This window comes from Nostoc paludosum FACHB-159, from assembly GCF_014698835.1.
GTDB classification, from domain to species: domain Bacteria; phylum Cyanobacteriota; class Cyanobacteriia; order Cyanobacteriales; family Nostocaceae; genus Nostoc; species Nostoc paludosum.
Genome location: NZ_JACJTU010000001.1, coordinates 1 through 57,671, shown reverse-complemented (window position 1 = coordinate 57,671; position 57,671 = coordinate 1). Strand labels below are relative to the sequence as shown.

Here is a 57,671-nt window from a genome sequence, read left to right as displayed (position 1 = left end):
TGTAAAGGGGCATGGGGCATTGGGCATGGGGCATGGGGCATTGGGCATTGGGCATTGGGCATTGGGTATGGGTTATTAATTCTGGCGTTGCTGAATCAGAATATGAAATGCCAAAATTACCTTTCCTTTTCTTTGTACCTTTGCGCCTTTGCGACTTTGCGTGAGACAAATTCATATTTTCAATCAGCAACGCCTTAATTCTTATCCCTCACTCCCCATCTCGCCATCTTCCCATCTCCTCAGTCCCCAGTCCCCAGTCCCTTTTCATATCTTTGACAATCTCTGGTCTAACTTTTCAAGCTTGGTTTCGATAATTTCAACCTTCCATGCTGATGAATAATTAGCCACCCTATAGCCACCACTCTTAATATGAGTCAACATCAATTCATCTCGTTGATGCCAAACTGCAAATATTTTTTGCCTACCATCATTTAGGGTTGCTGGATCGATTTGATAAACTTCATTTACTTGCTTCAGCTTCAAACCTAACAAATTTAACAATCGGCTGAGTATTTTAATTCCCCGAAGTTGTTCTTTCTCTCCAAGTAAACTAATACCCAGCACTCTTTTAATGTGCTTGCTATGCTGAAAAGCAACATTTTTCAGCAATATTAAATCATCATTATTTTCTGTAAATTCTCTCCCTTCTTCCAAGAATTGCAGCATTCCTAACGCTCTCATGGCCTCCACTTTGAGAGTGTAAGTCTTTAAATCTGGGAGAAAAACTTTCCCTTCACCCCAAGATAATTGCTGATGCCATTCTTGCTGATCTCTAATGTGAAAATATTCGCTTTCATGAGTCAGATAATAGTGGATTAATAATTGACCATAATATCCGCGATCGTCCTGCAATTTTAGACTAGGAGTAACTTCTATTCCATATTTTTGCCTGAGAAGATATTTGTTAAGTTTATTGCGTTCTTCATCAGTCAAAGAATGTTTAACTAATAGTTGTTCGTATTCTACATAATCAATATTTTTTGCATTAGCTACAGCTATTGCCACTGCTAATTGATTTTGTTGTTTAATTTCTTTGATTTTGCGTTTAATGTCTTTAGCTTTTTGACGACTTTGTGCCCAATCTTTTTGGACTTTGACGATTTCTAAAATTAACCTTTTGCGTGTTTCTAAATCATTGCGATCGCTCGCCAAAAAAGCAAGGCGTAAATCTCGAATAATATTATTGTGAACAGCATTACTCCGCAGTTGAATCATATGCCCATCAGCAATTAAACCATCTTGCATGGATTGACGATATAGGCGAATTGATGCATTTACCCTTGCCGATAATTTTGCCCAAGTTCGTAGATGAATCGGGTCATGAACTAAAGGTAAATCCACGTCTATTTTATGTAAAGGACTGAGCAAAGCTAAATTTTCTTTTTGATTTTCCTGATACCAATCAGATAGCAACCGATAATTTGTACTACCACTACCAATTAAACCAATACCTCGCTTAGCGCACCAGACAACACGCGGCACATCATCCCGCACCCTTGCTAATGCTTGTCGCGCTTCTGAGTCAGGAATTACCCCTTGAAAAATGCCATAAACTCGGTCGAAATGTTGAACATCAATACTAATTCCCGTACCAAGACTAGGGGTAACAAAAACGCCGTCATATTCAGATATTTTTTGATTAATAGCTGCAATAAAATCAACTGCTGCGTGGCCAGGTGTATTTGTAGTGTGACTACTAACTACTAAAGTTTGGGGAAACTGTCGTCTTAATTTTTGTAATCGCTCTTTCAAATAACGTTCAATGGTTTCACAACTATAACGCCCAGCACGACTATCGGTAGTAACATAGCATTTTCGTCCGGCAAGTAAGTCTAATTCTAATTGATGAATTAACGGCGTTGGATTTGGTGAATCATAAAACGTCACATCCCAACCTTGTTGAGGTTTCCATTCGTTAATAACTACCCAAGGTGTTAATTTAATTCCTGATAATCCCTGTAAGTATTCAAGCGAAACGTCTGACAAATCGGCATCTTGGGCAATTATTAACCCCCCAGTTGTTAGAACTGTAGCAATTAGCTCTTGGAAGATTTTTAATATTTTTACACGTTTATGCTTACAAGTATTACTGTTTAGTAAATGCCACAAAGATTGTTCGACTTCATCCAAAATTACTATCGCCCCATGCCAATCTTCAGGGTTCAATTTCCAAATCGAATCAATGCATAAACCAAAAGATTTGGGTATGGGGTATGGGGCATTGGGCATTGGGCATGGGGCATGGGTAAGATGAAATTCTCTCCCCATCTCTCCATTCCCCACTCCCCATTGAATCCCAATTTTTTCACACAAAAATCGTCCTAATAAGATTCTATGAGTAATTAATAAAACAGGTCGATCGATCTTTTTAGCTTGCCGAACAACGCTTTGCAGTGCTGTAGTTTTACCTGTTCCTTTTGCTGATTTAACTCCTACTAATCCAGATGTAGGAAAAGGTATTTCACCTATATAAGGACGGTTAAAAGTTAGCGCAGCAGGAATGTTTAATTCGGTGTGGGGTTTGGTTTGGGCAAGATAAATTTCTAAATCAAGACTTTGGCGATAAAGTTTATCGAAGTTAGTTGCACCTTTGGCAACAATAAAATCATCAACACCTTTTTCCCTTCCCGGAAGTTCGATGACTTTAACAGGACAATTTTTTTGCTGGAATAAACAACCAAGTTGGGAAATGGCATTATTAATAGCAGCAATTTTCTTAGGTTGAGTTTCAAAATCAAAGCAAATATAAAACCGACGCTTTGTCGTTGCAAACATCGCTAAGTCGGGTATCAATTGACGACGGGTAACTTTACCAAACTCATCTTTGACGACGCGATAACCACTGGTAATTCCAGGAACGCCAATAGCTACATATCCTTGTGTCAACAGCGTTGCTGCTTTCTTCACACCCTCGCAGATAATGACGGAAATATTCTTTTCCATCACCCATTGCCAAAAACCCCTAGCTTCGCCATCAGGGTTAATGGTGATATCATCAGGCATGGCTAAATTGTAACGCTCTGCAACTTGCTGCCAGATTTGCAATGTTACCCGCAAACAAAACACCCGCGTTGGCGTGCTGGGGGGATGTTCGTATTTGATGGATTTGCCTTTGTTATTTTGTCGCGGTTGGTTTGGCTTAAAGCACCCCCATTCCATCATTTGCCAATTATTCAAGGGGTCTAGTCCAGAACACCACCAACCACCTTCAGTGATATGAGCATAACGTTGCAACCAACTACTTTTTACCATTCCAGTATTGGTGCGCGGAAGTAACTCAGAAATCAACAAATACTCATAAGCAGCTACATCTTGGAGCGACTGAAAATTAAGTTGCACTAAGTGTAAGTCTATACCACTACTCTTGACTAATTCTTCAAGGTGTTGGGGGTCTAAATAGTGCAGATGCATATCAAAAGGCGCTAAGGCAAGACGATGAGATTAAAACATTAACATGCATCTCTTAGTTTATTGTAAGCAAGATTGCGAATATTTAATGATGCTTTTTTAACTGCGTTTTGGGAGATACATCGGTTAAGACTTTAATGGGTTATCCTGCCTAGTAGATCCCCGAAGTAATAATTTTGTATTGTGATATTTGTTTGCTAAAAATTTTCATTTATCAGTACATTTTTCCGTTAAGGAATGCGATCGCCATCAGCCACAAGGTATAGTAGGGAACAGGCAATAGGCTTGAAACTCTGTTGGTGTTGGAGTTTTAAGAGCGGTTTATGTCCTCAACTATGCTTCAACTGTTATAAAATCTTGCTTTGGCAGTATTCCTACAGGCATAAATAAATGTTAAGAATTAAAGATATCTTCCGGAAATTAGGGTTGGGAAAGTTTATTTTTTATTCATGAGTTGAATTTCCTTAGATAAATAAAGAGATCTACTAGAACAAGGCAAAAGTCAAAAGTAAAATGAAGAAATCCTGAATACTACAAGCTTTTAACGCCTTGGAAATGGTCAATTTATTTTTGCGTTGACGTATTAGTGAGCTTGATTTTTGACTCTCCACTCATTGGAGAGACAGTTAGTTGACAAAAACTGTGGTTTATTTTTGTCTGACGTTAAATCCGAATTAACCTAGAAAAAGGCAATATATTTGTAAACGGTCAGATTATGTGGAAATCAAAGTTAATATTTAAATTGATCCTGTCGGTTGCGGCGATCGCAACTAGCGTCCAGCTAAGTTACAGTAGTGATTCTGCTGTTGCTGAAAGTGCATCTTCTAATCTGACCGTCGAATCTGGACAACAAAATGACACTTTGGAAATTCCAAAGTTAGCTCTTACAGGCATTGGTATAGGAGTCATAACAGGCTTAATTATTTCTGCTTTTTGGTATCAGAAATATCGTCAGCGCCAACTGCACTCCACTACGAAAATAGACCGCTTTCGCGAAGAATTTGGTTGCGGGTCTTTAGCAGATTATTACTTATCTAAATCAAGAAATTCTCCAAAAAGCTTAACAACACCAAATCAAGAAAAAATACCCGCTTATCCTACTTTTAGCGAAAGTTTAGGAAATCCTAACTCTAGTTCTGAAACAGATAATCTAGCCGCAGAACCTACCCCAGACACAATACCTAATTCCTTATCTGATAGCTATTACAAATTAATAGAAGAAATTGTTACTACCACCCTTAAAGGTCAAGTCCGCGCTAAAGAATATATATATCGTCAATTAATAGAAAATGTTGGCGCTGGTAATGGTGAAATATTTGAACGCTGTTTGAGCGATCGCTTAAATTCTACCCAATCTGAACTACATAAGGTGAGAATTTCCCCAGACTTGTTTCAAAGAGAAACTCCTGAGTTGAAAAAGGCTCGCTTAAATCGTACCTTGAAAGCATTACAAAGTATTGAAAGCGAATGGGAAAGAGTCCAAAAAGAAAAACGCAATCGAGCCGCAGTTACCGCAGCTGTGCAACAAATTCTCACAGCCTCAGAAGCTTATCGGTTTTCAGTTTTGTTACAAATTATCGATCCCAACCAAAACGAAGTTTTTAACCAAAGTCAATTACAACAACTAGCCCAAGAATTAAAAGAAGCGGTATCTGCTGATGAAGATTTTCAGCTAAAACAAGAAATAGAACAACTAGCGATCGCCATTGCTAGTGGTGTAGAATCTTATCAACAATTAGAAGCTTCTCTTGTCAGTTGGATTTACGAACCAACGAAAACTTCATTAGAATTAACACAGTCCCAAAAAAAACAAGAACCTTGGGCTTCATGGGCAGAAACAGTCAACAGTCCATTAACACAAATATTATTTTCGGCATTAGCTGAAGGCATATCTGCAACAGAAGTAGTTGTTTGCCAGCCTTATATCAACATCAAAGACTGGGTGGAGTTAACAATAATTGTCCAAAGAATGCAGCAAAGTTTGGTAACTTGGTTTGAAAGACAACCCTATGATTCTAAATGGGGTACCTCTGCGTCCATTGCCACTTTTTTGAGTTTTGCTGTAGTTTGGTGTGAGTTATCTCATGGTTTTCGTGTCGCTACCAATATCGATCGCACCAAACGCGAAGAATTAGCGAAAGCCTGTTTTCAAATCGTTTTACAAATTCTCAGAACTTTTGCCCATCGCCAATACTTTCCCCTTTACGGCGGAGTATTTGCCTTTTTTGGGAGAGATGCGTTGCAAGATGCCATTGATTACTTAGATACACCACTCAAAGAAGTGGAAGGTACTCAAGAAAAAGCCAGGATACTAACGCTGTTGGGTTATTCTCAATTTATTTTAGGTAAATATCCACAAGCCAACTCATTCCACCAACAAGCTTTAGAAATTGCCCGCCAAGCGGGGGATCAGCCTTGTGAAATTGCCAATCTTAACCACAGTAGCCGTGTTTGCGTTGCTCAAAAAGATTATTCTCAGGCAATTAATTATAGCCAGAGGGCATTAATTTTAGCTCGTCAAGCAGGCGATCGCTTTGGAGAAGCCCACGCCTTGGCGACTTTAGGCTATGGCGAAGTGTTTGCGGCGCAGCAGACAGAACGCATAGAACCAGATATTTATCAACAATCAATAGAATATTTGCGCCGAGGTTTGGAATTGTCAGAAAAATTGCGTGATTCAGCATTTGGTGTTAACTTGGCTGCACACCAAACTCAAGCCCTTTGTTATATAAGTCTTGGTATTGCCCACGTCGCCTTAGAAAAACCCCAAGCTGCCATAGAATACTTAGAAAAAGGTACTGAGGCGGTACAATTTTCTGGTGACAAATATCTCCAAGGGTTAAACTTTTTGTATTTAGCGGAAAGTCACTACAACTTGAATCATCTAGAAACAGCAGTATACAATAGCTGCTTAGGGATGTATTTATTAGAACAAATTACTGCGACGGAATGGCGACAAGCCGCTGGTTTACTGACAATTTTACAAAGTAAATTAGGAAATGAAGCTGTAGAGCAAGTAATAGTAAATTCTCGAACTAATATCATCAAATTTATTGGTGTCGATGGCTACGATACCTTGTGGAAATTGCTCGAAGAATACAAGCGATCGCACTAATAACATTTTGAATTGTTTTTCCAGATGTAGCGATTGTAGAGCTATCTCTATTTAGATTTTACTAATACTTTTATGTAAGATATTGAAATGATAGACCACGATCGCCTGTTTAAAGAACTTCTATCTAATTTTTTTCCAGAGTTTATTGAGTTATTTTTTCCTGATATTAGTGCCGAGTGGCAACGTGACTCGATAAAATTTTTACCATTGGAAGTTATTACCGATGTCACTGAGGGAGAAAAGAAAATCCTCGATATTGTTGTGCAAGCGTCATTGAAAAACCAAGATACTTTATTCATCATTCACACCGAACATCAATCCTATTCCCAGACTAACTTTAACCGACGGATGTTTACCTATTTTGCTCGGTTACATGAAAAATATGCACTTCCCATTTATCCGATTGTCATTTATTCCCACGATAGCCCCAAAACACCCGAACCAAATTCTTACAGGGTAGAGTTAGCAAACAAAATTATATTAGAGTTTAATTATGATGTCATCCAACTAAATCAATTGCATTGGCAGGATTTTGTAAATCAGCCAAATCCTGTGGCTAGTGCTTTAATGGCAAAAATGCGGATGAGTGCAAATGAACGTCCCCAAGTCAAACTGACATCATTACAGTTGTTAACAAGTCTTGGGCTTAACCCAGCACAAGTACAGTTAATTTCCGGCTTTATAGATACATATTTGGAATTGAATTCTCAAGAAGAAGTCGTGTTTCAAGAACAACTTGCTACCATTGAACCAAAAGAGCAGGAAAAAGTTATGCAGATAGTTACTAGTTGGATGCGACAAGGACTTGAACAAGGACTTGAACAAGGACTTGAACAAGGGGAAAAGAAAGGAGAATTAAAATTGCTAATGCGTCAACTTAATCGTCGCTTGGGAGAAATTAGTCCACAAATGAAGGCTAGGATTGAAAATCTGTCAACCTTTGAGCTAGAAAATCTCGGTGAGGCGTTGCTAGATTTTTCTTCTGTTGCAGATTTGGAAGCTTGGTTTGAAAATCTCAGTTAGTTCCTATAAATACGAGAAATAGGAAAAAGTTATGCAGATAGTTACTAGTTGGATGCGACAAGGACTTGAACAAGGACTTGAACAAGGGGAAAAGAAAGGAGAATTAAAATTGCTAATGCGTCAACTTAATCGTCGCTTGGGAGAAATTAGTCCACAAATGAAGGCTAGGATTGAAAATCTGTCAACCTTTGAGCTAGAAAATCTCGGTGAGGCGTTGCTAGATTTTTCTTCTGTTGCAGATTTAGAAGCTTGGTTTGAAAATCTCAGCTAGTAGCCTCACTGCACTGGCTCCCTAATGCTCGTCTATTGTAATAATTCCTGAAACCGCTTTTGACTACGCACTTTGCTAAAGTCAGGGTCAGTTTTAGCTAATTTTCTGTACTTTGCAGGAACAAATTGAATCGCTCGATCTAGGTTTTCAATTGCTAATTCTACATTGCCTTGTAAAGCATAAGCACAAGCTTTGTTGTAATATGCTTGGTGCAAATCTTTTTTGATAGCGATCGCTCTATCATAGGATGCAATTGCTTCTTGATAGCGTTGCAACTTTGTTAAGGCAATGCCCCGGTTAGTTAAAGCTTCATATTTCTTAGGCTTGATGGCGATCGCTCTATCATACGATGCAAGAGCCTCTTTGTAGCGTTGCAGAGATGTTAAGGCTATGCCACGGTTATACCAGGCTTCATCTTTGTCAGCCTTGATGACGATCGCTTTATCATAGGATGCAATCGCTTCTGGATAGCGGTGCAGCGATGTTAAAGCTATGCCTCGGTTTATCCAAGCTTCAGAAATCTCAGCTTTCATGGCGATCGCTTTGTCGTATGCTTTTATTGCATCTTCGTAACGCTGTCTATCTAATAAATTATTGCCTTGAGCAAACAAAACTTCTGCCTTTTGGCTAGCCTTTGCTTCTACAAAAAGCTGGTTTACATTAGTTTCCTGAACAACTTGTGTGGTATTTTCTGTCCATGAATTTGCCCCATTACTACAACCAAACCCAAATAAAATTATTAAGCTAGATGCAACCAATCCGTACCTACAAACCATGCTTTATCTACAGAACTTATAATTCTGTTATTCCAATTTTGTTATTTTTTGAATATTATCAAATATTTACTACTTTTTGCTCATTCTTTTGATGATTTTTTGAAAAAACCTTTGCTGAAATTTTACAATTGTTTTTTTGATATTAAATTTACCCTATAATAACATATTCAATAGACATCAAGCAATTGCTGAATCTAGAGCTTACTTCGGCTAAAAAATGGTAATTTGTTTTGGTTTTGATTTTGCAAATTTCTGATTTATGTAAATTATTTTTCAATGGGGATCGCACTTTTTTTATACAAGCATCAATAAAAACAGTCTAAAAAATTAAGTCAAACTCCAGCCAAAGCAATTAAGCACTTGAGATGGCGCGGGATGAAGATATAACCAAACTAATGGAGACTCAGATTAAACCAGTACAATAGCGATCGCGCCCCTGTTGTTTAGCTTTATACAGTGCTTTATCAGCTGAAGCGATGAGTGTATCTGGATTAATTTCATCAGTGGGTATAACAGAACTAATACCCAAACTAACTGTAACGATATCCTTGATATCAGACTTTGCATGGGGAATAGCCCGATCTTGAATTACTTGCTGAATATTTTGTGCTACTGTGATTGCTCCTGCTAAGTCAGTATTGGGGAGGAGTACCGAAAATTCTTCGCCACCGTAACGCGCTACTAGATCGGCAGGACGATGAACTGTTTGTTGCACTGTTTGTGCTATTGTAATTAGACAATCATCGCCTCCAAGATGACCATAGCAGTCGTTGTAAGATTTGAATTTATCAACATCGAATAAAATCAGTGACAGGGGTTTTTGTTCTCGTGCAAGGCGTTTCCATTCTGCTTGCAGTCGTTCATCAAAGCAGCGACGGTTGGCTACCTTAGTCAAACCGTCTAAATTTACCAGTTGTTCTAGTTTTTGATTAGCGTCTTCTGCTTTTTCTTTAGCAATTACTAACTCTGCTGTTCTCTGCTGTACCCGTTGTTCCAAAGTTTCCAAAGATGTTTGTAACTGAAGTGCCATGTCGTTAAATGATTTTGCCAGTTGACCTATTTCGTCTTTTGAAGTAATTTTGGCGCGGATATCTAAGTTACCTGCGGTAAACTGGAAAACTATATTGGTAAGGTAAATTATTGGCTTTGTTAGCAATTGCCCAATAGTAAAAGCGATGATTGTTACTACTGAAGCGATAATTGCAAATAGAAACATTACGTCACGAATTTGCTTTTCTACAGGTGCTAGGGCAACAGCAAGGGGCTGTGCGAACAACACAGACCAAGGTTTATATTTTAAAGGAGCGATCGCAATCAGATTAAGCTGATTACCTGTTGCTTCCAAAGATGCAATTAAATACGATTGTTTATTATCCAATGCTTGCTTAAGTTTTAACTCATCAGTTGCCAATTCTTTGACAGGAGAATTACGCAAACGCCCTTTCTTTTGTAGTTGAGTTACAACATCCAAAGGCAGAGGCACAATTGATTGAAAAAGCAGTTTTGGTGCAGTGCTATGTGCCAAATAAATATTATTTTCATCTAAAAGAATAGCAAATGATTTTGCCCCAGCCCTTTGGGTTTCTCTAGTTACTAACTGCTGGACAACAGTAGCATTGTATGAAATACGCAATACACCTAATATATCTCCCTTGGCATTGCGAACCGGACTGCTAAAAAATAAGGTAACAAGGTCAGTAATTGTCGGCGATCGCTTCATGCTAGAAACAAAGGATAATCCAGTTTCCAATGGTTTTTTAAAATAATTTTCAACTGATTCATCTTTGCCAATGTTCGATGTATGTGTATCCAATACATTTTTGCCGTTTAAGTCGAGCAAAGCGTATGAGAGAATATTGAGCATATCTTTGCGACTGAGACGAATTAATGTTTCTGTTGCCAATTGCATTTCTGGGCTGTCATCTCGCTGTTTTGGAGTTAGGCTGAGGTAGCGTGCCAAACCTGGTAAAATCGCCTCTACGCGCACGGCATTGAGATTTCCATCAATAAAGGCATCTATTCTATTAGCGGTTTCGTTAGCCGCTACAGATAAGGCTTGCCGGGCGTTGTCAGTTAGTGCTTTTTCAGTTGTCTGTTTGTTGATAGATGCCAATAACAGCAAAGGAATCAAAGCAACAATGAGAAACGAGGCGATCAACTTTCTACGGATGCTGCCCAAAAGATGATGCTGCATGGCTTTAAACTAGGAGGGAGGGTTCAAAAAAGAAGAATTGAACAAACTTTTTAGCTCAGGAATGCGCGTCACGTTTCCAGAGCGAATAAAAAAGTCTGCATATATTTTGGCAGCTTTGTAGATGGAGTTAGGGTTGTTAGATTGAAATAATTTTTGATTTTCAGCTAAATCAGTTAGGTTTACTCCCTCCAGAGAGAGTGTATTGCTAGGAATTTTTAACGCTTTGCTAACGATCGCGTTTCCTTCTTGAACATTTGCCTTCCAGTAGGCTGCGGCTTGCAGCCATCCTCGCACAAATCGACGAATGTCTTCGGGGCGATCGCGGATTGTATCATTGCGAAAGATAATCATATCTAAAATCAAGCCAGGGGTTTGTTTGCTAGTAAATAGGATGTGTCCCCCTAATTTAATAGCTTCAGAAAGATAGGGTTGCCAAGTGTGTCCGGCTTGAATAACATTATTTTTTAGCCGTTGAGGAATTTCTAAAGCCTCTAATTTAACCAATTTCACATCATCGCTGGTTAAGTTGGCACTTTTCAACATCTCAGTCACAAAAACTTCGCTAAAACCACCTAGATTTGCACCTAGTTTTTTCCCTTTCAAGTCAGTAACGGTTTTAATTTGTGATTGGGCGACTACCACATCTGCTCCTGTTGATTCATCTATAACCAGCACGCCTTGTATATCAGGATTTGTGGCACTCAAGATGATAAAACTTCCTAAAGACAATGAAACACCATCATACTTACCCGCACTGAAATTTGCTTGTTCTAATTGGGTGTATCGTTTATAAATTAGTTCCACATCAACCTTTTGGGCTTTGAAGAATCCTTTTTCTTGAGCAATGATGCCTGGATACTCCCCAATAAAAGATCCAAATACTATTTTTAATGGAGAACGTTTTAATTCTGTTGGTACTGAAGCATTACAAGCAAATAGCAAACAGGCGGTAATGAGAAAAATACTAACGTATCTGAATAGTTTGAACATAGAATATTTGAGATTTTTTAATCACTGCTGATGAAATATCTAACTAAATCAACTATCTGTTAAACTTCAAATTAACTGGAAAAATTTATTATGATTTGTCACCAAAAATATGACATGAGCGCCTAACGCTCCTTGTTATTTGGCGGTGCGTTAGGCTAAAGCCGTAACACACCCTACTTAAAAATTTACTTTATAAATGGTCTCTAAAAATTAGAATAAAATTCCCCCAGATCCAAAAAAATCTGAGGGGAAGTAAGCGTGATAATACTATTTGATCTACATTGCGATTTAAATAATGCCGAACACTGAGCCAACAGTAGACTTAATCGAATCGCGTGCATCCTTCAAAGTTTGGCTGATGGGATGCTTTGCTTGCAAAAACACACGCGCACAATTGCGTCCCGGCATTCCGGAAATGGAACCGCCTGGATGAGTCCCTGCACCAGTGAGAAATAAATTATCAATTGGGGTTTTGTAATTCGCTATTTCTGGCAAGGGACGGAAAAATACCATTTGATCTAAGGTCATATCAATATGGTAATAATTCCCTTTGTATGCACCTAATCTTTCTCCTAGTTCTGCTGGACTTTCTACACGACGGGCGATAGTTGCATTTTTCACATTCGGCGCGTAATTAGCTAATTTATCAACCACCTTATCTGCAACTTTATTTTTCAATTCATCTGTCCAGCCAGTGCCTTTCAAACCTGTACCTTCTGCACCGGCAATTTGATAAGGGGCGAAAAACTCAATCCACACAGTATGTTTGCCTGGTGGTGCTAATGTGGGGTCTAAGTAGCTAGGCATCACTAGGTACATTGATGGGTCAGCATCGGGAATCTCTCCCAAAGTACATTTACTATGAGCCTGTTCTACATGAGCCACGGAATCTGCAATTAAGATAGAGCCAACAAGATATTCGTCTTTGTGTTCGTGGTAGGGAAATTGAAGTGGTTCGTTCAAAGCCAAATCGATTTTGAGGATAGTTTCGTTATTGTTAACGATGCGGCGTTCTAATCTTTCCCATAAGTCAGGATCGACTCCATCAACTTCGCTTTTATCGGTCATTTGTAAGAACAACCGCTTAGCGTCAATATTAGAAATTACCCCATGTTTGGCACGATATTCTTTACCGCCAGTGACTCGCACGCCCACAGCTTTGCCATCATCAATTAAAACTTTTTCCACATGCTGGTCTGTAAGAATCACGCCACCCTTACTTTGGACTAAATTCACCAAAGCTTGCACAAGTGCGCCAGTCCCGCCGCGGGGTCTTGCCATCCCTGGATTGTGACGCATTGCCATCATAATTGCACCAATGGCAAGGGTTTTTTGTGATGGCGGCGCACCAAGTTCTGAGGCTAGCCTTGCTAGTGGTGCTTTAAGAAATTCTGAATCAAACCACTCGTTAAGTAAATCTTCACCGCTGGTTAACATGGTGCGAATAAAGTCCAGCGTTTTGTTTGGCGAACCAATGACAGAAAATAAATCTTTCAGTTTTGTAATGTCATAGTTACCAAGGATGTCTATGATTGACTTTGGCGGCGCATTAAACATGGGAATCATTGCACCCAAAGCCCTTTGCCAAAAGTCTACAAATTCTGCGTATTTTTTAGCATCGCGATCGCTATAACGAGCGATTTCTGCACAAGTCTTTTCTACTGACTTATGTCCTAAGAAATATTTGCCATCAGGATGGGGACAGAAAACAACTGGATCGCACTCTAAATAATGCAAGCCATATTTTTCTAGTTCTAATTCTTCAACTACTGGCCCTAAATGAATAAACTCATGGTCAATAGCACACAAATTAAATTTAAATCCAGGAGCTTCTTCTGGTAAACATTCTTCAGTTGTTGCTGCACCGCCTGGAACGGAACGCTTTTCTAGTAACAGGACACTATAACCAGCTTTCAATAAATAAGCTGCACAAACTAGTCCATTATGTCCAGCACCAATCAGCACAACATCATACTCTTGCATAGTTGTTAGTTTTAAATTATGTAGCTTTATAAAGCTTAAAAAACTTTTGGGAAATTTAAATCACCCATCAGTAACAAAAATTATCTTTAATTAGTGTCAATCCTACTAAAGAGGTAGTACATCTGATGAGGGTATTTGCTTTACTTGAGCTTCTACCATAAGTATTAAATTACCAATTTCTACTTTTAGATCTTTGATACTAAATACGATATCGTTCCATTTAAAATATGGTATACTAATCAATTCTTTTGCTTTGTGCATTAATGCTGTAATGAATTCTATTGAAACACCCTCTCCCTCAGTACAGTTAAAACTCTCCAACATGACGGGTTGTGAGTGAGTACGTGGACGAGCGATCGCACTAAAAGCTAAAAGCCGAGTATTTCCCTTTTCCTTTAACAACATCTTTCCTCTGAATTCTATTTTGCCAGCACCAGGTAAAAATACCTGAATTTTTTGCGGCTCAAAACTCACAATTTCGCCATCTACATCCAAGTCGATATTTTGCATCTGCTTGCGAATAAACTCTGACGACAAAGCGCGGTTCATATCTGCTTGTGTCAGTGTAATCTTCGCAACAGTATTTACTGGCTGATCTAGTTTGATTTCACCGAAAATAGCACTCAAAGGATTGATGGCAATACCATCTGTTTGCAGTTTTATTTCTTGTACGCGAATGTCTTTTTGAATAACTAACCCTTCACCTGCAACCGAAACTCCATCCGCTTGTCCCTGGACTATTTTCAACAGATCGGTTTGTACATCTATTTGTATTTGTTCTACTTCATCAAAATTTTCGGATATCCTTCTTTCAGCTTCCTGGGATAATAATTTCTCTTCCAATCTATGCTCATCAGACATGAATTACTAATCTCCTAAATATCCTCTTATTAGCTACTGTAAAGGCTGGATACTCAAGAGCGAATCTGTATTGCGGTATATGCAACTCGGAGGACTGATACTATTTTGGATTTTGGATTGAAAAAAAGGTAAAATGGCGAGTCAAAAGACATCGCCTTTTTCTATCAACTTATTGACTGTTAATTTTTACCATTCGGTCGCTGAATAATTGTCTCTAAAACCCGCCGCTTGGCTTTTGGATCGATCGCTACCAAACGTATATACTCACCGCTATATTCTGCCAGAGATGATTCTAAATTTGATATTGCATCCGATTCGGCATCAATGTGGCTGTTAACGCAACTTTGCCAAGAACCTGTACGGAAGCGACGCTCATCTACGTGTTCGATACTAATTTTGTAACCTTGAGCCAGTATTTCCCGGATTTGTGCCTGTGTTTCCAAACTCAAATGTGGACTCGATGATTCTTTGTTGGGGAATCCATTTGTAGTTGCACCATTGGTTGACGGTTGACTAGTTGGCGTCACAGCAGGTGGTGGTGCTGCTTGATAGCTTCTACCTCGATTCAGTCGGTTATACTCATCAACTAATTGGGAATTTTCCACTCGTTTTTGTTCGCCAACCATCAAATGACCAGACTCGATTAAGTGAGACAGGCTGAAATCTGGTTTTTTAAATTCTGGCGGCCCTTCAGTGCTGTTAACCACACGCAAGGATACACGTTCAAAACCGATTTGATGGATAAAATTACGGATTTGTTCGTCATAAATCCGCGATCGCAATGCGCTAAAAAAGTCAATAGATTGATTGGCAAAAGTATCAACTAGCTGCTCAACTTGCCGCTGCGAAAGTCCATCCGGTTCAAAAATCCCAGCGACGATTCCCACTTTATCATCTCGGTCTGGTTCCCAATAAAATTTCTCCATCCGTCCATCCCGAATTAACGGCGCATAGAGGGTAGAAAAATCATTACCTGTGACAATAATCGGTACGCGATTTAAAGGCGTAGAATCATAGCTTCCCGGTAACTGCACATCTGTGGGGTTATCCGCAATATTCATCAGTGTGGCATTCACCAACTGCGTGTTTACAGTATATTGAGTGCCTTCATCGAAGCGTCCAGCACCGGCATCTAAATCGTTAATCATCAGCACGCACATTTTACCGCGTACTTTGATCAGTTCTGCTGTTTCCCGGTAGCGCAGCCGAATCAACCGCGCTGGATCTCCCGCATCTGGACTTTCCAATTCGCCACCAGAGATGTGAGTCACCTCGATACCCATTTTCTCGAAGACTAACTCGCATTGAAAAGACTTGCCTTCACCTTTACGTCCATGAATACCTAAAATCAAAGGTACTCTGACACCAGGAAGCTTCAAGAAATTTTTGGTGATGTGGACAGCAAGTTTGTCCAAAAATCGCGGAGCAATGTAGTAACCCATGAATCTATCTTATAAAGATTTAGCCCTTCTAAAGTTAATGTTAAGTTTTTTTGGGTATAGCGATCGCTTTTCGTGGATTATTCATGGCGATCGGTTTTTTAACACAATTTAAAACACAGAGATAGCTTTTATCTGTGTCGGTGCGAATTCTATTCCCTAAGGCTGATTTTTAATATATTTTGATACCAATAGAGGTAGATAAACTGTCCTGTAGCCGTGAATGATATTCGCCAGAGCTTCTATGCTAAACTTTGCACAAACTCTGCATTTTCTTCACTGTTCAATCCTTCTTGTAGCACTACTAAAACCTTTGTCATTTCTCCTGTACGTAACGCCTGTACGTCCAACCATAAGCCAGGAAAAATACGACTTTTAATCACATTATTTATATCAGGTTCTAGCGATATATATTCACCCTTTTCTAAACAGAACCAATCTAGTTAATTTTCTAATATTCGCCAAACAATATATTCTTTGACACCGTTGCGACGGTAGACTTTTTTCTTATCATGCAAATCATTAGCAGCACTGCTGGCTGCTACTTCAGCAATTAATTCTGGCGCACCTTCAATATAATCATCTTCACTAATACGTGTTTGTCCGCCCAAGTTTTCATCAATCAACAATACAACATCAGGTTGAGGTTCATTGTCTATCCTAATTTTCTATAATTTTGGCATCTGTTGTACAAAACTATGCCCTACCATAAACGGGGAAATATGCATAACTACCACCTTTGGTAAAGAAGCGATCGCCTTTTAGCACTATCTTAACTTTAAATTGTTAATTAACTTAAAAGAAACCAATTTAACCAAGCGTCCCAATTTTCTACGATTTTGGCAAATTCTGTATAACCTCCTGCTCTGGGATGAGCGCCGTCATTAGCTCTTGCTTCATCTATCCAAATATTAGATTTTTCCAGAATTGGAAACACATCTAAATAAGGCACATTTAACTCTTGACAAATTAAAGCTAAATTTTGGGATAAATCGCTAGTTCTTTTCCTTCTTTCAAGGTCTTCTTGTTCTACGTATGGTGCTGGCCCAATCATTAAAACAGGATATAACTGTTGCGCTTTCCTTAAAATTTCCTGAGCATTTTTGACTGAATCTGCTAAGTCTATACGAGTTTTACCATTTTCTATTGTTGTGTCATTTAGTCCAAAAGAAAATACAACTCTGCCATCATATTCTTTTGGCAAACGCAGTGATACTTCTTGTAGCCAACGCTTTGCTATATCGCTACTCGTATCACGCCTAATTCCTAAATTATAGTAAGTAATGTCATAGCCTTTTTTATTAGCGCTAGCACATACTCTTCCCGTCCAACCCAGACATTCAGGGTCGCCAGTACCGTTAACGAAGGAGTCACCAACAAAACAAATTCTGACTTCACGTAGCTGTGCTGAATTCATTGAATAAATACTTCTATAATTTCAGGTTTTATATCCAATAAAAGAAGAGAGGCAATTAACTTGACCTCTCTTAATAAATCAATTTCAAAGGTAGTAAGCTTTAGCTTTTACCTTTTAATTTTTAGTATCTGCTGGGTTTGTGAACGATAAAGCTGAGAACTTGGCACTGCTTGATGTTATCAAAACCTACAACACGGATGTAGCAGTTGCTATATTGAGAACGGCAAGATTGAACTTCATTCAGTACTTCTTGAGTAGATTTAGCACCGAACAAAGGCAGCTTCCACATTGTCCAGAAAAATTCGGTTGGCTCAGAAACTTCGTTGAATTCAACCGCTGGAATGTAACCTTGATTCAGAATGTACTGGATCTGCTTGGCAATTTGAGCATCAGAAAGGGGAGGCAGATAAGAAAGGGTTTCGTAACGACGCTCTTTTGGTAGAGTTTGCATGGTTAATGATAATGGGTTGCGGTTGACTTTAGTTACTCAGTTATCAGTGAAAAAGCGATTGCTCTTAACTGTTCACTGTTCGTTGTTTGGGTCTGAAGTTGTTTGCTGTTCTGGGTAGAGACTGGGGCCCGATAAATTAATTTGCGTGATGCGTTCTAAATGCTGGCGACGCTGTTCCATATTCGCTTGCTGAATGCCAGTGCGAACCATTTCCGGTAAAAATTCTGTGATTTCCTCGGCAATGTGTTCTCTGACAGTCATAATCCGCAATGCCAAATCTGGTTTCTCTCGGAACAGTTCCTCGATATATGTTTCTCCATCGTGGATTTTGTCAGCTGAAAAGTTTTGCAGCCAAATTCCCAACGGCGGATTAGTTTCGCCTAGCTGTGCCAGTACTGTCTTCAGCGCCTGATACGTCAGGTAGCGTTGGAGAGTCTTGGCTGTGTCCTTCGCAATTTGCTTAAGATTCATGCTTGACCCCAGCCTTTAGAAGTTATGAGTTATGAGTTATGAGTTACGAATTGAGTCAACTCTTAACTCTTAACTCTTAACTCTTCACTCTTAACTCAGATCAGACGGTATCCATTGCTTCAAACTCGAACTTAATTTCTTTCCACAGTTCGCAAGCAACGGCCAATTCAGGAGACCACTTAGCAGCTTCGCGGATAACATCATTACCTTCACGAGCCAAGTTACGTCCTTCGTTACGAGCTTGGATACAAGCTTCTAATGCTACGCGGTTAGCGGTTGCACCAGGCGCGTTACCCCAGGGGTGACCCAGTGTACCACCACCGAATTGCAGTACGGAGTCATCACCAAAGATTTCAACTAGTGCGGGCATGTGCCATACGTGGATACCACCAGAAGCAACTGCCATTACACCAGGCATAGAAGCCCAGTCTTGGGTAAAGTAGATACCGCGAGACTTGTCTTGCTCAACATAGTTTTCGCGTAACAGGTCAACGAAGCCCATTGTGATACCACGCTCACCTTCCAGCTTACCAACAACGGTACCGGTGTGGATGTGGTCACCACCAGACATCCGCAGAGTCTTAGCCAAAACGCGGAAGTGAATACCGTGGTTCTTTTGACGGTCGATAACAGCGTGCATAGCGCGGTGGATGTGCAACAGGATACCGTTGTCACGACACCAACGAGCCAATGTGGTGTTAGCGGTGAAACCTGCGGTCAGGTAGTCGTGCATGATGATGGGCTGTTTGAGTTCTTTAGCGAACTCAGCTCGCTTCAACATTTCTTCGCAGGTGGGGGCGGTGACGTTCAGGTAGTGACCTTTGATTTCACCGGTTTCTGCTTGGGCTTTGGCAATAGCTTCAGATACGAACAAAAAGCGATCGCGCCATCTTTGGAATGGTGCTGAGTTGATGTTTTCGTCGTCTTTGGTGAAGTCCAAACCACCGCGCAAGCACTCGTATACAGCGCGTCCGTAGTTCTTAGCAGACAGACCCAATTTGGGCTTAATTGTACAACCCAGTAAAGGACGACCGTATTTGTTTAACTTGTCACGCTCAACTTGAATACCGTGGGGAGGGCCTTGGAAGGTCTTCAGGTAAGCTACAGGAATCCGTAAGTCTTCTAGACGTAGCGCCCGCAAAGCTTTAAAACCAAACACGTTACCTACAATAGAGGTCAACATGTTGGTTACAGAGCCTTCCTCAAACAAATCTAGAGGATAAGCAACATAAGCAATGTACTGGTTATCTTCACCAGCAACGGGTTCGATGTCGTAGCAACGACCTTTGTAGCGATCTAGGTCGGTGAGCAAGTCTGTCCATACGGTGGTCCAGGTACCAGTGGAAGACTCAGCAGCTACAGCAGCACCAGCTTCTTCAGGTGGAACTCCAGGTTGGGGAGTCATCCGGAATGCAGCAAGAATATCTGTATCTTTAGGAGTGTAATCGGGGGTGTAATAAGTTAGTCTGTAATCCTTAACCCCGGCTTGATACCCAGATTTGCTCTGAGTCTTCGTTTGAGCGTAAGACATATTTTATCCTTCCCAGAAGTCACTCTTTTTACTTATCAAATCACGTATTGTGCAAATTTCCCACACCCCGCTCTTTCCCCCTTGAGCGGGGAGAAGATCGGGAAAAATTTTTGTTATGGGTTGCCTTCGGCAGAGTTTAGCACTTTTTTTGCGGCCTATACTTTGGTAGCGGAGGTAACCTTCATTACCAGTGTTCTCCCGTTCTTGGGCAGACGACCTAGCGCTTCTACTCCTTCCTCTACCTACACATCAAAATTCTTTTTTATCTGTTTCTCTTCTCGCACCCGACTAAACCTTCTCAATTTCACCAAAACTTCCGCACTTTGCGGTCAGCATTTAGATAATTCTCCCATAAACTGGCATATTCAGGGGATTGGCCTGGCTGGCACACATTCCCGCCTCCATACTCCTTTTATCTTCTCCTTACTTGGGAAAGATACCAGAAAAGAATTTACTTGACAGAGATTTAGCAGAGTGGTGAGCAAAAGATAAAAGAATTGCACACCACGAAATTTGTAGCTTGTTTCACAATATATCAAGAATTCGATAAGTTATTCTTTGAAAGTTTTTAACTTATTTATTTAAATTTGTTATTACATAAAGATTTAAACATTTTGTTAAGAAAGGTTTACAAAATGTCATTAATGGTGTTCAGGGAATGGGGATTAGGGACTGGTGACTGGGGACTGGGGATTAGGGATCGGGGACTAGGAACTAAAAAATAAACATTCAGCAATACTTTCTCACTGAGTACCCAATCCCCAATCACCAGTCCCCAGTCCCCAATCCCCAGTCCCCAATGTTTAAAAAATCCAAGCGAGGGGAACACTGAAGTTAACCAAAAGCCTATTTAGACAACGGCTATGGGTAGTGTCTCCAAAGGAAATGTCATCGTGGTATTGTTTTGCAAGCGTACTAGTTTATTGATTTCTTCTATCTTGCTGGGGTTAATAATGCCGAGTATGGGATGGGCACAAAAAACCCCTGATATTAATTCATCCGATTTAGCTCCTGCTTATCCGTCTTCACCACCGCCTCCGCGAGTAGATCCTTTACCCGACGATAGGGGAGTGCAAGAAAATTCGCCAGAAACCGATTATCGTGTCGCCAACTTACTGGCAGATGTTACAGGTAATCTTTGGATAGGTTCTTGGCGAGGACTATCGCGCATTGACCCGAAAACTGGCAAGATTGTTTCTCGTGTAAGTTTACCTAATGTTGCCATTGGTGCTTTAGCCCAAGACAAAGTAGGACGCTTGTGGGTGGGAAGTTATGGCGGACTGATGCGAGTAGATCCCCGCACGAGCGAAATTACCGCACAGAATTTATTTTTGCCTTCTAAACGAGTGTTGTCGCTGTTAGTTGACAAGCGCGGCTATTTGTGGGCTGGAACTGACAATGGTTTAGCCCTAATTAGTCCTGACCAAGGCTTGATTATGACAACATTAAAAAATCTGCCTGGTGTGAGCGCCAACACATTGACTTTAGATGCTGAAGGTCACTTGTGGGTTGGTACCCTTGATGGGGTAGTCCGAGTTAATACTGCTAGTGCTGAGATTATGAAGCGAATCGCAGATTTACCAGGAACCACAGTCCAAGCGTTAGCTATTAGTCCAGAAGGGTTGATTTGGGCGGGAATGCCGAATAACTTGCTAGTTATTAATCCGAAAACTGGGGCAGTGTTGCGATCTGTAACGCGGTTGCGTGGGCGTAACGTTACAGCAGTGCGTTTTGCTAAAGATGGTAGTGTCTGGGTCGGTACTCACGATGGTTTGTTACGATTAAATCCAAATACCGGAGCTGTGTTAGACGCTGAAGTTGCTGGACTTCCTTCTAGTCGGATTCTTGCCCTTGCACCTGACATCGGCAATAAATTGTGGATCGGTACTAGTGAAGGTCTAGCTTGGTTAATGCCGAAAATGACCAGTGCAAAACCCCACCTTGCTTTCAGTCGTGCTGTGAAGTAAGGATTAGGGACTGGGGACTAGGGACTGGGAACTAGGAAAATTGATTCTTAATACCCAATACTTAATAACCAATACCTAATCCCCAATCAAAAATCCGTCTTTAAAAGTTCAGATCTCCGGAAGCCGGCGCTCCGACTTTTGTCTCCGACACGCTACGCGAACGCAAAATCTCAAATCCAAAATTGGCAATGGCAATCACTACCCAGCAATTAATTCAATGGAAACAACAGGGACGTTCAATTGTGGCGTTGACCGCCTGGGATTATGCGATCGCCCAACTCCTCGACGCAGCTGGTGTAGACTTAATCCTTGTGGGTGACTCGATGGCAGTAGTTTTAGGCCACCAAACAACTCTGCCAATAACTCTAGATGAGATGATCTACCACGCCAAAGCTGTACGTCGAGGAGTTAAACGCGCTTTTTTACTGGTTGATTTACCGTTTTTGAGCTACCAGGAAAGCATCCAACAAGCGATACATTCAGCTGGCAGGGTTTTGAAAGAAACTGGAGCGCAAGGTGTGAAGTTAGAGGGTGGTTATCCAGAAATGGTGCAAACTGTGGCTCGTTTGGTGCAAGCCGGAATTCCAGTTATGGGTCATGTGGGTTTGACGCCGCAATCAGTACATCAACTCGGTTTGCGACAACAAGGTAAAACCCAAGAAACCAGTGAGAGAATTTTAAATGAAGCGATCGCCCTCGAACAAGCTGGCGCTTTTGCCATGCTATTAGAGCATATACCCGCAGATTTGGCAATGCAAATTACACAAAAACTTACCATCCCGACAATTGGTATTGGGGCAGGGCCTTACTGTGATGGTCAAGTTTTAGTGACCTCAGATGTACTTGGTCTGGCAGAAAAGAGTCCACCATTTGCCAAAGTTTATACAAATTTACGCGACACAATTACTAAAGCTGTGCAAGATTATGCTTTAGAAGTGCGACAACGGAAGTTTCCTTAAGCAATACTTAACTCAATCGAAAAGCGCCTGGATTGGACTCAATTCTGACGCCGAATTCTATTTTGGTAAAAGTCAAACTCTCTGTTTTCGTAAGCATTCATTAATTAAATGTTTCTTAACAATTGTGAAAACATTGTTTGACAATTATCAACGGTTGTCTAATAATAAATTACTACGCTAATAGCTAAAGTCTAGTGAACTAGACTAAAGATTTTTGCAGATATTTTAGTCATCTTGAGATGAATGTTGCTATTACCAAAAAACTTCAGCTACTTACATGATTTAAGTATAGGCCTATAAACAATGGGCTTTACCCCCATAATTTCGCTATATCTACCATCAAAAAAGTGATGCCATTAATTTTTTGCGACAACTTAATAAGTTTATAAACTAAGCTCTAAAATTTACTTACCATATGAGTTATCGTTCTCATAAATGTTAAGAAAAATTACGGTATCAATAACCGATAACGGAAGATATTCGGAGAGAGCTTTTCCAGACACAAATGAAAAGTTAGATTGAATTTAAGTATTAAAGCGTAGACAACACGATCGAAGTGCGGAATTTCCGCAATTGCCACCAAGACAATTGTAGAAACCCAGTGTAGTCTTTAACTAGAAAAACAGTGTCAGGCGGTTACTAGACAAAAGGTCAACTATTCCCACTAAACTTTTTAATATTTATCGTTCTTATGACTCCAAAAGACATCAAAATTAAATTTCCTCTTTGGCAATATCTGAACCAACCCTTATTTAGTGCTGATACTAAATTAGTATGGAATCCCCATCGTTTTGCATTGGCTTGGCGTCTTCAGATGCTAGAACGCTGCTGGACTAAAGAATGTGATGCGAAAGGGCCCCAACAGCATTAGCGATAGCAGGCAATAGGCTTGAAAATCTTTTTGTGTGCGGGTTTTATGCTAGGTTAATGTCCTAATCTATCTGGTAAGTGCCATAATTATCTATCAAAAAAAGGCAAACTAAGCCTCGTCTAAAGTACGGGGCTTTTTGCCGTCTAGTAAAGTACTAACAGTCATGTCTCCCATGACATTAATCGCAGTGCGGCAACGATCCAAAAACCAGTCTACAGTCACTAGCAAAGCTATGTACTGGGTAGGTAAACCTACAGAAGTAAACACCAGCGTCATTGTTACTAGCCCAGCATTGGGAATATTCGCTGCACCCACGGATGCAAAAATCGAAGTGAGGATGACAATTACTTGCTGTCCTAAGCTTAGGTGTTGCCCAATTAGTTGAGAAATATACAATGCAGACATCGCTTCATAAAGAGCAGTGCCATCATTGTTGAAATTTGCTCCTACTAACGCCCCCAACGCAGCAGAGGATTCTCTTAAACCAACTTTTGTTTGCAAAACCTCGAAGGTTATGGGCATTGCCGCCGCAGAGGAAGAAGTCGAAAAAGCCGTCAAAAAGGCATCAGAACCACCAGCTAGAAATTTCAATGGGTCTACCCAAGAACCAAATTTGACTCTGGTGAGGTAGTAAAACGCTTGTAATAACAGTGCTACCAGCACCGCGATGATGAATGCGCCTAAAGATTGAAAGGGGGCAAAACCTTCTTTGGCAACAGTTTTAGCCACAATCCCAAAGACTGCCAAGGGTACCAAGGCAATTACCCAATTGAGGATGCGGACTACCGCTTCAAACAAAATTCCGATGACATCTTCAATGGGTTGGTATCCGTTTTTTCCTTGGGCGATTTGTTCGGATTTTAATCCCCGCAGTACAATGCCAAAACTCAAGGCAATGACAATTAGTTGAATGACGTTATTATCAACTAATGGCTTGAGGACTGCTTCTGGTACTGCATCTTTGACGAGTCCCCAAGGGTCAAGGTTTTGAGCTGTGATTTGTGTATTTGTTGAGGTGACTACATTGCCCCAAGTTCCCGGACGCAGGACGTTGGCGACAAAAAGTCCGACTAAAATAGCTACGGAGGTATTGGTTAAAAGTAGCACAAATAGCCGTCGTCCGGTGGTACCAGGGATATTTGTAGTCATTAAAGTATGCAGCACCGCTACCAAAATCAGCGGGGTAGCTAAGGCACGGAGAGCCTTTAGTACTAACTCAGCTGGAATTGCTAAATTGTTAATTAGGGTGGCATTGCTGGGGCTGGGATTTCCTGCACCAAGGGCAATTCCGACGCTAACGGCGGCTACGAGGGCGATTACAATTTGTAACGTCAGAGGAATACGCTGCCACCAAGGCCTAGCTTTGGTTTCAGGCGAAGTAGTAGTGTCTGGATGGCTCATTGGTTAGATGCGGATGAACTGCTGTAACTATTAAAACAACACTTGTGACAGTGGCAAATCCGGAAAAACAAAAGCTTTATTTTTGGGTAAAAACTGCTAATCTAAGATCCCGTTGCTTTGCAAAATCCGGCTTGAAAGGGTCAGCCCCTGAGAGATATTTTTGGCTTGTGCTTGGAGACGCTTATGTCCTTTGTGCCTTTGCATATTCACAGTGACTACAGTTTACTTGATGGAGCAAGTCAGCTACCAGAGTTGGTGGAAAGAGCGATCGCATTGGGGATGAAAGCGATCGCCCTTACCGATCATGGTGTCATGTATGGTGCGGTTGAATTGATTAAAATTTGCCGCAGTCAAAATATTAAGCCGATTATCGGTAACGAAATGTATATCATTAACGGCGATATTGAGAAACAGGAACGCCGTCCCAAATATCATCAAGTTGTTTTAGCTAAAAATACAAAAGGTTACAAAAATTTAGTCAAATTAACTAGTATTTCTAATCTCAAAGGCGTTCAAGGCAAAGGAATTTTTTCTCGTCCTTGTATTAATAAAGATTTACTCAAACAATATCATGAAGGCTTGATTGTTACTAGTGCTTGTTTGGGCGGAGAAGTTCCCCAAGCAATTCTCAGTGGGAGACCAGATGCAGCCAGGAAAGTTGCTCAGTGGTATAAAGATGTATTTGGTGATGATTATTATTTAGAAATTCAAGACCACGGTTCCCAAGAAGACCGGATTGTGAATGTCGAAATAGTCAAAATTGCGCGGGAATTAGGTATTAAATTTGTTGCTACCAATGATTCCCATTTTATTTCTTGTTTTGACGTTGAAGCCCACGACGCCTTGCTGTGTATTCAAACTGGCAAGCTAATTATTGAAGATAATCGGATGCGTTATAGCGGCACAGAATATCTCAAATCTGCCCAAGAGATGAAGCTGCTATTTCGCGACCATTTACCAGATGATGTAATTGAAGAAGCTGTAGCCACCACTGAAGAAGTCGCCGATAAAGTCGAGCCTTACCATATTATGGGTGAGCCTCAAATTCCTACTCCCCCCATTCCGTCTGGTCATACTGCTGATACTTACGCTGAAGAAGTTGCATGGATTGGACTTTTAGAAAGATTAAATCGCAAATCACGAAATGAAGTAGATCCCGTCTATAAAGAAAGATTGGAATACGAACTCAAAATGATTCAGCAGATGGGTTTTTCCAAATACTTTTTAGTTGTATGGGACTACATTAAGTTTGCAAGAGATAATAATATTCCCGTTGGCCCTGGTAGAGGTTCGGCCGCTGGTTCATTAGTCGCTTATGCAATGCGAATTACTAACATTGACCCCGTACATCATGGGCTATTATTTGAGCGGTTTTTGAACCCAGAACGGAAATCCATGCCTGATATTGATACGGATTTCTGTATTGAACAACGCGATAAAGTTATTGATTACGTAACAGAGAAATATGGTGCAGATAGAGTTGCTCAAATTATTACCTTTAACCGCTTAACTTCTAAAGCCGTTTTGAAAGATGTCGCCAGAGTATTAAATATTCCTTATGGTGAAGCCGACAAAATGGCGAAATTAATTCCTGTGGTGCGGGGTAAACCAACTAAGCTCAAGGTGATGATTTCTGATGCGACTCCAGAAGCAGAGTTTAAAGAAAAATATGATAAAGACCCAAGAGTTCGCCATTGGATTGATATGGCGATGCGAATTGAAGGAACTAACAAAACCTTTGGTGTCCATGCAGCTGGTGTAGTGATTTCAGATGAACCACTAGATGAAATTGTACCGCTACAAAAGAATAATGACGGTTCTGTGATTACTCAGTATTTCATGGAAGACCTGGAATCATTGGGTTTGTTGAAAATGGACTTTTTGGGTTTGCGTAACCTGACACTAATTCAAAAAACCCTCGATTTAATTGAAGAAAGCAAAGGATATCGTATTGATCCAGATGAAATTACGCGGGACGAAAGAAAAGCCCAAAGGATATTAGCCAAAGGCGAACATACGATTTTACCTAACGAAGTCAGAAAAACTTATGAACTATTAGAAGCTGGTGAGTTAGAAGGAATATTTCAATTAGAATCTTCTGGAATGCGTCAAATAGTTCGAGATTTGAAGCCTTCTAATATAGAAGATATTTCTTCGATTTTGGCACTTTATCGACCGGGGCCATTAGATGCGGGACTGATTCCTAAATTTATTAACCGCAAACACGGTCGAGAAACAATTGATTACGAACACAATATTTTAGAACCAATATTAGACGAGACTTATGGAATCATGGTCTATCAAGAGCAAATCATGAAAATTGCTCAGGATATGGCTGGATATTCCTTAGGTCAAGCTGATTTGCTGCGTCGGGCGATGGGTAAAAAGAAAGTTTCGGAGATGCAAAAGCAGCGAGAAAAATTCGTCGATGGTGCGGCAAAAAATGGTGTGAAAAAACAAGTAGCTGATGAATTATTTGAGCAAATGTTGAAGTTTGCTGAATATTGTTTAAGCTATGATACGGAAATTTTAACGGTAGAATATGGCTTTTTGCCGATTGGCGAGATTGTAGAAAAAAACATTGAATGTAGTGTATACAGTGTTGATAATAATGGAAATATTTATAGTCAACCTATTGCACAGTGGCACGATCGCGGACAGCAAGAAGTGTTTGAATATTGCTTAGAAGACGGTTCAGTAATTCGGGCAACAAAAGACCATAAATTTATGACTAGTGATGGTCAAATGTTGCCCATCGATGAAATATTTGAACGCGAATTAGATTTAATGCAGGTAGAGGGTTTGCCACAGTAGGGGATGAGGGAGGTGGGAAGATGGCTTCGCCAAGGGGAAAGGTAAAAGGGAAAAGGGAAAAGGAGGGATCTTTCTTTTCCCCTTTGCCCTTTGCCCCATGCCCAATGCCCCATGCCCCATGCCCAATTATGCTGGTTCATGACAAACAGCTTCTATGCGATATCCGTCAGGATCGATTACAAAAGCGGCATAATAATTGGGGTGATAATTTGGGCGCAATCCTGGTTTACCATCGTCTTTAGCTCCTGATGCGATCGCTTGTTCATAAAAAGCATCCACAGCTGCGCGATTATTAGCCACAAATGCTAAATGAAAGCCCCTCGATACCTCATGGGTGAACTTTTGGCGACTCACAAGCCAAAACCTGGGGAAATTGTCAGCACCATAACCAGCAATGTCAGTCAAATTAAACAGCCGCTTGATGCCTAACGGTGCAAGCACAGCATCATAGAAAGCTAGACTGCGTTCTAAATTACTGACGCCAAAGGATATGTGGTCAAACACAAGCTTTGATTTTTAGATAAAGTACTTACAATATTTTTCAATAAAACGGCATCTCAAGAGCGATATGAATTAGAGATAGTCTAAGAACTGAAGTATAAAAAAATGTACGAATTATTCGAGTGGATGATTAGTCTATGCTAGATTGAAATTTTCAACAGTTCACAAGACTGCCATGACCTCTGAAATTACTTACCCTCACATAGAAAAGCTACAGAGTCAGGCTGCTCGCTTACAAAGACTGCCTCGCATTCGAGTTGCTCAACTTGTAATGGATTACATAGCCTATGGCTGGTCGGTTGAAGAGATGTGCCGCCAGCATCCATACTTACAACCTGCTGAAGCCTACGCAGCTATGGGGTATTACTTTGACCACCAAGATGAGATTGACAATGAAATTCGCGCTGAATGGGAAGAAGCACAACAAGCGAAATTTCAAGCTGCAAGTTCTCCTTTTGCTATACGGATGAGGGCTAGAGGACTTTTATAAGTGACAATTAAGTTGTACATGGATGTTCATGTTCCTCAAGCTATTACCGATCAGCTTCGTCGCCGTAATGTAAATGTTCTCACTGCGATCGAGGATAATGCAGATGAATTACCCGACGATGAACTTTTAGAACGTGCTCGATTGCTGGGGCGAGTAATTTTTACACAAGATATTCGCTTCAAGGCAATGGCTCAGGATTGGCAACGCGAAGGTAAATCATTTGCAGGAATGATTTTTGGACATCAATTAGGAGGTACAATTGGGCAATACGTCAAAGATTTAGAGCTAATTGCACAAGCCTCTGAGCAGGATGAGTGGTTGAACACTATTGAATACTTGCCTTTATAGGCAGCAGTCTCACAAGCATAATTATGCCACCTATGTTTCTATAGTTTAAACAACTGCTGGCTCCAAACTATAGATAATTAAACATCAGCCATAAAATTACTTAGAATATTTTTCAATAAAACGGCATCTCAAGAGCGATCGCTTTCTTTATACCCGCTAAAGTTCTGTTTGCCCCTAGTTCCGACTTCCTGAGGACTAAATCTTGATTGTCCCCATATGGCCTATGGCAAAGGCAGTTGTGGCAGTAGCGAATTTTTAGAAGATGGGATAAAAGTTATGTGTTAAAATTTTACAGCCGTTTCTAACTTAAAAAAATGGTAGAAGATACACTTTTAATCCAAAAAAATAGTTTTAATTTTAAAGTTGTTAAAAGCAAATATCAGGATTTTTGGGAAAAAGTTAATGATGAGCAATGGGAACCCCAAACTTTCAAAGTATTCGATCGCTTCATATCTAAAGATGTCACATATATAGATGTGGGAACATGGATAGGCCCAACCTTGCTTTATGCAGCTCAACTAGCTAAACAAGCATTTGGTTTTGAACCCGATCCTGTAGCATATCAGGAAATGTTGGCTAATGTTAATTTAAATCCTAATATTTCTAATATTAAAACTTACCAAGCTTTGATAGGAATTGAATCTGGTGAAGCTCGACTAGGAAGTAGAGAAGAAGGAGGAGATTCCATGAGTAGCGTTTTGTTTTCAGATCTGAAAACAAGTTGGCTAGTTAAATCTATGAATCTCCAAGAATTTGTCAAAAAAGAAGGTTTGCAGCCACCTCTATTTATTAAAGTGGATATTGAAGGTGGAGAATATTCGCTGATTCCAACATTAGCTGGCTTCTTTAAAGACTATCAACCAATAGTACTTTATTTATCACTTCATCCAGAATTTCTGGCAATGAGTACATCTTCTAGTAATACAGTTGTAGGAAAACTGAACAAATGGATTAAATTAATTACGGCTCATATAAATTTAGCTAAGAGTCTCGGCAGCTTTAAGTATATATATGATATTCATGGCGATCGCACCAGTATATGGGCAGGACTACTCAAAGCCTTAAGCAGTAAAAATCTAGTAGCTGAGAACGCTATTATTGCAACGAACGAAGTCTGGGAAAAAGCTGGAAATGAAAATTCAAAATCCAGAATTCAGAATAGTTATTGATTCAAAACCACGGAATTTTAAATTAGGTGTGAATTGATATTGAATCAGTTTATTGAGTCTGGATTTTGGTAGTGACGCTTTTATTGTTTGTTGTTAAACTCACATTAAGCAATTTATTAAGACGACTGATGAATACTATCAATTTTAATCCTATTCCAGAGATTTCAGTCATATTAAGTACGTACAACAGGGAAAATTATTTAAATAATTGCATTGATAGTGTTATTAATCAAACGTTTCATGATTGGGAACTAATTGTCGTTGATGATGGTAGCCAAGATAACACTTTTACAGTTGTCAATCCTTATTTGCAAAAATTCAATAATATCCGTTATCTAAAACACCAAAATCGTAAAGCTGCTTATGGGAGAAATGCCGGGATTCAAGCATCTTTCGGGAACTACATCACATTCATAGATAGCGATGACACATACAAAACAAATCATCTAGAGTCACGATTTGAATATATGAAAGCTAATCCCGAAATTGATTTAATCGAAGGAGGATGGGAAATCGAAGAAGAGTTTTTCGTTGCTGATTTTTTTAAACCAGGTGAAAAAATTAGCATTCGCGAATGTGTTGTAGGCGGGACATTTTTCGGCAAAAGAAAAGTCTTCTGGGAATTGAAAGGATTTAATAATATTCATTATGGAGAAGATGCAGATTTGTGGTCTCGCGCCGAAAAAATTTTTAAAACTCAAAAAATTAAACAGCCAGAAACCTATGTTTATACTAGATCTGAAAGTAGTACTACCAAGATTTTTATGGATAAAATCTCTTAAATTTAGTTAAATATTTGGTATGAAAATTACATTTTGCCTTCCCAAAATACTAAATATATTTCAGCAGCATACTAGCTATAAATGGAGAAGTTTATTTTTAGGAATTATCCTAATCTCTCTACTATTTTTATCTAGTTGTCAAAGTACAACACCAAAAAACAACGGTGCAATTCATGTCACACTCTGGCACAGTACGAATCCACCGGGTAATCGGGAAATATTCAATAAACTAATAGATAAATTTAATCAGACTCATCCTGACGTTTATGTAGAATCTATCTATGTAGGAGTAGACGGAATATTACCGAAAATATTGACAGCAGTGATTGGCAATGCATCTCCAGATATGTTGTCATTCTCTCCACAAATGACAGGTCAGTTTGTAGAATTAGAAGCAATTCGACCTCTGGAAGATTGGCTTGCAAAATTGCCACAAAAGTCGGAAATTTTTCCTAATTTATTTGAAGAGTTGGAATTTGATGGTCACATGTGGTCAATTCCTCTGACTACTGCTAATATGGGCATTTTTTACCGTCCTAAACTTTTCCAAGCAGCAGGAATTACGGAAACACCTAAAACTTGGGAAGAATTGAGGGAAGTTGCCAAAAAATTAACTATAGACCGCAATGGCGACAATCGACCCGAACAATATGGAATGTTATTGCCTTTAGGAAAAGGAGAATGGACTGTCTTTAGTTGGTTCGGCTTTTTATTAAGTGCTAACGGAGAGATTGTCACCAATAATCGCCCAAATTTGACGAATCCGGGAGCGATCGCTGCGTTAAAATTGTGGCAAGATCTATTAAAAGATGGTTCAGCCACCCTTTCTCCCCCAGAGCGAGGTTATGAGGAAGACGCTTTTATTTCAGGCCGAGTGGCGATGCAAATTACAGGCCCCTGGACTTTCATCATGAAGTCTAATGTGGATTTTCAAGTTTTTCCCATACCTGCAAATGTCCAGCAAGCTTCAGTCAAAGGCACTGGAAATTTATTTTTGATGAAAACTACACCCGAAAAAGAACAAGCCGCACTCAAATTTTTTGAATACATTTTGAGTGAAGAATTTCAAACAGAATGGAGTATTAAATCGGGCTTTTTACCAACAAATATTAAATCAGCACAAAGTCAAGCTTATCAAGAATTGCTCAAGCAAAAACCTGTTTTGAAAACTTTTCTTGACCTCATGCCTGTATCAGGTTATAGACCAATTATTCCCGGCTATAGTCGTTTATCTGATGCTCTTGGTCGAGCCATTGAAGCCACCGTGCTTGGTGCATCTCCAGAAACAGCACTTGAAAAAGCCCAAGCCAACCTCGATTCAATTTGGGATTCCATACAACCTCAATGAAATCTAAAATCCTGCCAGCACCCCTCAAACCTGGTGACTTGCTGCGAGTCATTGCTCCTAGCGGTGCTTTACGAGAATTTGAGGCATTTGGACGAAGTATAGAAATTTGGCGATCGCGTGGCTATCAAGTTGAAATCAGTCCCAAGATAGATGACAAATGGGGATATTTAGCAGGTAAAGATGAAAATCGCCGCAACCAGCTAGCAGCAGCATGGCAAGACCCAAATTGTCGCGGTATCCTCTGTACCAGAGGTGGTTTTGGTAGCACCCGCATCTTAGAAAATTGGCATTGGCAACAAAATTCACAACTTCCCAAGTGGTTGATTGGCTTTTCTGACATCACCGCACTCCTATGGAGCCTTTATAACGTGGGCATTTCTGGCGTTCACGGCCCTGTACTGACGACTCTTGGTGATGAGCCAGATTGGTCAATCCAGCGATTGTTTGATTGGGTGGAAGGTCGTTGTGTTGCTCCTATTCAAGGTTGTGGTTGGGGTGGTGGGATTGCAACTGGGGTTTTGTTACCAGGAAACTTGACAGTAGCAACTCATCTTTTAAGTACACCAATCCAGCCAAATTTTGATGGTGTGATTTTGGCACTGGAGGATGTCACAGAAGCGCCCTATCGAATCGACAGAATGCTTACACAATGGCGTTTAAGTGGTGGTTTGGCAAAAGTGCGCGGCATTGCTTTGGGCGGTTTTACTCGTTGTGAAGCCCCGCCAAATGTGCCTAGCTTTAGCGTCGAAGAAGTATTGCGCGATCGCTTGGGTGATTTGGGGATTCCTGTTGTCTCTGATTTGCCTTTTGGTCACGGTAGTCCCAATGCAGCGTTACCAGTGGGCGTAAAAGCAACTTTGAACGCAGATGCAGGGACATTAGCGATTAATGATTGATAAATATCACATCATAGCAATGTTTAAAACTTGCTCGTAAAAAGTTTGGAAATACAGAATTAAAAAACAAAGGAATTTATGGACAAAAATTTAATAATTGATGTTGGGGTTCACACAGGTCAAGATACAGAGTTTTACTTAAAGAAAGGCTTTCGAGTTATTGGTATAGAAGCCGATCCTCAGATTTACAAATCAGTAAAAGAGCGACTAAATCACTACATTGAAAATGGTCAGCTTACCCTCCTAAATATTGCTGTATCAACCAAAGATGAGCCAGTCACATTTTATACTAATTCAGATAGAAGTTTTTGGGGTACAACTTCACTAGATAGAGTGAAAAATAAAGAAATTACCTTTAGTACGCCTTTTGTTGAGATGACTGTAGAAGGATGCCGATTTGAAAAAATCTTGGAACAGTTTGGTATTCCCTACTATCTCAAAGTTGATATTGAAGGTACTGAAATATTGTGCGTACAAGCATTAAAACAGTTTGAAAGTAAACCAAAATTTATCTCTATAGAATCTACAAAAACTTCTTGGAATGCTTTGCTTAATGAGTTTGCAGTATTTAAAGAACTTGGTTATCAGAAATTCAAAGCCATCAATCAAGCGGAAGTACCGAACCAAGTTTGTCCCTCACCAGCACTAGAAGGGCAGTATATTCCATATCAATTTGAATATGGCGCTAGCGGACTTTTTGGAGAAGAAACACCAGGTAATTGGCTCTCGGAGAGTGAAATAATCAAGGTATACAAAGATATTTTTTGGAGTTCGAGAATACTTGGAGTAAACGGGATTATTTCCAAATTACCAGGGGGAAAGATGTTGCTAGATACGCTCAACATCAAGGAACCCTGGTATGATACTCATGCCAGCCTATAGTTGAAGAATTATCACAACAAAATTCATCGAGAAATTTCACTTTGGCGAGGTGAATTTCTTTTTAAAGTACACAAGCCAATTGCTGGTATAGCTCCGAGAACAATTGCTGTAAATCCTTGTCCACTCCAATATAAAATAAAATTACGGTTTGCTTCTGGAATTAAATTTTGCCCAATAAAAAGCAACCAAATCAAAATAGTAATTAACAAGAAAGAGATTGAAGGTAAAAAATTCCACCACCAAGCGCTTGCTGTATATCTTCTTAATACCAGCCATTGGCAAATCCCTAGCCAAATACCAGAAATTACATAAGCGATCGCTCCTAGAAATCCCAAAAGAAAAGTCTGTTCGGGGGATAAAGCTTCATTGAAGGATGAGGCAATGGATGAAATATAGTTAATCCAAGCTGTAGAAACACCGTTGGCAATTAACCAACCAACACTAGTAGCAAATATCCATTGCCAACCAGATAAATATCGAGAAACGACAAGGGCTTGATCGGCGGCAAAAATCAGCGCAAACGCAACGTTGCTCAGACATCTAACCACAATGCTCCACATTTGCGAGTCTAGTGATACATTTTCGAGAATAACTTTCTCTAAAGCGATACTGGCAACCCCACCGACAACCCATCCGATGAGGGTCATTAAGGTAAACTGAAAAAAGAATTTCTGTCGCTGCGATCGCGGAATCAAAAATTTTCCTGGGTTAGGCTCGTTATTAGCAGAAGTAAAGCGATCGGGACTGTTGGAGTCAGATTGCATAAGAGGTTAGGGAGTAGGGAGTGGGAGATGAGGGAGATGAGTCAGGTGAGGGAAAAGGTTAAAGGGTAAAGGGTAAAGGGATAAATTTAACCTTTCCCCCTTTCCCTTTCCCCCATGCCCTGTTTGCCCAATTCCCAATTCAATATTGATTCCTGTTTTATCCTATTTCCCAGTCGCCAGTCCCTAGTCCCCAGCCCCCAGTCCCCTGAATTCTGAAAAAGCGTAATCCCGGAATGATAAGCTAAACAGTGGCATAAAAAAGTGACTTAGGATGAAGTGATAAATGGGTGTTTCGTTAACAACTCCTCATCTCTTACGGGCTGCTCGTGGTGAAGTAGTAGATCGTCCCCCTGTATGGATGATGCGACAAGCGGGACGATATATGAAAGCATATCGAGACTTAAGAGATAAGTATCCTTCGTTTCGCGATCGCTCGGAAATTCCAGAAGTGGCAATTGAAGTTTCCTTGCAACCGTGGAAAGCTTTCGGGCCAGATGGAGTAATTTTATTTTCTGATATTGTCACCCCATTACCTGGTTTGGGTATTGATATGGACATTGCCGAAGGTAAAGGGCCAATCATTCATTCGCCTCTCCGCACTCAAGAACAAATTGATAACCTGCGTCCCCTAGAACCAGAAGCAGCTTTACCATTCATCAAAACAATTTTGCAGGCGCTACGCTCGGAAGTAGGCGATAAATCAACAGTGTTGGGCTTTGTGGGTGCGCCGTGGACGTTAGCTGCTTATGCGGTGGAAGGAAAAGGTTCTAAAACCTATTCCATCATCAAGAATATGGCATTTTCTGACCCGACGATCTTGCATCAATTGTTAACAAAATTAGCAGATGCGATCGCCGTCTATGCCCGTTACCAAATTGACTCTGGCGCTCAAGTGGTACAAATGTTCGATTCTTGGGCGGGTCAATTAAGCCCCCAAGATTATGACACCTTTGCTCTGCCTTATCAGCAAAGAGTTTTCCAGCAAATCAAACAAACCCACCCCGATACACCGTTGATTTTGCTAGTTAGCGGTAGTGCTGGTGTGTTGGAAAGAATGGGCAAATCCGGTGCAGATATCGTTACTGTAGACTGGGCAGTGGATATGGCAGATGCACGGGCAAGATTGGGCAAACAAGTCAAAGTCCAAGGAAATCTTGACCCAGGTGTGTTATTTGGCTCGAAAGAATTTATCCGCGATCGCATTTATGATACCGTTCGCAAAGCCGGCAATTGGGGTCACATTCTCAATCTCGGTCACGGTGTCCTACCAGAAACTCCAGAAGAAAATGTCGCTTTCTTCTTTGAAACCGCAAAGCAACTGAATCTGGCAGGAGTTAAAGGTTAGGAGCCATTCAATTTTGGATTTTAGACTTCGACTACGCTCAGTCGAACGATTTTAGATTTTGGATTTTTTCTGCAATCCAAAATCCAAATTCTTCTTGAAAACCACCAAAGCTGCGACGCAAAATCTAAAATTTGCAAAGCTATGACCTATAAAGTGTTGCAAAGTTGAAAGTTATTTTTTCTTCTTAACCTTGATTTGGAACTTTTAACTTTATTCTTAAATCTTGGTTTTTAACTCTTAATTTTTTATAAATTATTTATGAGCCAGAAACGGATTTTAGTGACTGGTGCAAGTGGTTGTGTAGGTCATTATTTAACAGAAGCCTTAATTCAAGAAACAGATTACGAACTGTTTCTGCTAGTTAGAAACCCCGCTAAACTGCAAGTTGATACTCAAGCACGTCCAGGTATCAATGTTTTGCAAGGTGATATGCAAAACATTAGCCAATTTGCAGATTTATTATCAACAATTGATATAGCGGTACTCACTGCTACAGCTTGGGGTGGCGAACAGACATTTGATATAAATGTCAACAAAACAATAGAGTTGATGAAGCTGTTAGATCCAAATAAATGCCAACAGGTAATTTATTTTTCCACAGCTAGCGTTTTGGATAACCACAATCAACCATTAAAAGAAGCTGGAGAAATCGGTACAGATTATATCCGCTCCAAATATGAATGCTTACATCAAAAAGAAAAATTAGAAATAGCGCCTAAAATCACCACGGTTTTTCCAACTATAGTTTTGGGTGGTGATGCTAATAAACCCTATTCTGCTGTTTCATCTGGTATTACAGAAGTCACCAAATATATTAATTTGATTCGCTTTTTGAATGCAGATGGTAGTTTTCATTTTATCCACGGGCGAGATATTGCAACTGTAGTGCGATATTTAATTGAACATCCTCCTGAAAAAGAGCAACCACGTAGATTTGTTTTAGGTCAAGCAAAATTAACTGCTAACCAAGCAGTGGAAGAAGTTTGTGCTTATTTTGGCAAAAAGATTTACTTTCGCATTCCCGTATCTATAGCTTTAGCAAATTTGATTATTGTTTTGTTCCGCATTCGCATGGCTGCTTGGGATAGGTTTTGCATGAATTATCGGGATTTCACTTATGAAAATGCGGTTAATCCTAGCAGTTTTGGGTTATCAAATTATTGTGCAACCATGAGTGATGTTTTGAAATTAAGTTGAGGTAAGGATAACAATGGTACAAGTACCAAATAAAATCTTAACCCTAGAAGAATTTCTGGTACTACCAGAAACTCAGCCCACCTTGGAGTATATCGACGGTGAAATTATTCAAAAGCCCATACCTCAAGGAAAACATAGCACTATTCAAGGAGAACTCTGCCCCACAATCAATTCTGTTATCAAAGTACAAAAAATGGGTTGGGCTTTTCCAGAATTACGTTGTACTTTTGGAGGACGTTCTATAGTTCCTGATGTCGCTGTATTCTCGTGGACAAGGCTTCCTGTAGATCGAAATGGCGATATTGCCAATACATTCAACGCCGCACCCGATTAGATAATCGAAATTCTTTCTCTAGAACAAAGCCATACAAAAGTTATAAAAAAAATCTTACACGCTCTCAATCACGAGTCATGCTAGCCGTAGCCCTAAAACTTGGCCACAAAGGCTATGACTAAAAAAAGAGAAAATGTGCGATCTTAAAAACTAATTGTTGTGACATTATCTGAATTTTCATTAAATGGAAAAGTTGCCCTAGTAACGGGAGCAGGACGAGGGTTAGGATTGGAAATTGCCAAACTACTTGCCAAAGCCGGGGCGTGTGTCATTATCAATGGGCGAAACCTTGAACGTCTCAATCAAGCAGTTGCAATTATTGAGTCAATCGGTGGTTCAATCTCTTCATTACCGTTTGATGTAACCGATGAAGTCACGGTTCAAAAGGCATTTGTTGAAATTCAAGAAAAGCATGGCTGTTTGGATATTCTCATCAATAACTTTGGGATGCGCGATCGCCGCGGGTTTTTCGAGTTTGAAATGGATGCAGTCCGTCGGCTGATTAACGCCGATTTGATTGTTGAAAAATCGAACTTCTCTCGGTCGTTGGGGAAATCCACGTTAAGGGGAGGTGCCGTAGGCGGTGGGGTTTTATGCGTCTTCATAAAGAATTGGTATTACTTCAAAAATATTACTATTACGTGCAATGGTTTAGGCAGGTTACATCAATAAACTGAGATTTTTCTCTAGTTTCTGCCGCAGTGATAGTTTTCAAAATCCGCTATTAATTCAAGTTTAATTATTAAAAATATATTTATTTTTTAAATCAAAATATTTTTAATAAATCAATTCCATTAAATATTAATAATTTAAAACAGTGTTTAAAAGTAAATTTTAAACGCAAATTAACTTCATGTTCATCTAACGTTAAACTAATTTTAACCACAAGAAATGTACCTTATTTAAGGTTGTGATTACAGCAGTTAAATATTCCTTTAATCAGAGGTAATATGATTTTTTCGGCCACCATCTTGAATCGTGTAGTTGCTAGTTCATTGGTGACAACTTCTATTGCACTAAGTCCAATGTTTGGTGCGATCGCACAAGCTCAAACCATCAACGGTGCAGGAGCAACTTTTCCGGCTCCACTTTACGAACGGTATGCTCGTGAAGTTAAGAAGAAATATCCAGACTTGAAAGTTAACTACCAAGCAATTGGTAGTGGTGGCGGTATTCGTCAAGTCACTGCTGGAACCGTTGACTTTGGTGGTAGTGATGCTGCTATGAAAGATGATGAAATCGCTAAAGTCAAGAACGGTGTAATCTTAGTACCCACAGCGGGTGGTGCAGTCTCTGTGGTTTATAACCTTCCAGGCGTTGATAATCTTAAATTGTCTCGCGCTACATTACCAGCTATTTTTGCAGGCCAAATTACTAATTGGAATGATGCGAAAATTAAAGCTGATAATCCTGGTGTAAATCTACCAAATCAACCAATTAAATTTGTTGTTCGCGCCGATGGTAGCGGTACAACTTTTATTTTTACTAACCATTTGAGTTCAATCAATGGTTATTTTAAAGGCAGAGTAGGAGCTAACACTGCACCAAAATGGACTCTGCCAAATGTCCTTAAAGGTAAAGGTAATCCTGGTGTTGCAGCTTTAGTAGCTCGCACTCCTGGTTCTATTGGTTATGTTGAATATGCCTACGCTCTCAAAAATAACCTGAAATCAGCACAGATCCAAAATAAGGCAGGAGAATTTGTTGCTCCTTCTTTACAATCTGCAAACGCAGCTTTAGCTACTGTGAAATTTCCAGATAACTACCGCGTTTTTGTAGGAGATCCAGCACAAGGTTATCCCATTGTTGGTCTTACTTGGATAATGGTTTATAAACAGTATGCTAATGCTAGCAAATCTGATGCAATCAAGAAATGGGTAAATTGGGTTTTGAAAGATGGTCAACAGTATAATGATGACCTCAACTACACCAAGATTCCATCTGATGTGGCAAATCGCGTACTTCAGACAGTGAATAGCACTGTCAAACCTTAATCGCTAATCTCTCTTAAGAATTCAGAAGTCAGAATAGTTAAAAAATCAAGATAAAAATTAATGGATGAATCTACTCATCATAATATATTCTTGATAAATAATGACTTCTGACTCTCGTGAATCTTGTTAGTAAATCTCGTTTCCAGGTTCTACCTGGAAATGCTTTTTATTATGACTATGCTGTTTGAAAGAGAGTTTTAAAATTCATCATAAGACAACATAGCTTGGTTTAGCCTAGTACAATCTCGCTGAAATAAATCTATTATGTGAAAAAAACTACAAAAATAGACTTATTTCTATTGCCTATTGCCTATTGCCTTGTTGCACTCTACTCACATCCAAAAATCTATTTTATTTGTCATGGCAAATTCATCAGAACCAGCCGACAAAAATTCATCATATCAATCGAATTTAGATGATGAAAATATCGATTTGACAGCTATCAGCGGTAAAAATTTCTGGTTCGATCAAGGATTTACGCGGCTAGTATACTTTTTTGCACTGGTTACTTTTGCTGTGTTATTTTTAATGAGTTGGGTAATTTACCAAGAAGCTCTACCAGCAATTAAACAGTTTGGAGTCGGGTTTTTATGGGGTCAAGATTGGGATACAGGTAATGGAATTTTTGGTGCATTACCTTATATTTATGGAACTCTAGTAAGTAGTGCGATCGCTATTTTATTAGCTGTACCAGTGGGAATAGCAGTCGCCTTAGTAACAAGTGAAAATTTCTTACCCACATCGGTGCGAACAACCTTAGCATTTGTTGTGGAATTAATCGCAGCAATTCCGAGTGTAATTATTGGTTTATGGGCTATTTTTAGCTTTATTCCAGTTTTAGAACCTTTTGAAAAATGGCTGGGTAGCACTTTAAAAGTGATACCACTATTTAATACACAAGACCCTGTGGGCACAAATATGTTGACTGCTGGAATTATTCTAGCCATCATGATTTTGCCAACAATGGCAGCAATTACTCGTGATGTATTACTAGCTATACCCAAAGAATTACGCAGCGCATCTATGGCTTTAGGTGGTACTCGTTGGGAAACAATTTTTCGAGTTTTGCTACCATCTGGATTTTCGGGAATAGTCAGTGCAGCAATGCTCGCCTTAGGACGTGCTTTGGGTGAAACAATGGCTGTCACTATGGTAATTGGTAATTCTGCTCAAATTAGTGCTTCTTTACTCGATCCAGCTTATACAATTCCCTCTGTATTAGCGAATGAATTTGCTGAAGCCGAGCCAGGATTACATATTGGTGCTTTAAGCTATTTAGGATTAATTTTATTTGGCTTAACTCTAGCTGTAAATATTGGCGCTGTATTATTAGTCAGGTGGTTTGGTAGAAAAAATAATTGAAGAATTCAGAATGAATTAGTTGTGATGTGTGATTGGTAATTGCTATGGGGCAAGAGTTTTATTTATTGATTAAAAACTGGTAAAAATATGAGTGATTACATCGAAGCTGAAAATGATGAATCTATCACGGCAGAATTATGCAGCCCCCTACCAAAAGAGCGAGTCATATTTACTTATTTAATGAATGCGATCGCCTTTGGTTTCACAATTATAGTACTCATTCCTTTATTATCAATTTTATGGGAAATTTTCATCCGGGGAATATCGGGAATTAAAGGAGAAGTTTTTGTTAAATCAGTAATTGATAATGGGTTTGGTAATGCTATTTTAGGAACCATAACTATGGTAGCCATTGGTGCTTTTTTAAGCATTCCCACAGGCGTAATGACAGGGATTTTTTTGGCAGAATTTGGTGAAAATCCAATTGCTAATATCGTTCGCTTTATCACTAGTATTCTTACAGGCGTACCTTCAATTGTTGTAGGAATATTCGCTTACGGTATAATCGTTTTAACAACTAAAGGATTTAGTGCGATCGCAGGTGGTTTTGCCTTAGCTGTGATTATGCTACCAGTGATTATATTAACAACAGAAGAATCCTTGAAACTTATTCCCACATCTCAACGTCTCGCCTCTGCTGCTTTAGGCGGAACTCGTTTTCAAACTACCTTTCGCATCGTTGTCACTGCGGCAATTCCTGGAATTACTACAGGCGTTTTATTAGCGGTAGCTCGTGCTGCTGGTGAAACAGCACCTTTACTTTTTACTGCTTTATTTAGTCTAGATTGGTCAGAAGGTTTGTTAAGTCCAACAGCTTCCTTACCAGTATTAATTTTTAACCTCTACAACGATCCAGACCCGGAAAAAAATCAATTAGTATGGACTACTTCGATAATTTTATTAGGCTTAATTTTATGTGTCAGTATTATTTCTCGCGTAGTTATTAGCCAAAGAAAAATTAAATAGATAAAATTCTATTTTAATAAATTTTTATTTTCCACCTGGGCAATTTATGAATAAACTAATTCCAGCTATTAAAGTAAAAAATATCAGTTTTTACTATGGCACGTTCAAAGCGATCGAAAAGATATCAATAGATATTTATCGAAACCAAGTAACAGCACTTATCGGCCCTAGTGGTTGTGGCAAATCTACCTTCATCAAAATTCTGAATCGGATTAGTGAATTAGAAGGCCCTGTAAAAGTTGAAGGTGAGGTAGAATTTTTTGGCCAAAATATTTATGCTCCTCGTGTCAACATCAATAGATTACGCCGCCAAATTGGTATGGTTTTCCAAAAACCGAATCCTTTTCCTATCAGCATTTATGAAAATGTTGCCTACGGAATGAGAATAGCAGGTAGATATCCAAAAATAGAACTAGATGAAATTGTCGAGTCTGCCCTCAAAAGTGCTGCTTTATGGGATGAAGTTAAAGATAAATTAGATAAATCAGCTTTAGGGCTTTCTGGTGGTCAACAACAGAGATTATGTATTGCCCGTGCTTTAGCAGTTAAACCAAAAGTTCTGTTGATGGATGAACCTTGCTCGGCTCTTGACCCCATCGCCACCATGAAAGTTGAGGAACTAATCCACAGTTTGCGTTCTCAGTTAACCATCGCGATCGTTACCCACAACATGCAGCAAGCTGCTCGCGTCTCTGATTTTACCGCTTTCTTCAGCACCGACGAAAGTCGAATTGGTCAAATGATTGAATTTGGCGCCACAGAGCAAATCTTTAACAACCCACTCGACCCCCGCACCCGCGACTACATTTCAGGACGTTTTGGGTAAAAAGTTATTGGGTATAGGGCATGGGGCATGGGGCATTGGTTATTAATTCTTATCCCTCACTTTCTCATCTGCTTTTAAATTTTCTCAACAATGATTTTTGCGACATAACTTAATATAAACATTTACTAACGGTATATTTGCTATACATCTACCGTATACTTACGTATTTTCCATGAAGTTCTCCTTTTAGGAGTAACATAGTGAAACAGCACTGCTGATTTGTAATACCTTACTTAGTCAAGTATTGTTTCACACGTTTTGGGAATATGAGTAAACTAATTCCAGCCATCAGAGTCAAAAACTTCAGCTTCTATTACGAGACTCAAAAGATAGTTGAAGGCGTGTCAATGGATATTTACCAAAACCAAATCACGGCAATTATTGGTTCTAGTGGTTGTGGCAAGTCTACTTTTCTTAAATCGTTAAATCGGATGAATGAATTAGAAGCAGAAGTGAATGTTGAAGGAAGAGTAGAATTTTATGGACAGAATATTTATGAGCGCCGTGTCAATTTGAGTAGATTACGTCGCCAAATTAGTATGGTTTTTCCCAAGCCAAATCTTTTCCCCATGAGCGTTTATGATAATGTTGCCTATGGTGTGAAATTAGTTGGATGGCATCCGAAAGTAGAATTAGATGCAATTGTCGAATCTGCCATTAAAGCTGCCGAACTTTGGGATGAACTAAAAAATAAGCTGCACAAATCTGCTTTAGAACTTTCTGGGGGACAACAACAAAGACTATGTATTGCCCGTGCTTTAGCAGTTAAACCAAAAGTTTTACTGATGGATGAACCTTGTTCGGGTCTCGATCCTATTGGTAGTATGCAAATTGAAAATCTGATTCATAACTTGCGTTCAGAGTTGACAATTGTGATTGTTACCCATAACTTGCAGCAAGTTACTCGCCTATCTGATTTTACGGCTTTCTTTCACAGTAATGAAAATCGCATTACTCAAATGGTTGAATTTGGTACTACAAATAAAATTTTTACTAATCCCCTTGATTCTCGTACCCGCGATTACATTTTTGCCCGCGTCGGTTAAAATCTTGCTTAAATTTTGGCTTTTGAGAAGACTGTGAGTAGGAATTATATCACTCAGTACAACACGAAAAGTCTGATTCTCTACTCCCTAGCTACGCAAATAAGTTGAAAAATCAAAACAGATTAGTGTAATTTAATTTCTACGAGCTTTGAGTTTTTCTTGTGTTGGGCAATGCTAATCTAAGTTGACACAATTTTTTATACTATAAACTTAAGAAGAGTATCTGCTTTAGACCACCTGAACAGAAAATGAAATGTCCCCGGTGCGAGTCTACTTCATATCGTAAAAATGGTCGTCGGAATGGCAAGCAGAATTACCTGTGCAAAATCTGTGGTAAACAATTCCTTGAGCCGACACCTCCTTTGCTGGAAACTGACTTAATTGCCAACAGCAACGGCCACAGTAAACAAACTATGGCTGAAGCTTCAGAAATTGCTTTAGCAGAGAAACTACCACTAGAAAAATTTACTGAAACCAGTCTTAGCTCTTTTAGTTCTATCTTAGCTGAAGAACTACGAAGAATTTTATTATCCCCTGATTCGCTAGAATCTGATACTTTAAACCAATTTATTCAAAGATTTCAGCAAAAACATAAAATTAAACATCACTTAGAAGCAAAAACTTCTCTTTTACTTTTAGATGCAGAAAATTTAAAATTAGATATTAATTGTGAATTATTTTTAGCGAGTATATGTGAATATCCTCTGCAAGTTAAATTGGCATTTGCTAACTGGAGAAATCCCAGTATTGGCAAGCAGGATATTGAACTTTATAAGCGTGGCTATCAACTTATTCATGTACCTGGAGGCAAGGATAGTGCTGATGCCAAAATGATTGGATTTGGTGCTTCTGTATTACGGTCTTATCCAACAGTTAAAGAAATTTTAGTCTGTTCTGGCGATGGAATTTTAATCCACCTCTGCAACGAACTCCAAAATCAAGGATTGATTGTCTATTGGGTGCGTAGACAAGGACAAACTTTGCATGTAGAAAACAGAAATACTGGCAACTTAACTCATTATTCCATAACAATGGCCAGAGAAATTCCATCCTTAGAACAAGTAGTTGAAGAAATCCAAGATTTAATTAAAAATGAACAAAACTCAATTAATACTAGATTACAAACCTTAGCGACTATTGCCACTTTATTTGAAGAAAGGCGCAACCTCAATACCAACATTCATCAAAATAGACCAGAAATTGAAGAAGTAATTAATTCTACAGATGAGTTATCTGCACAATCGATTAATGTTAAACAGGAAGAACAAGAAAATTTTATTCAAATTGGCGATCGCGAAACTTTAGATAAATTTTTATTAAAAATAATTCGAGATTTTCAAATCAATTCTCCTAAAACTAAATTATCTGTATCTAAACTAGGTACAGAGATACAGAAAATAACTGGAGAATCTCCTACTTCAATTGTCAAAAAATTAAAGTTAGGTTCTAGTTTGACCAAATATTTAGAATCATCTCCCACATTTATATTAAAACCAAGCGGCAATGAATATGAGGTAATGCCGCGATCGCTGGAGTAGATATTTTCTGAACATTTATAGCAGCGAACAGAGAACATGCAACAGGCAACAGGCTTAAAAGTCCTTTGCTGTCGGGGTTTGACCATAGCTTTATGTCCTAACCTGCCTGGTAACTCCTATAGCTATAACTTGAGTCCATAATTCAGTATTATGTAAAAAGATGTAAAGAAATGTAAATATAAAAATGCAGGATAAAGTCGTTGTTATTGTCGGTGCTACCGGCGGTATTGGTTCAGCCTTAACACGTAAACTTGCGCCTACCGGAGTGAAGCTTGTATTGGCTGCCAGAGATGCGGTGCGTTTAACCACACTGGCTGCTGATTTACCAGGAAAAGTTTTGACCGTTCCCACCGATATCACCGATCCTCAACAGGTAAACACATTGATCGAAAAAACTGTTGCTGAGTTTGGTCAAATCGATATTTTGGTGAATGCTGCTGGTGCTGGTATACTCAAGCCTTACAATAGCTTAGAACCCGCTGATTTAGACAAGATGTTAGATATCAACTTAAAAGGCAGCTTTTACACTACTCAGGCAGCTGCCCAAGAGATGCAAAAACGCAAGTCTGGTCACATCTGTAACGTGGTGGGAATTCTTGGCAAGCATTCGATGGGGATGGCTGCGGCTTATTCTGCTTCTAAGTTTGGTGTTGTGGGTTTCAGCAAGTGCATGGCAGAGGAACTTAAGCGCTTTGGTATCAAGTTCACGCTATTCTACTTTGGTGGGGTAGATTCTCCTTTTTGGGATAACGTCAGCTTAAAAGTAGACCGGAAAAAAATGCTCAGTGCTGAAACTGCGGCCAATGCGATTTTCTTTGCTCTTTCTGCCGAACCGCAAGCTGTACCAATGGAAATTAACATTCAACCTGATAGCCATCTGTTTTTTTAGGTCTGGGGACGTTGTAGTTCGCCTACATAATTCTTGCTTGGGAAAGACGTGAAAATTTAGCAAAAAAAGCAAAATTTAGAAATATATAAGCTCTTATGCTGGATTTTCGGTAACTATGAAAATTGATAGCGTTCATTTCTATGTAGAAAACGCCAAAACGTGGCGGGATTGGTTTGTACACCATCTTGGTTTTCAAACAGTAGCCCGCACTAGTTCATTTCATACTTGCACAGAAGTAGTCAAAAGTGGTAGCGTCTGCTTTTTGCTATCTTCACCACTGTTACCCACAAGTCCGGTGGCTGAATTTCTGCGTCAATATCCTCCTGGTGTAGCTGATGTTGCCTTTGCTGTGGAAGACGTAGAAGCAGCGATCGCCCATGCTAAAATGCACGGTGCTACAGTTCTACAACCCATACTCGAACAAAATGTAGGCGGAACATCCCTTAAGTGGAGCAAAATTGCCGCTTGGGGTGGACTAACTCATACGCTGATAGAAAGAGAAGTAAAAAAAGACGCGGAGAGTGGGAGACGCGGGGACGCGGAGAATTCTGTCACCGTGTCCCCGCGTCCTCGCGTCCCCGCGTCCTCTTTAATTACTGCCATAGACCACATCGTACTCAACGTAGAAATTGGCGATTTAGAACGTGCTGTTGCATGGTACGAAAACATCCTCGATTTTCAACCCCAACAGGTATTTAAAATTAAAACCGATCGGTCTGCTTTACATAGTCAAGTAATGGTTTCGCGTAACGGCAATGTACAATTGCCAATTAATGAGCCAGCTACCAGGAATTCCCAAATACAGGAATTTTTAGATGTTAATCGGGGGCCGGGTATTCAACATATTGCTTTGCGGACAACAAATATTGTGAGTGCGATCGCTAAATTTCGTGCTAGTGGTTTATCCTTACTTTCAGTTCCTCAAAGCTATTACACCCAGCTAAAAAAGCGTCCAGGATTTACATTATCAGATTTAGAAATTGAGGCGATCGCTCAACAAGAAATTCTCGTAGACTGGCAAGAATATACTTCTTTAGAGGAAGGAAATCCCGCGCCCTTATTACTACAAATTTTTACCCAGCCAATATTTGAACAGCCGACATTTTTCTTTGAATTTATTGAGCGCCGTTTCCAAGCTCAAGGTTTCGGCGAAGGAAACTTTCGCGCTTTATTTGAAGCCATTGAAAGCGAACAAATCAAACGCGGTACTTTGCAATAACTACTGATAAGCTGAAAAATATTTAATTTGCATAACCGAATTAAACATAACTCTTGTGGGGTGGACATCTTGCCCGCCCTAATTATGCAAGTTATACCAATTAAAAAAAAGAATGCGACAAATACACCATTTTGTAGAGACGCGATTCATCGCGTCTTCACCCAAGGATGTGTTACTCTGCTATGGTCATATTTGAAAATCTGAAATATTATCAAGATTAATATTAAAATTGTCTATGTCACTAAATTGATTTCCTGTAATTGTTACCTCTACTGAATTAGTGCTATCGTTGCCATTATTAGTTGCATGGATACCGTTTCCATCAATTACCGAAAGAACATTGTTGGAGATGGTAGCACTGCTACTAACATTATCATCAAAAAATTCTAGGTTAATAGCATCAGTCAATATCGAGTCTCCTGGGTTAAAATCTCGCACATTGGTAATTGTGTTCCCAGATATTGTAAAGATGGTCTGAGAATTATTCCTGACTTGAAAATTAATTCCATTATTATTGGTTATGGTGTTAATAGTATTCCCAGAAACAGTAATATTGTTAGCAACAACATCATCAGCAGCTTGGAAGCTAATACCATTTGAGGCTGTACTTGTGTCTACTCCAGTGATTTCATTGTTATTAATAGTTATACTGCTCAAATTAGCACTGTCTGTTAATTGAACATCCACACCGCTACCAATATTAGAAATGGTATTATTATTAATCTGTGCTGTACCGGATGCCGTACCAGACAATCTAACGCTAATATCATTCGAGTTTTCTGATAAAGTATTCTCACCAATTGTTAAATCGACATTCCCTGTAGAATTTTGGGTAAAAATACCAAAACTGTTGTTAAGACCGTTAATAATATTTTGGTTAATGGTAACTGTACCTGTTACTTCAGATAAGGCAATACTTTCTTGATTGGCATCAGTAATTGTATTGCTATCTATATTAATAGTACCGTTAGAATTTTCTACCTGTATACCTTGAGTACCTGCATTGGTGATAGCATTATCAGTAATTTTTGCTATCTGTCCACCACTCAATTTAATTCCTACAGCTTGGGTGTTTTGAATAGTGTTATTTACTACCTTTAAATTGCCTTGCAAATCATCTAAACCAATACCTTCAGCAGTGGTATTTGAGATTTGATTGTCTGTAATCTGCACATCCAAAGTAGTTGTATTGCTGAAGTTACCTGCACTAATACCGCGTCCAGCTATGTCAGAGATGTTATTACTAGTAACATTGACTGTAGAATTGCTATTATCAAAAAACTCTATATTGATACCATCAGTAAAATTAAGATCTCCAGTAATAGTATCTCTAATATCGCTAATTTTGTTATTAGAAATTGTAAGTATAGCACTACTATTTTCATTAAGTTGAAGATTAATTCCATCTCCATTGGTTATGGTGTTGATAGTATTGCCTGAGACAGTAACATTATCGGCAAGAACATTGTTAAACGCTTCTAAGTTGATCGCATTAGATGTGATATCTGCATTAACTCCATTGATTTGATTAGCGTTGATAGCTACACTGCTCAAATTAGTGCTACCTGACAATTGTACATCTACAGCAGTACCATTATTAGTGATAGTGTTGCTGTTAATTTCTAAGGTTCCCGAAGCCGTACCTGCTAAACTTACACGTATATCGTTAAAGTTTTCTGCCAAATTATTACTATTTACTGTTAAAGCTGTTGCACCTGTAGTATTGCTGATAACAATACCATTGTTACTATTAATGCCGTCAATAGTATTTTGGTTAACACTAACTGTACCTGTAACGTTAGATAAGCTAATACTTTCTTGTTGAGCATCTGTAATTGTATTGTTATTGACGTTAGTAGTAATGGTTGCAGTTTCTATCTGAATACCTTGTCCGCCTGCATTAGTAATGTTGTTATTGATAACTTGAGGATTGGTTACCTGTTGTAGTTTTATACCATCTCCAGAAGTATTGGTAATGGTGTTAGTATCAGCTATGAAGTTAACTATATTGTCTGAAGTTTCGTTGAAGATATTAATACCAGTTCCTTGAATATCAGAGATATTATTTGTGGCAATATTCACTGTGGTATTGATATTAGAAGCATCAAAATTATTCAAGAATTGCAGGTCAATACCATTACCTTCTGTGGTGATTTGGGCAATGATATTGTCAATAATAACAATTTCTTGAGCATTATCACCACCAGCGAACTGCATATAAATGCCGTTACCTATTGGGATTTGGGAAATATTGTTATTGGAGAGGATGACATTAGCCTTAGCATCGTCAAACAATTCTATATTAATGCCATCAGTAAAGTTCAAGTCTCCTAAATCAGTATCTTGGATATTGCTGATTGTGTTACTAGAAATTGTGAATGTGGCAGTGCTAGTACCATTAAGTTGTAAGTTGATGCCATCACCATTACTTATGGTATTGATAGTATTATCAGAAATGGTGATATTTGCCACAGCCGCGTTTTCAAATGCTTGGAAACTAATACCATTTGATGCGGTACTTATATCTACTCCTGTGATTTGATTATTTTTAATATCTACACTGCTTAAACTGGTATTTTCTCCTAATTGAATATCCAAAGCAGTACCATTATTCGTGATGGTGTTGTCATTAATTTGTAGTTTTCCAGTTGTGCCAGCTAAACTGACGCGAACATCATTAAAGTTTTCCGTCAACTGGTTATTGGCAATTGTTAAATTGACATCACCTGCGGTATTTGTAAAGTCAATACCAGTATTATTGTTGCTACCATTAATGTTGTTCTGATTAATAGTTGCGATGCCTGTGATTTCTGATAACTTAATGCTTTCTTGATTGGCATCAGTTAAGGTATTATTACTAACATTTGTAGTACCGCTAGCAGTTTCTATTACAATACCTTGATCGCCAGTATTACTAATATTGTTCGTAGTAACTGAAGGAGAAACAACTTGAGCTAGCTGGATACCATCTCCCGAAATATTGTTGATAGTATTACTATTAATTGTAGGACGAACGATCGCATTATCTGTTGCTTGTAATTGAATAGCGCGATCGCCACTATCACCACTGCCAATATTTTGGATAATATTATTAGCAATAGTCACAGTTACATCTGCTTTATCTGCCACTTCAAAGTCAATACCATCATTCCCAGACGTATCTAAAGTATTACCTGTAATCGTGAAACTAGTAATACTATTATTAAACAAATTGACAGCCGGAGTTGCAGCTTCTGGCTTGAGCAAATCAACCTCAATACTACTATCACCAACATTAGTAATAATGTTATTGGCAATAGTAAAATTACCTTGAGAATTGGCAACGGCATTAATTGAAATCCCTTCATCGACAATGTTAGTCAAGGTGTTACCACTAATTACAAACGTGCCTTGACCTAAGTTACCTAAATTCAAATCGATACCATCTGCACCAGAACCACCATTAACTTGACCATTGTAAATAATCTGGTTATTGAGGATATTAGCTGTAATGCTAGCGTTGCTACTACAAGTTTTATTTACAAACGCTGCATCAACATCACGACAGAGATTAACTTCAATACCATCTACTCTGTAATTACTATCAACATCAAAGTTGGTGATGATGCGGTTATCGGTAATTGTTAAATCTGTAATCCCTTGGTAATTCCAAACAAAAATCCCACTTTCTAAACTAGTGTCAATTACAGGACTGCGGGTATCAGTAATAGTATTTCTGGCAATTTCTAGTGTACCTGTAACATTTTCTAAATAAATACCTTCGCTAAAAGCATTGGTGATTTTATTATCTAAAATTCTGACATTGCTAATATTAGTTCCCTTAACACCTCTGGCGTCATCAGTCCCAGGAATTTGAATATTAAATCCAGAAATAACAGTATTATTCCCCAGTGTAATTAATCCATTCCCAGTAGGAACTGCGCCAGTAATTGTTGGATGTATCCCACTACCGGATAAAGGTAGGGTGACGACTCCCAAATTTTTGACATCAACTATTTGTAGAGGGCCACTAGAGAACACTCGAACGCCATCGGGAATAGCAAATGGTGGAAAAACAGTGGTTGGATTAGAACGAACATAAATAACATTGTCTGCTTTCGCTACCGCCAAAGCGTCAGCAATTGTGCCAAAAGGAGCTTCAAAAGTACCATTACCGGTACCACCGGGTGCTACGTGGATAATGATAGAGCGATCGCTATTATTATTAGTAGGAGTTTGAGGATTATTTGTAGGAGTATTAGGATTATTAGTAGGAGTATTAGTATTACTTGTAGAACCTTGATTGTTTGATTCAATCATTGCAGCAAAACTATCAGTTCTGTTTTCAACAGCAACTAAAATAGTAGCTTGGTTCTCTACTGTTGTTGCCATCCGTGCTAAAGCACTATCTTTCTTCGGCTTGCTTCTCCTAGCGCCACTACCAGGGAAATTTGCACCAATACTAAAAACTAGCCTAGTATCAAATAGGTCATCATTTTGTAGAGAAAGACTCAAACCCAAATAATCATTAGGACGAGCTTCGATTCTCGTTTTCCAGCCAAAAGCTTCCCTTGATTGACCGCCAGAGTAGTAGTACACACCCGCATAACCCCGCAAGTCGCCACTACCAATCCTTGCTAAACGCGTACCAACTTCTGCATCTACGCCAGACATCGCCACTTCTAAAAAGCGCGATCGCTCTATCATTAATGAATTACCTTGAAAGAATGGCAGATTCCTTTGGTCAAATTGCTTTTCTGAAGAATTCAAAGGAAGATAAGCATTAAAACGAAAATCCCAACTACCTAAAGTTTCAAAACCTAGCCCTAATTGATCGAAATTACTCCTACCTGTATCGCGATTAGAATAAGAAATATAGCCACCAATAATGCGATTATCTTTTTGGCTAAAAAATCGATGTCCGAACAATATATTGCTAGCTAAATTAGAGTCATTATCTAATAAAACCTTCCCTTGTAAGAAAGTCAAACTATTGCCAGGAGTTTGTAAAACAGGCAAAAAACCCTCAAAACTGCTAAATGATTCATATCCTGCTCCCTCAGTGGTGTAGCGTACTCCAAAGCGGGGTGAAAATATCGGTTCTGGTTCTGGTATTGTTTGAGCAATCGCTGTTGACGCACAAGCCAAAACTCCAAACAAAGTAACGCAACCCAAATATTTCAAATTATTCATTGGTAGACCTGATATATAAAATCCAAATCAATGTAGAGACGTTGCAGTGCAACGTCTCCTGTTCTCCAAAAATTAGATAAACCTGCTAGTAGAATTTTTGCGGCGAATACCAATTACACAAGGACGAGGAATACCCGTAGATTCTCCTTTTCCACCATCAGCAACTGGAATATTACTAGGCCAGCTACTACCACGCTGCACACTACGAGTCTGATTGAACGTAGTACCATCCAAATCCAGTAATTCAATACTGCGACTCAATACTGTGCCATCATTAATCGGACAATTTTCACCTGGATGTTGCACAGAAACAATTAAAGTATCACCAACAAAAGTAGGGCCTGTGATTTCACAACGCACCGGGCCGTAAGCAAAAGGTATAACTTTTCCCGCATCAACTCCACTGGTGGGAATATAGAATAACCAGTTATTCCCAAAAACACCAGTAAAGGTGGAAACATTGCCAATAAGACTGTGATTGATAGTAGTCTGTGTACCCGCAGCACCAGTGCTAAAACCATTGTGAGTGTCCGTGGACATATCCGTTACACCCCAGACATTACCTTGATTGTCAAACGTCAAGTTATCGACGCTAGCAAAACCAGCACCACTGATTGAACCAGCTTCCCCACCTTGGGCTAATTTTTGCCATGTGAAGGTTGTACCCGTACCATCAGCACTATTTTCAATAATTTTGTAGATTCCCCCTGATTGTTGGGTGGCGTTCACAGCCCCACTTAATTTGGCAACCTGGAAAATACGAGAGTCAGGATAACCATCACCACCGGGTGCGCCGTCAGTATAGGCGATAAATACTTCTTTGGTAGTGGGATGAACTTCGATGTCTTCAGGACGGGCAGTAGGAGTTCCCCCAACGAGGTTAGCCGCCAGGAAAGCATCACAAAGGATTGCTCCTTGGGAGGTGTAGAAGTTGCTTAATGTCTTATTTTGATAACCTGGAAGTGCTGTAGCTTGGTTGCTGCGCGTACAACCGAACGCGCCACCATCTTGAGTTTGCCCAGCTATACCATTACGTCTAGGTAAGGGTAAAAGGCCGTCTCTTTGGGCTGAACCTAAAGCCGCAAACTCTACAGAAGAAAGTGTAGTCGGAGAAACGGGATTAGTAGGAGTACTTAAGAGTAATGGTATCCATTGCCCTGTGCCATCTGGATTATATTTGGCAACGTATAAAGTACCACTTTCAAACAAGCTACTGTTAGATTTGCTGCTGATAGTGCTGACAGTCCCACTGCTGACAAACTTCCAGGTGTGGCCGCCACGTCTGTCATCACCCAAGTAAGCCACTAATTTCTTGCCTGCTTCTACCCGCAAGGCGATGTTTTCATGGCGGTAGCGGCCTAACCAAGTGTGTTTTCTGGGGCGGAAAACTGTGTCTGCGGGGTCAATTTCTACCATCCAACCGTATTTTTCCCCAACTAAGCCGAAGGTTGCGCCAGTAGTGCCACTGGTGTAACCAGTCTGTGTACCATCAGGTCTAACTGCTTCCGTCACACCAACGAAAAACGCACCACCGCCTTGAAAGTTTTCTTCAGCAGAGAGAATTGTTCCCCAAGGGGTTGTACCACCAGAACAGTTATAAGCAGTACCAATAATTTTGTTACCCAGTCCATCAGAACTGATATTAAATACTTCTGTAGCTGCTGGGCCAGTACCAATTAAATAATTTTGGTCGCCTATTTGATAGCTGAGGCTTCCCCAAAAAGTGATACTTTGATATCCATCATTTCTTTGACTATTAATTCCTAACCCAGAAAGTCCATGAAGACGACGATTTTTTGCGTCGGGAACAACTATAAAACGTCTGGCAATATTACGCCGAGAAATGCGAATAATTGAACCACCTAAGTTATATAGAAATTCTCCATCTAATTCTAGATTTCTATTAGTAGGTAAAGACCGCCCAATCACTGAAGCAAATGCAGTTGCCAGCCCTTGCACATCGCTGGGAGTTTCTGGAACTAAACCAGAAAAGGGAAAACTAACATATTCATGGTTTACCCACAAATAACCTTCGTCGGCAGTTCTACCAATGGGTATAAAACTTGTGTAGTCGCAGTTATAGCCGACATATTCATCAGAATTAGGAAATATTTTATCCCCCCAACGTACAATTACATAACGTTCATATTCTGGTGGTACGACAACATCATCAATGACGTTGTAGCTAGTTAATTTAATATCACCTGAAGCATTCATTATCTGCCCCTGACCAATTCCTATTGGTAAAAAACTCTTTACTTGTTGATAAATTGGTAAAGGATGGGGTAGACGCACTGGAGTAAAAGTTAGTGTAGTTTGCGCTATCGTCTGACTAGAAACACCATCTAAAATAGCGTCCCCTAATACAGCAGCACCAGCACTACCAGCAAAAAAGACTAAAAGTTGTCTCCGACTAACTGTAGACATAAAATCTTAATTTACTTTCCCGTTTTGCACATTCACGCTTAGCAACTACTCAAACTTCTACACAGCTACAAAAGATAAATTTGCACTGCAAAGTTCCTAGCGATCGCCCTCTCCTTTAGAGACGCCACCGCGAACGGCAACCACTCCAAGGTATGCCCGCTAGGTATACCATGCTTAAATATGTTGCAAAATTTTTTAAGTTAACCCTGCTACTGTGTGAAGATCCCAAAACAGTCTTCAACTTTGACAGCTGCTAGCCAACTACTCATTCGTTATATCTATGTATTTAGTCAATACCAGTTAGCTGATACAGCCGAAGATATGACCGCTTACATCTTAGTTGTATTTTTTCAAACTGTCACTATAGTTAAAGATGCTTAAAAATCGCTGCTAAAAACAAGGAAGCATCAGGGGTGTAAGGACAACACTGGATTTTATCAGCACTTGGGTTATGAAGTGTTTGGAGAGTTGGAAGATTTTCCTCCAGGTCATCGTCGATACTTTCTGAAAAAGTCTTTACAAAAAATACTTAGTTAAATTCAACAGTGCAGATTAGCGATCGCAAAATACCCACACAACTGCGATAATTTTAATAAAATTTAACATTTTCCAGCGATGCTAAGACTAATTACTGACTTCGACGGCCCAATTATTGATGTTTCCGAACGCTACTACCGAGTTTATCAATTTTGCCTAGAAAAAACCCGTCGCCCAGACCAACCAGTAAAAGAACTTCCCAAAGCAGAATTTTGGGAGTTCAAGCGCAAGCGCGTTCCCGAAAAACAAATCGCCTTAAATTCTGGCTTAGATGAAGCCCAAGCACAAGAATTCGCTCAGTTACGGCGACAAACAGTACATACACAACCTTACTTCGAGTATGACACCCTTGCACCGGGCGCTGTTGATGCACTGTTAAAGATTCAAGAAGCCGGAGTTGATTTAGCTGTTATGACCATGCGCCGAGTCAGGGAACTAGATTATGCCTTCCAAAAGTACGATTTAGCCGGATTTTTCCCCGAAAATCGTTGTTATTGCCTGAGTAACGACTACGTTAAAACTCGTGACATCGAAGATAAACCCTTGTTGATGAAAAGGGCATTAGAAGAACTACCTCTCGCCGCCGATACTTGGATGGTAGGAGATACAGAAGCCGACATCACGGCAGCGAAAAATCACGGTGTTAAAGCGATCGCTGTGGAATGTGGTATCCGCGATCGCACTCAATTAGAACTTTACCATCCCGACTTAATCGTTAAAGACTTAAGCGCGGCTGTAGATTTAATTCTAGAGCCTAAAAGTTTTACCTAGATTCGTCGTAATGGCTCCAAACCTGAGGGTGAAAGCTGAGCTAACTAAATATTTTTACTGAGGCTTTACTGTATAGTTAGGGTTAATTTGGGACGTTAATACCAAACTGACTCGGTGATTTTGTGTCCGCCAAAGCCTCAGACAGTAAGTTTATAACTTTTAATATATCCTCTCAAGATAAGTCGCAACCTAGTCAAAATGTACTTAGCTTAACTAATGTTGCGCCTGTAGGTAAAACTTGGGACAAGCACCGAGCCAATGCTGATAAAGTCTTCCAATATTACGCCAAAGCAGATGAACATTGCTTTCAGCAGTACGCTCGCCGAGTGAGAATATGTTCCGAGTTGCTGGAGTTTCAATTAATGCCAGAGGAATTGGAAGGTATTCTCAACTTAAAACTATCAGATGCCCGATTTTGTAGAGTTCGTCACTGTCCAGTTTGTCAGTGGCGGCGATCGCTCATGTGGAAAGCAAGGGCTTACAAAATTCTCCCACAGGTTGTTACTGACTACCCCAAGTACCGTTGGCTGTTTGTCACCTTGACTGTAAAGAATTGCCAAATTCAGGAACTTAGGGAAAACTTAGATTCGATAAATAAAGCTTTTAAGCGATTAACTGAATTAAAAGTATGGCCTGCAAAAGGTTGGGTGAAGTCTACAGAAGTAACTAAAGGTAAAAATGGAATATCGGCACATCCGCATTTACATATTTTGGCAATGGTGTCGCCTTCGTATTTCAGTCATGGTTATTTATCTCATGCCAAATGGGTAGCGTTATGGCAGCGATGCTTACGGATTGATTACCAGCCAGTTATTCATACTAGTGGGTCAAGTGGCATGGTCATAGCCAATGCTCAAGAAGAGTCTTAATGCGTTTAATCGGACGACGGGTATAAGCCCCCGAACCAGCCAGTCGATGTTGTTTTT

The 57,671-nt window shown here is 39.6% G+C and carries 45 protein-coding genes and 2 pseudogenes (1 of these 47 running past the window's edge); 30 read left to right on the top strand and 17 right to left on the bottom strand.

What is annotated here, in order from left to right:
* On the top strand, positions 1-5 hold the 3' end of the coding sequence (locus H6H03_RS00235) for a sensor domain-containing diguanylate cyclase (protein WP_190953079.1). The gene continues 1,015 nt to the left of window position 1, outside the view; the window shows 5 of its 1,020 coding nt (coding positions 1,016-1,020); its start codon lies beyond the left edge, outside the window; it ends in the stop codon at positions 3-5.
* Between the two features lie 6 nt (positions 6-11).
* Entirely contained in the window at positions 12-164 is a 153-nt protein-coding gene (locus H6H03_RS00230) for a hypothetical protein (RefSeq protein ID WP_190953078.1), read from the top strand.
* Positions 165-264: 100 nt separating this feature from the next.
* On the opposite strand, the gene H6H03_RS00225 is transcribed toward H6H03_RS00230, so the two are convergent.
* On the bottom strand, positions 265-3,411 hold the full coding sequence (locus tag H6H03_RS00225; RefSeq protein WP_190953077.1) for a plasmid replication protein, CyRepA1 family: 3,147 nt from the start codon (positions 3,409-3,411) through the stop codon (positions 265-267).
* A 712-nt stretch (positions 3,412-4,123) separates the two neighbouring features.
* On the opposite strand from H6H03_RS00225, the gene H6H03_RS00220 reads away from it, so the two are divergent.
* The 3 genes from H6H03_RS00220 (at position 4,124) to H6H03_RS00210 (ending at position 7,817) form a co-directional block, all read left to right on the top strand.
* On the top strand, positions 4,124-6,523 hold the full coding sequence (locus tag H6H03_RS00220; protein ID WP_190953076.1) for a tetratricopeptide repeat protein: 2,400 nt from the start codon (positions 4,124-4,126) through the stop codon (positions 6,521-6,523).
* Positions 6,524-6,610: 87 nt separating this feature from the next.
* On the top strand, positions 6,611-7,546 hold the full coding sequence (locus H6H03_RS00215; RefSeq protein WP_190953075.1) for a DUF4351 domain-containing protein: 936 nt from the start codon (positions 6,611-6,613) through the stop codon (positions 7,544-7,546).
* Positions 7,547-7,577: 31 nt separating this feature from the next.
* Positions 7,578-7,817 carry a DUF4351 domain-containing protein gene (locus H6H03_RS00210; RefSeq protein WP_190953074.1) on the top strand — a complete coding sequence of 80 codons (240 nt, stop codon included), beginning with the start codon at positions 7,578-7,580 and terminating at the stop codon, positions 7,815-7,817.
* Between the two features lie 32 nt (positions 7,818-7,849).
* On the opposite strand, the gene H6H03_RS00205 is transcribed toward H6H03_RS00210, so the two are convergent.
* The 11 genes and pseudogenes from H6H03_RS00205 to H6H03_RS00155 all read right to left on the bottom strand — a co-directional run bounded on the left by H6H03_RS00205 (position 7,850) and on the right by H6H03_RS00155 (position 19,930).
* Complete coding sequence (locus H6H03_RS00205) at positions 7,850-8,593, bottom strand: tetratricopeptide repeat protein (protein WP_190953073.1); 744 nt, start codon at positions 8,591-8,593, stop codon at positions 7,850-7,852.
* Positions 8,594-8,996: 403 nt separating this feature from the next.
* Positions 8,997-10,787 (bottom strand): diguanylate cyclase domain-containing protein, encoded by a 1,791-nt coding sequence (locus tag H6H03_RS00200; RefSeq protein WP_190953072.1) that lies wholly within the window; start codon positions 10,785-10,787, stop codon positions 8,997-8,999.
* A gap of 9 nt (positions 10,788-10,796) precedes the next feature.
* The gene (locus H6H03_RS00195) at positions 10,797-11,777 is read right to left on the bottom strand and encodes an ABC transporter substrate-binding protein (RefSeq protein WP_190953071.1); all 981 of its coding nucleotides are present in this window, start codon (positions 11,775-11,777) and stop codon (positions 10,797-10,799) included.
* A gap of 288 nt (positions 11,778-12,065) precedes the next feature.
* Positions 12,066-13,760 carry a beta-carotene ketolase CrtO gene (gene crtO / locus H6H03_RS00190; RefSeq protein ID WP_190953070.1) on the bottom strand — a complete coding sequence of 565 codons (1,695 nt, stop codon included), beginning with the start codon at positions 13,758-13,760 and terminating at the stop codon, positions 12,066-12,068.
* A gap of 105 nt (positions 13,761-13,865) precedes the next feature.
* Positions 13,866-14,621: an LmeA family phospholipid-binding protein gene (locus H6H03_RS00185; RefSeq protein ID WP_190953069.1), complete on the bottom strand. Its 756-nt coding sequence runs from the start codon at positions 14,619-14,621 to the stop codon at positions 13,866-13,868.
* 179 nt (positions 14,622-14,800) lie between these two features.
* Positions 14,801-16,063 (bottom strand): ribulose bisphosphate carboxylase small subunit, encoded by a 1,263-nt coding sequence (locus tag H6H03_RS00180; RefSeq protein WP_190953068.1) that lies wholly within the window; start codon positions 16,061-16,063, stop codon positions 14,801-14,803.
* A gap of 239 nt (positions 16,064-16,302) precedes the next feature.
* Positions 16,303-16,728, bottom strand: a pseudogene (locus H6H03_RS00175) (Uma2 family endonuclease); the annotation flags it as partial.
* Positions 16,729-16,850: 122 nt separating this feature from the next.
* Positions 16,851-17,477: a GDSL-type esterase/lipase family protein gene (locus H6H03_RS00170; protein WP_190953067.1), complete on the bottom strand. Its 627-nt coding sequence runs from the start codon at positions 17,475-17,477 to the stop codon at positions 16,851-16,853.
* 121 nt (positions 17,478-17,598) lie between these two features.
* Entirely contained in the window at positions 17,599-17,928 is a 330-nt protein-coding gene (locus tag H6H03_RS00165) for a ribulose bisphosphate carboxylase small subunit (RefSeq protein ID WP_190953066.1), read from the bottom strand.
* A gap of 72 nt (positions 17,929-18,000) precedes the next feature.
* Entirely contained in the window at positions 18,001-18,399 is a 399-nt protein-coding gene (rcbX, locus tag H6H03_RS00160; RefSeq protein ID WP_190953065.1) for a RuBisCO chaperone RbcX, read from the bottom strand.
* 100 nt (positions 18,400-18,499) lie between these two features.
* A complete protein-coding gene (locus H6H03_RS00155; protein WP_190953064.1) occupies positions 18,500-19,930 on the bottom strand; it encodes a form I ribulose bisphosphate carboxylase large subunit in 1,431 nt (476 codons plus the stop codon).
* A gap of 863 nt (positions 19,931-20,793) precedes the next feature.
* Here H6H03_RS00155 and H6H03_RS00150 point away from each other — a divergent pair.
* The gene (locus H6H03_RS00150; RefSeq protein ID WP_190953063.1) at positions 20,794-21,897 is read left to right on the top strand and encodes a ligand-binding sensor domain-containing protein; all 1,104 of its coding nucleotides are present in this window, start codon (positions 20,794-20,796) and stop codon (positions 21,895-21,897) included.
* 188 nt (positions 21,898-22,085) lie between these two features.
* On the top strand, positions 22,086-22,856 hold the full coding sequence (gene panB, locus H6H03_RS00145; protein WP_190953062.1) for a 3-methyl-2-oxobutanoate hydroxymethyltransferase: 771 nt from the start codon (positions 22,086-22,088) through the stop codon (positions 22,854-22,856).
* A gap of 979 nt (positions 22,857-23,835) precedes the next feature.
* Here the strand turns inward: panB and H6H03_RS00140 are convergent.
* Positions 23,836-25,128: a dicarboxylate/amino acid:cation symporter gene (locus tag H6H03_RS00140; protein ID WP_190953061.1), complete on the bottom strand. Its 1,293-nt coding sequence runs from the start codon at positions 25,126-25,128 to the stop codon at positions 23,836-23,838.
* Positions 25,129-25,311: 183 nt separating this feature from the next.
* Here H6H03_RS00140 and H6H03_RS00135 point away from each other — a divergent pair, with 183 nt between their 5' ends.
* Positions 25,312-27,942, top strand: a complete 2,631-nt coding sequence (locus H6H03_RS00135) for a DNA polymerase III subunit alpha (protein ID WP_190953060.1) — start codon at positions 25,312-25,314, stop codon at positions 27,940-27,942.
* Between the two features lie 126 nt (positions 27,943-28,068).
* Here H6H03_RS00135 and H6H03_RS00130 read toward each other — a convergent pair whose 3' ends face one another.
* Positions 28,069-28,446 (bottom strand): VOC family protein, encoded by a 378-nt coding sequence (locus H6H03_RS00130; protein WP_190953059.1) that lies wholly within the window; start codon positions 28,444-28,446, stop codon positions 28,069-28,071.
* A gap of 172 nt (positions 28,447-28,618) precedes the next feature.
* On the opposite strand from H6H03_RS00130, the gene H6H03_RS00125 reads away from it, so the two are divergent.
* The 7 genes from H6H03_RS00125 to H6H03_RS00095 all read left to right on the top strand — a co-directional run bounded on the left by H6H03_RS00125 (position 28,619) and on the right by H6H03_RS00095 (position 34,358).
* Positions 28,619-28,933 carry a DUF433 domain-containing protein gene (locus tag H6H03_RS00125; protein WP_190953058.1) on the top strand — a complete coding sequence of 105 codons (315 nt, stop codon included), beginning with the start codon at positions 28,619-28,621 and terminating at the stop codon, positions 28,931-28,933.
* Positions 28,934-29,281, top strand: coding sequence for a DUF5615 family PIN-like protein (locus H6H03_RS00120; RefSeq protein WP_190953057.1), 348 nt, complete (start codon positions 28,934-28,936; stop codon positions 29,279-29,281).
* Between the two features lie 314 nt (positions 29,282-29,595).
* Positions 29,596-30,450 (top strand): FkbM family methyltransferase, encoded by an 855-nt coding sequence (locus H6H03_RS00115; RefSeq protein WP_190953056.1) that lies wholly within the window; start codon positions 29,596-29,598, stop codon positions 30,448-30,450.
* Positions 30,451-30,578: 128 nt separating this feature from the next.
* On the top strand, positions 30,579-31,232 hold the full coding sequence (locus H6H03_RS00110; protein ID WP_190953055.1) for a glycosyltransferase family 2 protein: 654 nt from the start codon (positions 30,579-30,581) through the stop codon (positions 31,230-31,232).
* A 19-nt stretch (positions 31,233-31,251) separates the two neighbouring features.
* Positions 31,252-32,580: an ABC transporter substrate-binding protein gene (locus tag H6H03_RS00105; RefSeq protein ID WP_190953054.1), complete on the top strand. Its 1,329-nt coding sequence runs from the start codon at positions 31,252-31,254 to the stop codon at positions 32,578-32,580.
* Positions 32,577-33,476 carry a S66 peptidase family protein gene (locus H6H03_RS00100; RefSeq protein WP_190953053.1) on the top strand — a complete coding sequence of 300 codons (900 nt, stop codon included), beginning with the start codon at positions 32,577-32,579 and terminating at the stop codon, positions 33,474-33,476. The genes H6H03_RS00105 and H6H03_RS00100 overlap by 4 nt, the downstream gene beginning before the upstream one ends.
* 78 nt (positions 33,477-33,554) lie before the next feature.
* A complete protein-coding gene (locus H6H03_RS00095; protein WP_190953052.1) occupies positions 33,555-34,358 on the top strand; it encodes an FkbM family methyltransferase in 804 nt (267 codons plus the stop codon).
* Between the two features lie 23 nt (positions 34,359-34,381).
* Here H6H03_RS00095 and H6H03_RS00090 read toward each other — a convergent pair whose 3' ends face one another.
* Entirely contained in the window at positions 34,382-35,122 is a 741-nt protein-coding gene (locus H6H03_RS00090; protein ID WP_190953051.1) for a hypothetical protein, read from the bottom strand.
* Positions 35,123-35,405: 283 nt separating this feature from the next.
* Between H6H03_RS00090 and hemE the strand changes: the two genes are divergently transcribed.
* The 12 genes and pseudogenes from hemE (at position 35,406) to hppD (ending at position 47,838) form a co-directional block, all read left to right on the top strand.
* A complete protein-coding gene (gene hemE, locus H6H03_RS00085; RefSeq protein ID WP_190953050.1) occupies positions 35,406-36,467 on the top strand; it encodes a uroporphyrinogen decarboxylase in 1,062 nt (353 codons plus the stop codon).
* Positions 36,468-36,725: 258 nt separating this feature from the next.
* A complete protein-coding gene (locus H6H03_RS00080; protein WP_190953049.1) occupies positions 36,726-37,664 on the top strand; it encodes an NAD-dependent epimerase/dehydratase family protein in 939 nt (312 codons plus the stop codon).
* Positions 37,665-37,677: 13 nt separating this feature from the next.
* Positions 37,678-38,070, top strand: a pseudogene (locus H6H03_RS00075) (Uma2 family endonuclease); the annotation flags it as partial.
* 87 nt (positions 38,071-38,157) lie between these two features.
* Positions 38,158-38,670: an SDR family NAD(P)-dependent oxidoreductase gene (locus tag H6H03_RS41095; protein WP_190953048.1), complete on the top strand. Its 513-nt coding sequence runs from the start codon at positions 38,158-38,160 to the stop codon at positions 38,668-38,670.
* Between the two features lie 278 nt (positions 38,671-38,948).
* Complete coding sequence (gene pstS / locus H6H03_RS00065) at positions 38,949-39,992, top strand: phosphate ABC transporter substrate-binding protein PstS (protein ID WP_190953047.1); 1,044 nt, start codon at positions 38,949-38,951, stop codon at positions 39,990-39,992.
* Positions 39,993-40,352: 360 nt separating this feature from the next.
* Positions 40,353-41,354: a phosphate ABC transporter permease subunit PstC gene (pstC, locus tag H6H03_RS00060; RefSeq protein WP_190953046.1), complete on the top strand. Its 1,002-nt coding sequence runs from the start codon at positions 40,353-40,355 to the stop codon at positions 41,352-41,354.
* Between the two features lie 87 nt (positions 41,355-41,441).
* Positions 41,442-42,320, top strand: coding sequence for a phosphate ABC transporter permease PstA (gene pstA / locus H6H03_RS00055; protein WP_190953045.1), 879 nt, complete (start codon positions 41,442-41,444; stop codon positions 42,318-42,320).
* A 46-nt stretch (positions 42,321-42,366) separates the two neighbouring features.
* Positions 42,367-43,146, top strand: a complete 780-nt coding sequence (pstB, locus tag H6H03_RS00050; protein ID WP_190953044.1) for a phosphate ABC transporter ATP-binding protein PstB — start codon at positions 42,367-42,369, stop codon at positions 43,144-43,146.
* A 266-nt stretch (positions 43,147-43,412) separates the two neighbouring features.
* Positions 43,413-44,192 carry a phosphate ABC transporter ATP-binding protein PstB gene (gene pstB, locus H6H03_RS00045; RefSeq protein ID WP_190953043.1) on the top strand — a complete coding sequence of 260 codons (780 nt, stop codon included), beginning with the start codon at positions 43,413-43,415 and terminating at the stop codon, positions 44,190-44,192.
* Between the two features lie 248 nt (positions 44,193-44,440).
* Entirely contained in the window at positions 44,441-45,730 is a 1,290-nt protein-coding gene (locus H6H03_RS00040) for an IS1/IS1595 family N-terminal zinc-binding domain-containing protein (protein ID WP_190953042.1), read from the top strand.
* A 184-nt stretch (positions 45,731-45,914) separates the two neighbouring features.
* Positions 45,915-46,619: an SDR family oxidoreductase gene (locus tag H6H03_RS00035; RefSeq protein WP_190953041.1), complete on the top strand. Its 705-nt coding sequence runs from the start codon at positions 45,915-45,917 to the stop codon at positions 46,617-46,619.
* A 115-nt stretch (positions 46,620-46,734) separates the two neighbouring features.
* Positions 46,735-47,838: a 4-hydroxyphenylpyruvate dioxygenase gene (hppD, locus tag H6H03_RS00030; protein WP_190953040.1), complete on the top strand. Its 1,104-nt coding sequence runs from the start codon at positions 46,735-46,737 to the stop codon at positions 47,836-47,838.
* Positions 47,839-48,024: 186 nt separating this feature from the next.
* On the opposite strand, the gene H6H03_RS00025 is transcribed toward hppD, so the two are convergent.
* Both H6H03_RS00025 and H6H03_RS00020 read right to left on the bottom strand, forming a co-directional pair.
* On the bottom strand, positions 48,025-53,010 hold the full coding sequence (locus H6H03_RS00025; RefSeq protein WP_190953039.1) for a beta strand repeat-containing protein: 4,986 nt from the start codon (positions 53,008-53,010) through the stop codon (positions 48,025-48,027).
* Between the two features lie 72 nt (positions 53,011-53,082).
* On the bottom strand, positions 53,083-55,437 hold the full coding sequence (locus tag H6H03_RS00020) for a PhoX family protein (RefSeq protein ID WP_190953038.1): 2,355 nt from the start codon (positions 55,435-55,437) through the stop codon (positions 53,083-53,085).
* Between the two features lie 216 nt (positions 55,438-55,653).
* Here H6H03_RS00020 and H6H03_RS00015 point away from each other — a divergent pair, with 216 nt between their 5' ends.
* The 3 genes from H6H03_RS00015 (at position 55,654) to H6H03_RS00005 (ending at position 57,614) form a co-directional block, all read left to right on the top strand.
* Positions 55,654-55,818 carry a hypothetical protein gene (locus H6H03_RS00015; protein WP_190953037.1) on the top strand — a complete coding sequence of 55 codons (165 nt, stop codon included), beginning with the start codon at positions 55,654-55,656 and terminating at the stop codon, positions 55,816-55,818.
* 234 nt (positions 55,819-56,052) lie between these two features.
* Complete coding sequence (locus tag H6H03_RS00010; RefSeq protein ID WP_190953036.1) at positions 56,053-56,745, top strand: HAD family hydrolase; 693 nt, start codon at positions 56,053-56,055, stop codon at positions 56,743-56,745.
* Between the two features lie 122 nt (positions 56,746-56,867).
* Positions 56,868-57,614: a protein rep gene (locus tag H6H03_RS00005; RefSeq protein ID WP_190953035.1), complete on the top strand. Its 747-nt coding sequence runs from the start codon at positions 56,868-56,870 to the stop codon at positions 57,612-57,614.
* Positions 57,615-57,671 lie beyond the last annotated feature (57 nt).

Coding starts and splice junctions, on each gene's coding strand:
- H6H03_RS00230 (WP_190953078.1), top strand. CDS start 12: ATGGGGCATTGGGCATGGGGCATGGGGCATTGGGCATTGGGCATTGGG.
- H6H03_RS00225 (WP_190953077.1), bottom strand. CDS start 3,411: ATGCATCTGCACTATTTAGACCCCCAACACCTTGAAGAATTAGTCAAG.
- H6H03_RS00220 (WP_190953076.1), top strand. CDS start 4,124: ATGTGGAAATCAAAGTTAATATTTAAATTGATCCTGTCGGTTGCGGCG.
- H6H03_RS00215 (WP_190953075.1), top strand. CDS start 6,611: ATGATAGACCACGATCGCCTGTTTAAAGAACTTCTATCTAATTTTTTT.
- H6H03_RS00210 (WP_190953074.1), top strand. CDS start 7,578: ATGCAGATAGTTACTAGTTGGATGCGACAAGGACTTGAACAAGGACTT.
- H6H03_RS00205 (WP_190953073.1), bottom strand. CDS start 8,593: ATGGTTTGTAGGTACGGATTGGTTGCATCTAGCTTAATAATTTTATTT.
- H6H03_RS00200 (WP_190953072.1), bottom strand. CDS start 10,787: ATGCAGCATCATCTTTTGGGCAGCATCCGTAGAAAGTTGATCGCCTCG.
- H6H03_RS00195 (WP_190953071.1), bottom strand. CDS start 11,777: ATGTTCAAACTATTCAGATACGTTAGTATTTTTCTCATTACCGCCTGT.
- crtO (WP_190953070.1), bottom strand. CDS start 13,760: ATGCAAGAGTATGATGTTGTGCTGATTGGTGCTGGACATAATGGACTA.
- H6H03_RS00185 (WP_190953069.1), bottom strand. CDS start 14,621: ATGTCTGATGAGCATAGATTGGAAGAGAAATTATTATCCCAGGAAGCT.
- H6H03_RS00180 (WP_190953068.1), bottom strand. CDS start 16,063: ATGGGTTACTACATTGCTCCGCGATTTTTGGACAAACTTGCTGTCCAC.
- H6H03_RS00170 (WP_190953067.1), bottom strand. CDS start 17,477: ATGAATTCAGCACAGCTACGTGAAGTCAGAATTTGTTTTGTTGGTGAC.
- H6H03_RS00165 (WP_190953066.1), bottom strand. CDS start 17,928: ATGCAAACTCTACCAAAAGAGCGTCGTTACGAAACCCTTTCTTATCTG.
- rcbX (WP_190953065.1), bottom strand. CDS start 18,399: ATGAATCTTAAGCAAATTGCGAAGGACACAGCCAAGACTCTCCAACGC.
- H6H03_RS00155 (WP_190953064.1), bottom strand. CDS start 19,930: ATGTCTTACGCTCAAACGAAGACTCAGAGCAAATCTGGGTATCAAGCC.
- H6H03_RS00150 (WP_190953063.1), top strand. CDS start 20,794: ATGGGTAGTGTCTCCAAAGGAAATGTCATCGTGGTATTGTTTTGCAAG.
- panB (WP_190953062.1), top strand. CDS start 22,086: ATGGCAATCACTACCCAGCAATTAATTCAATGGAAACAACAGGGACGT.
- H6H03_RS00140 (WP_190953061.1), bottom strand. CDS start 25,128: ATGAGCCATCCAGACACTACTACTTCGCCTGAAACCAAAGCTAGGCCT.
- H6H03_RS00135 (WP_190953060.1), top strand. CDS start 25,312: ATGTCCTTTGTGCCTTTGCATATTCACAGTGACTACAGTTTACTTGAT.
- H6H03_RS00125 (WP_190953058.1), top strand. CDS start 28,619: ATGACCTCTGAAATTACTTACCCTCACATAGAAAAGCTACAGAGTCAG.
- H6H03_RS00115 (WP_190953056.1), top strand. CDS start 29,596: ATGGTAGAAGATACACTTTTAATCCAAAAAAATAGTTTTAATTTTAAA.
- H6H03_RS00110 (WP_190953055.1), top strand. CDS start 30,579: ATGAATACTATCAATTTTAATCCTATTCCAGAGATTTCAGTCATATTA.
- H6H03_RS00105 (WP_190953054.1), top strand. CDS start 31,252: ATGAAAATTACATTTTGCCTTCCCAAAATACTAAATATATTTCAGCAG.
- H6H03_RS00100 (WP_190953053.1), top strand. CDS start 32,577: ATGAAATCTAAAATCCTGCCAGCACCCCTCAAACCTGGTGACTTGCTG.
- H6H03_RS00095 (WP_190953052.1), top strand. CDS start 33,555: ATGGACAAAAATTTAATAATTGATGTTGGGGTTCACACAGGTCAAGAT.
- H6H03_RS00090 (WP_190953051.1), bottom strand. CDS start 35,122: ATGCAATCTGACTCCAACAGTCCCGATCGCTTTACTTCTGCTAATAAC.
- hemE (WP_190953050.1), top strand. CDS start 35,406: ATGGGTGTTTCGTTAACAACTCCTCATCTCTTACGGGCTGCTCGTGGT.
- H6H03_RS00080 (WP_190953049.1), top strand. CDS start 36,726: ATGAGCCAGAAACGGATTTTAGTGACTGGTGCAAGTGGTTGTGTAGGT.
- pstS (WP_190953047.1), top strand. CDS start 38,949: ATGATTTTTTCGGCCACCATCTTGAATCGTGTAGTTGCTAGTTCATTG.
- pstC (WP_190953046.1), top strand. CDS start 40,353: ATGGCAAATTCATCAGAACCAGCCGACAAAAATTCATCATATCAATCG.
- pstA (WP_190953045.1), top strand. CDS start 41,442: ATGAGTGATTACATCGAAGCTGAAAATGATGAATCTATCACGGCAGAA.
- pstB (WP_190953044.1), top strand. CDS start 42,367: ATGAATAAACTAATTCCAGCTATTAAAGTAAAAAATATCAGTTTTTAC.
- pstB (WP_190953043.1), top strand. CDS start 43,413: ATGAGTAAACTAATTCCAGCCATCAGAGTCAAAAACTTCAGCTTCTAT.
- H6H03_RS00040 (WP_190953042.1), top strand. CDS start 44,441: ATGAAATGTCCCCGGTGCGAGTCTACTTCATATCGTAAAAATGGTCGT.
- H6H03_RS00035 (WP_190953041.1), top strand. CDS start 45,915: ATGCAGGATAAAGTCGTTGTTATTGTCGGTGCTACCGGCGGTATTGGT.
- hppD (WP_190953040.1), top strand. CDS start 46,735: ATGAAAATTGATAGCGTTCATTTCTATGTAGAAAACGCCAAAACGTGG.
- H6H03_RS00025 (WP_190953039.1), bottom strand. CDS start 53,010: ATGAATAATTTGAAATATTTGGGTTGCGTTACTTTGTTTGGAGTTTTG.
- H6H03_RS00020 (WP_190953038.1), bottom strand. CDS start 55,437: ATGTCTACAGTTAGTCGGAGACAACTTTTAGTCTTTTTTGCTGGTAGT.
- H6H03_RS00010 (WP_190953036.1), top strand. CDS start 56,053: ATGCTAAGACTAATTACTGACTTCGACGGCCCAATTATTGATGTTTCC.